Source organism: Acidovorax sp. SUPP1855 (assembly GCF_030158955.1).
GTDB lineage: Bacteria > Pseudomonadota > Gammaproteobacteria > Burkholderiales > Burkholderiaceae_C > Paracidovorax.
The window spans coordinates 1-56,533 of record NZ_BQXI01000022.1 but is presented as its reverse complement, the minus strand read 5'-3'; the positions used below and the strand labels follow the sequence as shown (position 1 = coordinate 56,533).

46 protein-coding genes (1 of these 46 cut by a window edge) are annotated in these 56,533 nt (G+C 70.0%); 25 read left to right on the top strand and 21 right to left on the bottom strand.

Annotated features, from left to right (window positions below; genetic code table 11):
* Positions 1-838, bottom strand: partial view of a type IV pilus twitching motility protein PilT gene (locus AVMA1855_RS18080; protein WP_092744851.1) — the 5' portion only. Its footprint begins 206 nt before the window's first position; 838 of the gene's 1,044 nt are visible here — the first part of the coding sequence; the start codon lies at positions 836-838; its stop codon lies off the left edge, out of view.
* A 39-nt stretch (positions 839-877) separates the two neighbouring features.
* Here AVMA1855_RS18080 and AVMA1855_RS18075 point away from each other — a divergent pair, with 39 nt between their 5' ends.
* Complete coding sequence (locus AVMA1855_RS18075; protein WP_284426770.1) at positions 878-1,600, top strand: YggS family pyridoxal phosphate-dependent enzyme; 723 nt, start codon at positions 878-880, stop codon at positions 1,598-1,600.
* 19 nt (positions 1,601-1,619) lie between these two features.
* Here the strand turns inward: AVMA1855_RS18075 and AVMA1855_RS18070 are convergent, their stop codons facing one another.
* Positions 1,620-3,230 (bottom strand): methyl-accepting chemotaxis protein, encoded by a 1,611-nt coding sequence (locus tag AVMA1855_RS18070; protein WP_272566933.1) that lies wholly within the window; start codon positions 3,228-3,230, stop codon positions 1,620-1,622.
* A 308-nt stretch (positions 3,231-3,538) separates the two neighbouring features.
* Here AVMA1855_RS18070 and AVMA1855_RS18065 point away from each other — a divergent pair, with 308 nt between their 5' ends.
* Genes AVMA1855_RS18065 through AVMA1855_RS18050 form a run of 4 tightly spaced genes read left to right on the top strand, consistent with a single transcriptional unit; the run spans position 3,539 to position 9,581 of the window.
* Entirely contained in the window at positions 3,539-4,930 is a 1,392-nt protein-coding gene (locus tag AVMA1855_RS18065) for a TackOD1 domain-containing metal-binding protein (RefSeq protein WP_284426769.1), read from the top strand.
* A 4-nt stretch (positions 4,931-4,934) separates the two neighbouring features.
* Positions 4,935-6,260 (top strand): glycosyltransferase family 2 protein, encoded by a 1,326-nt coding sequence (locus AVMA1855_RS18060; RefSeq protein ID WP_284426768.1) that lies wholly within the window; start codon positions 4,935-4,937, stop codon positions 6,258-6,260.
* A gap of 1 nt (position 6,261) precedes the next feature.
* The gene (locus AVMA1855_RS18055; RefSeq protein ID WP_284426767.1) at positions 6,262-8,463 is read left to right on the top strand and encodes a TolC family protein; all 2,202 of its coding nucleotides are present in this window, start codon (positions 6,262-6,264) and stop codon (positions 8,461-8,463) included.
* Positions 8,460-9,581 (top strand): HlyD family secretion protein, encoded by a 1,122-nt coding sequence (locus AVMA1855_RS18050; RefSeq protein ID WP_284426766.1) that lies wholly within the window; start codon positions 8,460-8,462, stop codon positions 9,579-9,581. Before AVMA1855_RS18055 ends, AVMA1855_RS18050 begins: the two co-directional genes overlap by 4 nt.
* A gap of 417 nt (positions 9,582-9,998) precedes the next feature.
* Here AVMA1855_RS18050 and ltaE read toward each other — a convergent pair whose 3' ends face one another.
* Positions 9,999-11,072, bottom strand: coding sequence for a low-specificity L-threonine aldolase (gene ltaE / locus AVMA1855_RS18045; protein ID WP_284426765.1), 1,074 nt, complete (start codon positions 11,070-11,072; stop codon positions 9,999-10,001).
* A 230-nt stretch (positions 11,073-11,302) separates the two neighbouring features.
* On the opposite strand from ltaE, the gene AVMA1855_RS18040 reads away from it, so the two are divergent.
* Together AVMA1855_RS18040 and AVMA1855_RS18035 are read left to right on the top strand one after the other, a co-directional pair.
* Positions 11,303-12,445 (top strand): aminotransferase class V-fold PLP-dependent enzyme, encoded by a 1,143-nt coding sequence (locus tag AVMA1855_RS18040; RefSeq protein WP_284426764.1) that lies wholly within the window; start codon positions 11,303-11,305, stop codon positions 12,443-12,445.
* A 41-nt stretch (positions 12,446-12,486) separates the two neighbouring features.
* The gene (locus AVMA1855_RS18035; RefSeq protein ID WP_284426763.1) at positions 12,487-13,794 is read left to right on the top strand and encodes a DUF445 domain-containing protein; all 1,308 of its coding nucleotides are present in this window, start codon (positions 12,487-12,489) and stop codon (positions 13,792-13,794) included.
* A gap of 22 nt (positions 13,795-13,816) precedes the next feature.
* Here AVMA1855_RS18035 and AVMA1855_RS18030 read toward each other — a convergent pair whose 3' ends face one another.
* Both AVMA1855_RS18030 and AVMA1855_RS18025 read right to left on the bottom strand, forming a co-directional pair.
* Positions 13,817-14,236 carry an XRE family transcriptional regulator gene (locus AVMA1855_RS18030; RefSeq protein WP_272566942.1) on the bottom strand — a complete coding sequence of 140 codons (420 nt, stop codon included), beginning with the start codon at positions 14,234-14,236 and terminating at the stop codon, positions 13,817-13,819.
* A gap of 93 nt (positions 14,237-14,329) precedes the next feature.
* Positions 14,330-14,755 carry an XRE family transcriptional regulator gene (locus AVMA1855_RS18025; RefSeq protein ID WP_284426762.1) on the bottom strand — a complete coding sequence of 142 codons (426 nt, stop codon included), beginning with the start codon at positions 14,753-14,755 and terminating at the stop codon, positions 14,330-14,332.
* A 141-nt stretch (positions 14,756-14,896) separates the two neighbouring features.
* Here AVMA1855_RS18025 and AVMA1855_RS18020 point away from each other — a divergent pair, with 141 nt between their 5' ends.
* Entirely contained in the window at positions 14,897-15,583 is a 687-nt protein-coding gene (locus AVMA1855_RS18020; protein WP_284426761.1) for a hypothetical protein, read from the top strand.
* A complete protein-coding gene (locus AVMA1855_RS18015; RefSeq protein WP_284426760.1) occupies positions 15,580-16,167 on the top strand; it encodes a GYF domain-containing protein in 588 nt (195 codons plus the stop codon). The genes AVMA1855_RS18020 and AVMA1855_RS18015 overlap by 4 nt, the downstream gene beginning before the upstream one ends.
* 52 nt (positions 16,168-16,219) lie before the next feature.
* Here AVMA1855_RS18015 and AVMA1855_RS18010 read toward each other — a convergent pair whose 3' ends face one another.
* From AVMA1855_RS18010 to purU, 8 genes are all read right to left on the bottom strand, one after another.
* Positions 16,220-17,731: an FAD-linked oxidase C-terminal domain-containing protein gene (locus AVMA1855_RS18010; RefSeq protein ID WP_284426759.1), complete on the bottom strand. Its 1,512-nt coding sequence runs from the start codon at positions 17,729-17,731 to the stop codon at positions 16,220-16,222.
* A 48-nt stretch (positions 17,732-17,779) separates the two neighbouring features.
* Positions 17,780-19,663 carry a bifunctional diguanylate cyclase/phosphodiesterase gene (locus AVMA1855_RS18005; RefSeq protein WP_284426758.1) on the bottom strand — a complete coding sequence of 628 codons (1,884 nt, stop codon included), beginning with the start codon at positions 19,661-19,663 and terminating at the stop codon, positions 17,780-17,782.
* 91 nt (positions 19,664-19,754) lie between these two features.
* The gene (locus AVMA1855_RS18000; protein WP_284426757.1) at positions 19,755-20,150 is read right to left on the bottom strand and encodes a response regulator; all 396 of its coding nucleotides are present in this window, start codon (positions 20,148-20,150) and stop codon (positions 19,755-19,757) included.
* A complete protein-coding gene (locus AVMA1855_RS17995; RefSeq protein WP_284426756.1) occupies positions 20,147-20,644 on the bottom strand; it encodes a GAF domain-containing protein in 498 nt (165 codons plus the stop codon). The genes AVMA1855_RS18000 and AVMA1855_RS17995 overlap by 4 nt, the downstream gene beginning before the upstream one ends.
* 34 nt (positions 20,645-20,678) lie before the next feature.
* Complete coding sequence (locus AVMA1855_RS17990; RefSeq protein WP_284426755.1) at positions 20,679-22,178, bottom strand: chemotaxis protein CheW; 1,500 nt, start codon at positions 22,176-22,178, stop codon at positions 20,679-20,681.
* Positions 22,175-23,905 carry a methyl-accepting chemotaxis protein gene (locus AVMA1855_RS17985; protein WP_284426754.1) on the bottom strand — a complete coding sequence of 577 codons (1,731 nt, stop codon included), beginning with the start codon at positions 23,903-23,905 and terminating at the stop codon, positions 22,175-22,177. Before AVMA1855_RS17985 ends, AVMA1855_RS17990 begins: the two co-directional genes overlap by 4 nt.
* Before the next feature lie 274 nt (positions 23,906-24,179).
* The gene (locus AVMA1855_RS17980; RefSeq protein WP_284426784.1) at positions 24,180-25,097 is read right to left on the bottom strand and encodes a LysR substrate-binding domain-containing protein; all 918 of its coding nucleotides are present in this window, start codon (positions 25,095-25,097) and stop codon (positions 24,180-24,182) included.
* A gap of 73 nt (positions 25,098-25,170) precedes the next feature.
* A complete protein-coding gene (gene purU / locus AVMA1855_RS17975) occupies positions 25,171-26,019 on the bottom strand; it encodes a formyltetrahydrofolate deformylase (RefSeq protein ID WP_272566953.1) in 849 nt (282 codons plus the stop codon).
* Positions 26,020-26,168: 149 nt separating this feature from the next.
* On the opposite strand from purU, the gene AVMA1855_RS17970 reads away from it, so the two are divergent.
* Positions 26,169-28,184: a putative bifunctional diguanylate cyclase/phosphodiesterase gene (locus tag AVMA1855_RS17970; RefSeq protein WP_284426753.1), complete on the top strand. Its 2,016-nt coding sequence runs from the start codon at positions 26,169-26,171 to the stop codon at positions 28,182-28,184.
* An 81-nt stretch (positions 28,185-28,265) separates the two neighbouring features.
* Here AVMA1855_RS17970 and AVMA1855_RS17965 read toward each other — a convergent pair whose 3' ends face one another.
* Entirely contained in the window at positions 28,266-29,159 is an 894-nt protein-coding gene (locus AVMA1855_RS17965) for a ChaN family lipoprotein (protein WP_284426752.1), read from the bottom strand.
* Between the two features lie 63 nt (positions 29,160-29,222).
* Positions 29,223-30,482 carry a phospholipase D-like domain-containing protein gene (locus AVMA1855_RS17960; protein WP_284426751.1) on the bottom strand — a complete coding sequence of 420 codons (1,260 nt, stop codon included), beginning with the start codon at positions 30,480-30,482 and terminating at the stop codon, positions 29,223-29,225.
* 249 nt (positions 30,483-30,731) lie between these two features.
* On the opposite strand from AVMA1855_RS17960, the gene AVMA1855_RS17955 reads away from it, so the two are divergent.
* The 3 genes from AVMA1855_RS17955 (at position 30,732) to AVMA1855_RS17945 (ending at position 34,199) form a co-directional block, all read left to right on the top strand.
* Positions 30,732-31,637 carry a hypothetical protein gene (locus AVMA1855_RS17955; protein WP_284426750.1) on the top strand — a complete coding sequence of 302 codons (906 nt, stop codon included), beginning with the start codon at positions 30,732-30,734 and terminating at the stop codon, positions 31,635-31,637.
* A gap of 62 nt (positions 31,638-31,699) precedes the next feature.
* Positions 31,700-32,473 carry a phospholipase D-like domain-containing protein gene (locus tag AVMA1855_RS17950; protein ID WP_284426749.1) on the top strand — a complete coding sequence of 258 codons (774 nt, stop codon included), beginning with the start codon at positions 31,700-31,702 and terminating at the stop codon, positions 32,471-32,473.
* A gap of 445 nt (positions 32,474-32,918) precedes the next feature.
* Positions 32,919-34,199: a type III effector gene (locus tag AVMA1855_RS17945; RefSeq protein WP_284426748.1), complete on the top strand. Its 1,281-nt coding sequence runs from the start codon at positions 32,919-32,921 to the stop codon at positions 34,197-34,199.
* Here AVMA1855_RS17945 and AVMA1855_RS17940 read toward each other — a convergent pair.
* Entirely contained in the window at positions 34,188-34,934 is a 747-nt protein-coding gene (locus tag AVMA1855_RS17940; RefSeq protein ID WP_284426747.1) for a nitroreductase family protein, read from the bottom strand. The genes AVMA1855_RS17945 and AVMA1855_RS17940 overlap by 12 nt on opposite strands.
* Before the next feature lie 330 nt (positions 34,935-35,264).
* Between AVMA1855_RS17940 and AVMA1855_RS17935 the strand changes: the two genes are divergently transcribed.
* A complete protein-coding gene (locus tag AVMA1855_RS17935) occupies positions 35,265-38,858 on the top strand; it encodes a ribonucleotide reductase barrel domain-containing protein (RefSeq protein ID WP_284426746.1) in 3,594 nt (1,197 codons plus the stop codon).
* Between the two features lie 41 nt (positions 38,859-38,899).
* Here the strand turns inward: AVMA1855_RS17935 and AVMA1855_RS17930 are convergent, their stop codons facing one another.
* The gene (locus tag AVMA1855_RS17930; RefSeq protein WP_284426745.1) at positions 38,900-40,276 is read right to left on the bottom strand and encodes a sigma-54-dependent transcriptional regulator; all 1,377 of its coding nucleotides are present in this window, start codon (positions 40,274-40,276) and stop codon (positions 38,900-38,902) included.
* Positions 40,273-41,790 carry a sensor histidine kinase gene (locus tag AVMA1855_RS17925; protein ID WP_284426783.1) on the bottom strand — a complete coding sequence of 506 codons (1,518 nt, stop codon included), beginning with the start codon at positions 41,788-41,790 and terminating at the stop codon, positions 40,273-40,275. Before AVMA1855_RS17925 ends, AVMA1855_RS17930 begins: the two co-directional genes overlap by 4 nt.
* Before the next feature lie 47 nt (positions 41,791-41,837).
* Here AVMA1855_RS17925 and AVMA1855_RS17920 point away from each other — a divergent pair, with 47 nt between their 5' ends.
* The 5 genes from AVMA1855_RS17920 (at position 41,838) to AVMA1855_RS17900 (ending at position 47,193) form a co-directional block, all read left to right on the top strand.
* Positions 41,838-42,083, top strand: a complete 246-nt coding sequence (locus AVMA1855_RS17920; RefSeq protein WP_284426744.1) for a hypothetical protein — start codon at positions 41,838-41,840, stop codon at positions 42,081-42,083.
* 112 nt (positions 42,084-42,195) lie between these two features.
* Positions 42,196-42,867, top strand: coding sequence for a DUF4166 domain-containing protein (locus tag AVMA1855_RS17915; protein WP_284426743.1), 672 nt, complete (start codon positions 42,196-42,198; stop codon positions 42,865-42,867).
* Positions 42,868-42,871: 4 nt separating this feature from the next.
* A complete protein-coding gene (locus AVMA1855_RS17910; protein ID WP_284426742.1) occupies positions 42,872-44,359 on the top strand; it encodes a TIGR01777 family oxidoreductase in 1,488 nt (495 codons plus the stop codon).
* Positions 44,360-44,517: 158 nt separating this feature from the next.
* Entirely contained in the window at positions 44,518-45,591 is a 1,074-nt protein-coding gene (locus AVMA1855_RS17905; protein WP_284426741.1) for an AbrB family transcriptional regulator, read from the top strand.
* A 45-nt stretch (positions 45,592-45,636) separates the two neighbouring features.
* Entirely contained in the window at positions 45,637-47,193 is a 1,557-nt protein-coding gene (locus AVMA1855_RS17900) for an RNA/DNA-binding domain-containing protein (RefSeq protein WP_284426740.1), read from the top strand.
* A gap of 78 nt (positions 47,194-47,271) precedes the next feature.
* Here AVMA1855_RS17900 and AVMA1855_RS17895 read toward each other — a convergent pair whose 3' ends face one another.
* From AVMA1855_RS17895 to AVMA1855_RS17885, 3 genes are all read right to left on the bottom strand, one after another.
* Positions 47,272-47,559 (bottom strand): BTH_I0359 family protein, encoded by a 288-nt coding sequence (locus AVMA1855_RS17895; RefSeq protein WP_272566968.1) that lies wholly within the window; start codon positions 47,557-47,559, stop codon positions 47,272-47,274.
* Positions 47,560-47,782: 223 nt separating this feature from the next.
* Positions 47,783-49,012 (bottom strand): DUF3108 domain-containing protein, encoded by a 1,230-nt coding sequence (locus AVMA1855_RS17890; protein WP_284426739.1) that lies wholly within the window; start codon positions 49,010-49,012, stop codon positions 47,783-47,785.
* A gap of 90 nt (positions 49,013-49,102) precedes the next feature.
* Positions 49,103-49,885 carry an IclR family transcriptional regulator gene (locus AVMA1855_RS17885; protein ID WP_284413672.1) on the bottom strand — a complete coding sequence of 261 codons (783 nt, stop codon included), beginning with the start codon at positions 49,883-49,885 and terminating at the stop codon, positions 49,103-49,105.
* A 107-nt stretch (positions 49,886-49,992) separates the two neighbouring features.
* Here AVMA1855_RS17885 and AVMA1855_RS17880 point away from each other — a divergent pair, with 107 nt between their 5' ends.
* The 6 genes from AVMA1855_RS17880 (at position 49,993) to AVMA1855_RS17855 (ending at position 56,132) form a co-directional block, all read left to right on the top strand.
* Positions 49,993-51,000 carry a fumarylacetoacetate hydrolase family protein gene (locus tag AVMA1855_RS17880; RefSeq protein ID WP_284426738.1) on the top strand — a complete coding sequence of 336 codons (1,008 nt, stop codon included), beginning with the start codon at positions 49,993-49,995 and terminating at the stop codon, positions 50,998-51,000.
* The gene (locus tag AVMA1855_RS17875; protein ID WP_284426737.1) at positions 50,997-52,094 is read left to right on the top strand and encodes a TraB/GumN family protein; all 1,098 of its coding nucleotides are present in this window, start codon (positions 50,997-50,999) and stop codon (positions 52,092-52,094) included. The genes AVMA1855_RS17880 and AVMA1855_RS17875 overlap by 4 nt, the downstream gene beginning before the upstream one ends.
* 102 nt (positions 52,095-52,196) lie before the next feature.
* Positions 52,197-53,186 (top strand): Bug family tripartite tricarboxylate transporter substrate binding protein, encoded by a 990-nt coding sequence (locus AVMA1855_RS17870; RefSeq protein WP_284426736.1) that lies wholly within the window; start codon positions 52,197-52,199, stop codon positions 53,184-53,186.
* 119 nt (positions 53,187-53,305) lie between these two features.
* Positions 53,306-53,875, top strand: coding sequence for a hypothetical protein (locus AVMA1855_RS17865; protein ID WP_284426735.1), 570 nt, complete (start codon positions 53,306-53,308; stop codon positions 53,873-53,875).
* Between the two features lie 228 nt (positions 53,876-54,103).
* A complete protein-coding gene (locus AVMA1855_RS17860; protein WP_284426734.1) occupies positions 54,104-55,267 on the top strand; it encodes an iron-containing alcohol dehydrogenase in 1,164 nt (387 codons plus the stop codon).
* A 181-nt stretch (positions 55,268-55,448) separates the two neighbouring features.
* A complete protein-coding gene (locus AVMA1855_RS17855; RefSeq protein ID WP_284413653.1) occupies positions 55,449-56,132 on the top strand; it encodes a type 1 glutamine amidotransferase domain-containing protein in 684 nt (227 codons plus the stop codon).
* Positions 56,133-56,533: the final 401 nt, after the last annotated feature.

Sequence of the window (56,533 nt, the reverse complement as noted above, 5' to 3'; positions counted from 1 at the left end):
CCGCGACGCGGCCCTGGCCGTCCTTGGTCTTGCACAGCGTCTGCGAAATGACGGCCTGCAGCGACTCGGACAGCATGGCCCGCACCATTTCCTTTTCCTCGGCGGGGAACACGTCGATGATCCGGTCGATGGTCTTGGCGGCGCTGGAGGTGTGCAGCGTGCCGAACACCAAGTGGCCCGTTTCCGCCGCCGTCATGGCCAGGCGGATGGTTTCCAGGTCGCGCATTTCGCCCACCAGGATGGCGTCCGGGTCTTCGCGCAGTGCCGACTTGAGGGCGGCAGCGAACGACAGCGTCATCGGCCCGACCTCGCGCTGGTTGATCAGGCACTTCTTGGATTCGTGCACGAACTCGATCGGGTCTTCCACCGTGAGGATGTGGCCGTATTCGCTTTCGTTCAGGAAGTTGACCATGGCCGCCAGCGTGGTGGACTTGCCCGAGCCCGTGGGGCCGGTGACCAGCACCAGGCCACGCGGCTTCAAGGCCAGTTCGCCGAAGATCTTGGGGGCGTTGAGCTGCTCAAGCGTGAGGATCTTGCTCGGAATGGTCCGGAACACGGCGGCCGCGCCGCGGTTCTGGTTGAAGGCGTTGACGCGAAAGCGCGCCAGGCCCTCGATCTCGAAGGAAAAGTCCACTTCCAGGAACTCTTCGTAGGCCTTGCGTTGCGCATCGCTCATGATGTCGTAGACCATGGCGTGGACGGTCTTGTGGTCGAGCGCATCGACGTTGATGCGCCGCACGTCGCCGTGGACCCGGATCATGGGTGGAAGGCCCGCCGACAAGTGCAGGTCAGAAGCCTTGTTCTTCACGCTGAATGCCAGCAGTTGGGTGATGTCCACGGGGTCCCTCGGTCGTTTGGTACGCTCAGAGGAATCATTATGACGACGATTGGTAACAACCTCCAACAGGTTCTTGGGCGCATCGCGCAGGCCTGCGCCGCAGCCGGGCGCGACCCCGCCAGCGTGCGCCTGCTGGCCGTTTCCAAGACCTTCGGCGACGACGCCGTGCGCCGTGCCGCCGAGGCCGGGCAGCGCGCGTTCGGCGAGAACTACATCCAGGAAGGCGTGGCGAAGATCGCCGCGCTGCAAGGCGGCGCCATGCCCTGGGCGCCGCCGCTGCAGTGGCATTGCATCGGTCCCGTGCAGAGCAACAAGACCCGGCAGGTGGCCGAGCATTTCGACTGGGTCCACACCGTGGACCGCGAAAAGATCGCGCAGCGCCTGTCGGAGCAGCGGCCCGCTGGCCTGGCGCCGATGGACGTGTGCATCCAAGTGAATGTGGACGGCGGCGCGACCAAGGCGGGCGTGCCGCCGAACGAGGCCCGGGCCCTGGCACAGGCTGTTGCGCGGCTGCCACGGTTGCGGCTGCGGGGCCTGATGAGCATTCCGGACGTGGCCCCCGATTTCGCCGCGCAGTTGGCGGTCCATGCGGCGGCGAAGGCGCTTTTCGACCAGATCCGGGGGGAGGGTGGCGAGGGCTTCGCGGCGTTCGACACGCTGTCGCTGGGCATGACCGCCGACCTGGAGGCCGCGATCCAGGCGGGGAGCACCCTGGTGCGGGTCGGCACGGGCGTCTTCGGCACCAGGGCGGTCCCCGCCTGAGGCCGGGGCCGCGCCCCGCTCAGGCCCGGCGGGCCCAGCCCAGTTGCGGCGACGAACCGGCCTCGGCGTTTTCCTGATTCAGCCGGAACACTCCCACGGCCTGCAGCAGGGCGCTGGTGCGGTCCTTCATGCCGCTGGCGGACGCCGCCATCTGCACGACCACGCTGCCGTTTTGCTGGGTGACCTGGTCCATCTGCGACACGGCCTGGCCGACCTGGGCGACGCCCATCGCCTGCTCGTTGCTGGCCGCGCTGATTTCCTGCATGAGGTCCGTCACGCGGCGAATGGACGACACCACCTCCGTCATGGTGGCCCCGGCCTTGTTCACCAGCACGCTGCCCTGTTCGACCCGCTGCACGCTGGTGGAGATCAGGTGCTTGATCTCTCGCGCGGCTTCGGCCGAGCGGCCGGCCAGGCTGCGCACCTCGCTGGCGACCACGGCGAAGCCCCGGCCCTGCTCGCCCGCGCGCGCCGCCTCCACCGCGGCATTGAGGGCGAGGATGTTGGTCTGGAACGCGATGCTGTCGATGACGCCGATGATGTCGGCGATCTTGCGGGAGCTTTCGTGGATGCCCTTCATGGTCTCGACCACCTCGGTCACGACCTCGCCGCCCTGGATGGCCACGGCGCTGGACTGGGTGGCGAACTGGCTGGCCTGGCGGGAGTTGTCGGCGTTCTGGCGCACCGTGGAGCCCAGTTGCTCCATGGACGCCGCGGTCTGCTGCAGGGCGCTGGCATGGTGCTCGGTGCGGCTGGACACGTCATGGGTGCCTTGCGAGATCTCGGTGCTGGATGCTGCCACCGCCTCGGACGTGCGGCGCACGTCGTACAGCACGTTCTGGAAACTGTCGCGCAGCGCTTCCAGCGACTGCAGCAGCTGGCCGGCCTCGTCGGTTTGCCGGGCCTCGACGGCCTGCGTCAGGTCGCCGGTGGCCATGGTCCTGGCGGCCTGCACCGCCCGCTGGATGGGGCGCACGATGCTGCGGGAGATGAGCCAGGCCGTCGCTGCCGCCACCACGATCGCCGTGCCGCTGAGCACCAGCATCAGGATGGAAAAACCCTGGGCGACGGACCGCGCATTGGCCGATTCGGCCTTGTTCTTTTCCTCCTCGATGTCGATCAGCCGGTTGATGCTGGCCAGCCACTCCACATAGGCGGGTCGGGCCTGCTCCTGCAGAACCTGAATGGCCTTCTCAGGCTGGTGGGCGCCGCTCAGCTCGATGACTTGGCGGGTCAGCGGCAGGGCGCGTGATTCGACCTCCTTGATGCGGTCCAGAGCCTCCCGCTCGCGGGGCTCGATCGGGGTGGATGCGAACATCTGGTCCAGCGGCGCTGCCGACTGCGCATAGTGGCCTGCGAGCTTCTGGATCAGGTCGATCTCGGCCTGGAGCTGGTCGGGGCGCGTGGCCAGGGTCACGTCCCGCAGCGCGATGGCGCGGTCGTGCACGCTGCCGCGGAAATTGATGGCATAGCGCTGCTTGGCGCTGTTGAAGTCTCCGATGGTGGCCAGGCTGGCGTTGATGTTGGACACCCGGTTCACGCCGATGACCGTCAGGCCGAGCATCAGCAGGATGAGCAGGGAAAATCCCAGCGCCAGGCGGTGGGCGATCTTGATGTTCGAAAGCTTCATGGTTTCACCTCGGTTGCAGGAGTGGTGTGGATTGGTTTCGTTTGTTTCCTTTTGTAATTTTTGACAGGTGCGTGACAAATTTCAATCACTAAAAACGGGGTGTTGGATCGCCGTCCTTTTTGAGAATTGTTGAGGATTGGGCCGCTCCGATTCGATAGGCATGAGTGGCGGATTCGCAGCCAGCCGGTGCTTGCAAAGGGTTGCACAGCACTGGCCTGCGGACGGCCTTGTCCTACCGGGTGCGGGAAGGCCCACTCTTAGAATCCGGCCGGCCATGCTCTATGGCGTAACGCGAATGGATAGTTGTTTTGAATGTTGAAATCACGCCGGCCGTGGCGTTGGAAACGATGGTGGTGCTGCGGCCTTCCGGGCAGTTGGCGGCCGGCGAATCGAGGGCCAGGGCCTGGAGTGCATGGGAGGCCTTCGCGGACTCCGGCGTGGAGCCCCTGGGGTTCTACCTGGATGGCTGGGAGGGCGATGCCCCCGCCGCGTTGGCGGCCCAATTGCGCTCCAGCGTCTGGTGGGACCGCCCCCTGTTCGTGGCGCCCGGCGATGCGGCCCCGCCCTGGCTGGCCGATGGCGCCGCGCCGTATGCCGCCGCCCTGGCCGCCAGCGAGCTGTGCCTGGCCGTGCGGCGCAGCCTGCCGCTCAATCCCGCGGCCCTGCATTTCGACGAGCGGGTGCTGTATTTCCTGTGCCTGCGCGACGGCGCCCAGTTGCAGCCGCAATGCGACCGCGCCAGCCTGGCGCTGTACCGCTACCCGATGGTCGAGGCGCTGGCCCGGCCCGGCGACGATGCCGATGCGTGCCTGGCCGGGCTCACGCGGCGCCGGCTGCTGGAGCCCGCCGAGCTGGTGGACCGCACGCGGCACTGCCGCACCTGCGGCAGCGCGCACATCCACTACCTGGACGTGTGCCCGCACTGCACCAGCATCCACATCCGCAAGTCGCCCTCGCTGCATTGCTTCGCCTGCGGCCACGTGGCGCCCGAGGCGGACTTCCATGCCGATGGCGCGCTCTCGTGCCCCAAGTGCAACGCCATGCTGCGGCACATCGGCGTGGACTACGACCGGCCGCTCACGCAGTACGCCTGCGGCAGCTGCCACCACGTGTTCGTGGAGACCCAGGTGGTGGCCCGCTGCCTGGATTGTCGCACCACGGCCGAGCCCAGCACGCTGGACGTGCGCGAGATCTCGTCGCTGCGCCTGAGCCCGCAGGGCCGCGCCGCGCTGCGCGCCGGGCAGATCCAGGAATCGTTCGCCGCGCTCGACTCCGCGCACTACGTGCCGCCCGCCGATTTCCGCCGCATGCTCGACTGGGCGCTGGCCACGCATGCGCGCCATGGCGAGATGCGTTTCGCGCTGATGCTGGTGGAGTTCCAGAACGCGGCCGAGGTGATCGAACGCGAAGGCGCCTCGCGCGTGTTCCTGATGCTCGATGAGTTCGCGCGGCGCCTGCACGAGCTGCTGCGCACCTCGGACATCACCACGCGCACGCAGGAGGAATGCCTGTGGCTCTTCCTGCCGTTCTCCTCGCCCGAGGGACTGGCCGCGCGCCTGCAGGCGTCGCTCCAGGGCGCGGGCGGCGGCGCGGCCGCGATGCCGCTGCGCACGCGCATCCGGCACCTGGAGGTGCCGGGCGGCCTGCGCTCCGGCGAGCAGGCCGCGGACCTGATGGCGCGGCTGCGCGACGGGGCCTGAACGCATGTGGGAGCAGGTGGTGTTCGCGTTCGTCACGCTGTTTTCCAGCGCGACGCACCAGTCGTGGGTGGAGCTGGCGCTCAAGTTCTTCCCGTTCGTGGTGCTGCTGGAGGCGCCGTTCTTCCTGCTCGTGTGCTCGGGCATTGTGAAGTACGGCCTGCGCGAGCACCGGCCCTACCTGCAGCGCGAGCGCTATCCGCGCGTGTCCTGCGTCATCACCTGCTACTCCGAGGGCGACGACGTGCGCAAGACCATCCAGTCGCTCGCCCAGCAGATCTACCCGGGCTTCATCGAGATCATCGCCGTGGTGGACGGCGCGGTGCAGAACGAGCCCACGCTGCGTGCGGCGCGCGGCGCGCGCGAACTGCTGGCCGGCGCCCGCCGGCGCGCGCTGGTGGTGCTGCCCAAGTGGCAGCGCGGCGGCCGCGTGTCGTCGCTGAACGCCGGGCTGTCGATCGCCAGCGGCGAGATCGTGATGGCGCTGGACGGCGACACCTCGTTCGACAACGACATGGTGCGCAATGCCACGCGGCATTTCGACGACCCCGGCGTGGTGGGCGTCGCCGGCAGCCTGCGGGTGCGCAATGCCCGCCGCTCGCTGGCCGCGCGCATGCAGGCGCTGGAATACATGCTGTCCATCGGCGCGGGCAAGACGGGGCTTTCGGAGTTCAACATCGTCAACAACATCTCGGGGGCGTTCGGCGTGTTCCGCGCCAGCTTCATCCGCAACCTGGGCGGCTGGGACGCGGGCACGGCCGAGGACCTGGACATGACGATGCGCATCAAGCAGTACTTCGGCCGCCATCCGGGCCTGCGCATCGTGTTCGACCCGCATGCCGTGGGCCACACCGACGCGCCGGACACCTGGCGCGTGTTCTTCCGCCAGCGCCTGCGCTGGGACGGCGACATGTTCTACATCTTCATCCGCAAGTTCCGCCTGAACCTGCGTCCGCGCCTGCTGGGCTGGCGCAATTTCCTGTTCGTGGTGGTGAACGGGCTGGTGATGCAGGTGCTCATGCCCTTTCTCATCGTGGCGTACACCGGCGTGATGCTGTTCACGCTGCCGGTGGGGGCGGTGCTGGGGGTGCTGGGGTTCGTCTACGCGGTGTACCTCGCGGCGCTGCTCTTCTATTTCCTGCTGTACCTCGTGGCCGTGTCCGAGCGGCCCCGGCACGACGCGGCCTACCTGCGGTTCCTGCCGCTGTTTCCGCTCTTCGCCTTCGTCAACCGCGTGCACTGCACGTTCTCGATCCTGCAGGAGGTCTTCCTGAAGACCCACCTGGACTCCGCGATGGCCCCCTGGTGGGTGCTGCGCAAAACCAAATTCTGATATGCCGCATCGCCTGGGGGAACGTCTTTTGCCATGGGCCGCGGTGCTGTGCCTGCTGGGGTGGGGCGCGGGCGCGCTGGCGGCCGAGCCGACCCAGCCGCTGGCGCCTCCCGTGGTGGCGCTGGAGGCACCGCCCGCATTGGCCGCCGACGTGCTGGCCCAGGCGCCTGCCACCCTGGCGGAACTGGAAGGCTGGGCCGAGGTGCAGGCCCCGGCCGTGCGGCTGGCGCAGGCCGAGGCCGACGTGGCCGCGCAGCGCACCGGCGCGGCGCGCGCCGGGCAGGGCGCGCGCGTGTTCGGCGGCGCCAGCCTCGGGGGCGTGCGCGAGTCCGTCACCGACACCACCAGCCGCGACTACCAGCGCGGCCAGGCCCAGGTCGGCGTGCGCTGGCCGCTGCTGGGCAGCCGCGAGGCCCAGCAGCGTGGCGTGCGCGAGGCCGAAGGCGCCGAATCGCTGGGCCGGCTGCGGCAGGCCCAGGCGCAGCGGAACGTGCGGCTGGCCTTGCGCCAGGCCTATGTGCGGTTCGCGCACAGCCTGCAGCGGCGCCTGCTGGCGCAGGAATTCCTGTCCGTGCGCGCGCCCGTGGAGGCGCAGCTGCTGCACCGGCGCCAGGCCGGCGTGATGCTGGAGGCCGACCGGCTCGACCTGTCGGCGCTGTTCGATGGCGTGCAGGCCGCGCACGATGCCCAGCGCGCCGCGCAGTCCAGCGCGCTGCGCACGCTCGCGCGGCTGGCGGGGCAGCCCGTGGCGCGGGTGGACACCGCCATCCCGGGCTGGCCCGCGCGCTGCATGGACCGCGAGGCGCTGCTCGCGCAGGCGGGCGACGACCCCGCCATTGCCCAGGCCCGCACAGAGCGCGACACCGCCGCCGCGCAGCTGGAGAACGCGCAGCACACGGGCCTGGAGGCCGGCGTGTCGCTGTCGCAATCGGTGAGCCGCGACATCGGCGGCCAGCCGGGCCGCAGCACCGTCGTCGGCGTGGATTTCTCCATGCCCCTGGAGTGGCGCGCGCAGCGCGACGCGGCCCGGGGCCAGCTGCAGAGCGAGCGCGACCGGGCCGATCAGTTGATGGAACTGCGCCTGGGCGAATACCGCTCGGTGCTGGACCAGGCCCTGGCCGACTGGCAATTGCGCGGCGGCGAGATGCCCGGCTTTTTGAACCGGCTGCAGGCGGCCCAGGAGGGCCTGCGCGTGGCGCGCCTGCGACTCGATGCCTTCGACGGCGACGGCTACTCGCGCCTGCTGATGGCGCGCTACGCCCTCTACCAGGCTTCGCTGCAGGTCGTCGACGGCTCGGAGCGCCGGGCGCTGGCCGCGCTCGACGTGCTGGCGCTCGGCAGCCCCTGCCCGCCGCAGCCGGGCGCGGCCGAGCCCCTGCCCGACCTGCTCGCGCCTGCGCTCACCGCCCTGTCCGCGCTGCCGCCGGCGGCGCGGGGCGAGCCGGCCCCGCAGGCGCGTGCGCCGGGCCTGGGGTGGTTCTCCTGGAGCGGGCAGGCGCTGCTGGACCGGCCCGCCCGGCTCGATGCCATGCCGCAGGACAGCCAGCGCGTGCTGCTGTCCTTCACCAGCGCGCAGCTGCGCGCCCTGGCCCGCCCACCAGGCCGAGCCGCCCTGCGGCGCCTGCTGGAGCACGCGCACGATCGGGGCATGGCGGTGGAGCTGATGCTGGGCGAGCCCAGCTGGGTCCTGCCCGCCGGGCGCGAGGCCCTGCTGGCGCTGCTGGCGCCGCTGCGCCACCTGCCGTTCGACGGGCTCAACCTCGACCTGGAGCGCAGCCAGCTCGACGCCGCCGACCAGCCCGGCTGGGAGGACGGCACCGTGGCCACGCTGCGCGCCGTGCGCGCCGCCACGCCCTGGCCCCTGGCGCTGACCACGCACTACCGCGAGCTGCAGGTGCCCGGCCTCGCGCAGCGCCTGCAGGTTGCCGGCGCCACCGAGGTCGTGGCCATGGTCTACGTGAGCCGGCCCGAACGCGCGGCCGAACTGGCGCGCCCGCTGGTGCGGCAGGCCGTGCCCGGCCTGCGGGTGGCGGTGGCCCAGAGCATGGAGGACTCGCTCACCCGCGAGGAAAGCAGCCATGGCGTGGGCCGCGCCGCGGCGCTGCAGCGCTGGCGCGCGCTCGCACAGTCCCTGTCCGACCTGCCGGCGTTCGCCGGCGTGGTCGTGCAGGCATGGGAAGATTTTGAAGGGGCCGCCCCGTGAAGATCCAGTTCGACATTCCGCCGGGTTCGGCGCAAGAGGCCAACGGCCTGCCGGTGCGCTACGCCGCCGCCAAGCGGCAGGTGCCGCGCTGGCGCTGGTACCTGCTGCTGGCCATGGTGCTCGCCGCGCCGGCCTATCTGCTGATGCGCTTTGCCATCGCCTACTGGTGGGAGACGGCGCCCGGCTTCGTCGTCACCGAGCAGGTGGCCGTGGGCGTGCACACCTCCGGGCGCGTGGCGCGCATCGTGGCCGTGGGCGAGACCGTGCCCGCAGGCCAGCCGGTGATGGTGCTGGAGCCGCCCACGGCCGCGGGGGCGCCGGCATCCACGGCCCTGGCCGCGCCGCTGGCCGCCGCCACCGATCCGGCCGTGGCCCAGGCCGTGGCGCAGGGCCAGGCCGCGCGCCTGGCCGGGCTGAAGGAGGCCGAGCGCCTGGCGCTGCGGCAGGCGGCTCTGCACCAGGAGCGCGTGCGCACCATGGAAGGCTTGCGCCTGCAGGGCGCGGCCACGCGCCAGGAGCTGGATGGCGTGCGCCTGCAGGCGATGCAGGCCCAGGCCGGCGTGGACCGCGCGCGGTCCGAACGGGCCGAGACCGCCGCGCAGGTGGCGCGCGACCGCGCACTCGCCCAGGCGGCGCTGCGCGCGCAGAGCCCCATGCCGCTCGCGTCCCCTGGGGCGCCGGGCACGAACGCGGGCACGGGGCCGCTGGCCGCCGGCGCGGCGCTGCCGTCGCCCGACGTGGTCGCGCCCTTCTACGCCACCGTGGTGCGCCAGCTCGTTCGCCGCGGCGAGTGGGTGGTGCCCGGCACCGACGTGGCCGTGCTGCAGGGGCGAGGGGCGCCCATGGTGCACGCCTACGTGCTGCCCAACGAGGCGCGCTACGCCCAGGTGGGGCGCCAGGCCAGCCTGCAATTCATGGACGGCGGGCGCATCCGCGCCGAGGTGGTCGGCGTGGTGGCCGAGGCCGAACGCCTTCCCGCCGAGCGCGTCTCGCCGCTGTCGCCGCGCATGCCGTCGATCGTGGTGCGCCTGCGCCCGCTGGAGCCGCTGCCCGCGGCCTACCGCATCCACCAGTTGCCGCTGGATGTGCGGTTCGACTGGGTGTGGAGCGGTTTTTGAGTCAAAACCCCTTCATGCCCTAGTATTGATTGCCTGTGTTGCTATAAAAAATATAGCATTATGCTTGCTTGCTTGCTTGCTTGCTTGCTTGCTTGCAGGCGGGTGTCCGCTCAAGCGCCACCCTGTGCGGGGGCGCGGGCCGATCCAGCGCGCTGGCATCCACCCGTCCGCGCGGTGCACCTGGCAGGCCGGCTGGCCTTCCAGGTGCCCGACACGGTTTCAACCCACGCGCCCCACTTGGGGCGCGACACGCTGGACACATCCCAGTCCGAAATATCGCCGTTGTTTCAATCCCACGCGCCTGCGAGAGGCGCGACGGTCTGGCAGGCATCGAGCCCCCGTTCATCGCTTAGTTTCAACCCACGCGCCCCTGCGGCGCGACACAGGGACTGCAGCCCCTGCCGACCCCTCAGCGGATCATTGCCCGCGCCCGTCGAACCGGCGCACGCACTCCAGCGTCTGGGCCACGTCCTCGGGGCCCACGTCCAGGTGCGCCACCCAGCGCAGGCGCGCGCCCCGGCCGTAGAGGCCGCTGGTCACCCGCACGCCGTGTTGGGCCAGCCACGCGGTGAAGGCCGGGGCCACGTCGGCCTCCACGTCGGTGAACAGGATGTTGGTGTGGGCCGAGGCCACGGTCAGGCGCCCCTGCAGCACGGGGTGGCTGCGGCCGGCTTCGGCCAGGCCCTCGGCCAGCTGGCGCGCCAGGGCATGGTCGTCGGCCAGGCGGCGCACGTGGTGCTGCAGCGCGTGCAGCCCCGCGGCGGCCAGAAAGCCCGCTTGGCGCATGCCGCCGCCCAGGATCTTGCGCGTGCGCCGCGCCTGGCGGATGAAGTCGTGCGAGCCCAGCAGCAGCGAACCCACGGGGGCGCCCAGGCCTTTGCTCAGGCACACCGAGGCCGAGTCGAAGTGCGAGCAGATCGCGCGCGCCTCGTCGTACACGTCGGTGCCGTTCTTCTCGGCGTGGGCCGTGGCGGCGTTGAACATGCGCGCGCCGTCCAGGTGCATGGCCAGGCCGCGCGAGCGGGCGAGGGCGGCCACCTCGGCGATGTAGCCGGTGGGCAGCGGCTGGCCGCCGGTGGTGTTTTCCAGCACCACGAGGCGGGTGCGGGCGAAGTGCGGGTCGTCGGGCTTGATGGCGGCGGCGATGTCGGCCACGCGCAGCGTGCCGTCGGGCTGGGTCTCCACCGGCTGCGGCTGGATCGAGCCCAGCACCGCCATGCCGCCGGCCTCCCAGCGGTAGGTGTGCCAGCTCTGGCCCACGATGGCTTCGTCGCCGCGCTGGCAGTGGCCCATGAGCGCGATCAGGTTGGTCTGCGTGCCGGAGCACGCGAACAGCGCGGCCTCGAAGCCGAGCAGTTGCGCCGCATGGTCTTGCAGCGCGTTCACGGTGGGATCGTCGCCGAACACGTCGTCGCCAAGGGGGGCCTGGAACATGGCGTCGCGCATGGCCGGCGTGGGTCGGGTGACGGTGTCGCTGCGAAAGTCGGGCATCGGGAGGGGCTCCTGGTGGGGGCTTGGGGTCGAAAAGGGTCGGTCCGGCATCCTAGCGGCGTTGGGCCCGCTGCGTCCATCGCACCGGCGATGCGGGCGGCCGGCCCGCGGAAAGTGCGCGTGCTAAGCTGGCCCGCTCAATTTTTTCCGGCCTTGTCCGCCCCGTCTGCCGGCCAGCGCGGCCTGTGCGGCGTGTGCGGCGCGATGGCCCAGCCCTCACGGAAACAACTATGCCCGGCCTTCTGCCCGATATCGATCCCGACGGACTGCTCGAATTCTCGGTGGTGTACACCGACCGGGCGCTCAACCACATGTCCCGGCGCTTCACCGGCGTGATGCAGGACATCCTGGCCACGCTCAAGGGCGTCTACCACGCCCACACGGCGGTGCTGGTGCCCGGCAGCGGCACCTTCGGCATGGAGGCGGTGGCGCGCCAGTTCGCCAACCGCGAGAAGGTGCTCATCGTGCGCAACGGCTGGTTCAGCTACCGCTGGAGCCAGATCTTCGACGCGGGCGCTCTGGGCGGTGGCGCGGTGGTGTGCCAGGCCCGCCGCCAGGGCGAGGGCCCGCAGGCCCCGTGGGCGCCGTGCCCGGCCGATGAGGTGGCGGCCGCCATCCGCGCCGAATCGCCCAAGGTGGTGTTCGCGCCCCACGTCGAGACCGCCAGCGGCATCCTGCTGCCCGACGACTACCTGCGCACCGTGAGCGAGGCCGCGCACGACGTGGGCGCGCTCTTCGTGCTGGACTGCGTGGCCTCCGGTGCCGTGTGGGTGGACATGCAGGCCACTGGCGTGGACGTGCTGATCTCGGCCCCGCAAAAAGGCTGGAGCGGCTCGCCCTGCTGCGCCATGGTCATGCTCGGCGAGCGCGCCCGCCAGGCCATCGACGGCACCACGAGCAGCAGCTTCGCCTGCGACCTCAAGAAGTGGATGCAGATCGCCGAGGGCTACGAAAAGGGCCAGCACGCCTACCACACCACCCTGCCCACCGACGCGCTGGTGCAGCTGCGCGACGTGATGGTGGAGACGCGCGACTACGGCTTCGACAAGGTGCGTGCCGAACAGATCGAACTGGGCGCCCGGGTGCGCGCGCTGCTGCGCGAGCGGGGCTTTCCGAGCGTGGCCGCTGAGGGCTACGAGGCCCCGGGCGTGGTCGTGAGCTACACCACCGACCCCGGCATCCAGAACGGCAGGAAGTTCATGGAGGCCGGCCTGCAGACCGCCGCCGGCGTGCCGCTGCAGTGCGGCGAGGGCCCGGACTTCCAGACCTTCCGCATCGGCCTGTTCGGGCTGGAGAAGTGGCACCACGTGGACCGCACCGTGGGCCACCTGGCCGCGGCGCTGGACCAGATCGCCGCCCCGCCAGCGCACTGAAGCGGCCCTGTCCCACAGGGGTCTCGGGCTATCCTTGGGCGATGCAGAGCACCCACGAAGACCAGGCCCGCGCACTGATCCGGGCCAAGTGGCTGGCCACGGGCCTGTTGCTGGCGGTGGCCGCCGTGTTCGCGCTGACCTATGCGCTGCCCCGCAGCCTGGCGGTGGAATGCGTGCGCGCCGTGGCCGAGGCGGCCATGGTGGGCGCCCTGGCCGACTGGTTCGCCGTGTCGGCGCTGTTCCGGCGCATTCCGCTGCCCTTCGTGCAGCGGCACACGGACATCATCGCGCGCAACAAGGCGCGCATCGGCGGCAACCTGGCGTCGTTCGTGCGCGACGAGTTCCTCGATGCGCCTTCGCTGGTCACCATGATCCGCCGCCACGACCCGGCCCACATGCTGGGCCAGTGGCTCACCTCGCCGGGCAACGCCGAGCTGCTGGCGCGGCAGATGTCGCGCCTGGCGCTGTCGGCGCTGGAGACGGTGGAGGACGAGCGCATCCAGCGCTTCATGAACGACGCCGCGCGCACGCTGATCGGGCAGATCGACCTGTCGCGCACCATGGCCATGGCGCTGGAGGCGCTCACCCACAACGGCCGCCACCAGGCGCTGCTCGACGACCTGCTGGCCCGCCTGGCCACCCTGGTGCGCGACCCGCAGACCCGCACCTTCATCGCCGAAACCATCGTGCAGTGGATCAAGCGCGAGCATCCGCTGAAGGAAAAGGTGCTGCCCACCGACTGGCTGAGCGAGAAGGGCGCGGGCGCCATCGCCCAGGCCATCGAGAACCTGCTGGCCGAGGTGGCCGGCAACCCGGCCCACCAGCTGCGCGGCACGCTGGATGGCGCGGTGCAGCGGCTGGTGGAGCGCCTGCAGTCCGACCCGGAATGGGCCGAGCGCGGCATGGCGATCCGCCACTACCTGCAAAACGACGCCACCCTGGGGCGCTACGTGCAGACGCTGTGGACCAGCCTGCGCGAGCGCCTGCAGCGCGACCTGGCCGACGAGGACTCGGCGGTCTCGCGCAAGGTGGCGGCCATGGGCCAGTGGCTGGGCCTGTCGCTCGCGGGCGATCCGGCGCTGCGGGTGCGGCTGAACGTGCGGCTGGAGCTGTGGGCGGCGCAGTGGGCGCCCGAGCTGTCGCAGTTCGTGGCCGAGCACATCCGCAACACCGTGGACCGCTGGGACGCCCAGGAGCTGGCGCGCCTGGTGGAGCTGCACATCGGCAGCGACCTGCAGTACATCCGCATCAACGGCACGGTGGTGGGGGGCTTCATCGGCCTGCTGCTGTTCGTGCTGTCGCATGCGGACGACCTGGCGCAGGGCGTGGGCGCCCTGTTCGCCGGCTGAGGGGCCGTCGGCCGGGAGCCTGTCAGCGGTTGCCGCCGCGCGGGGTCTGTTCGGCGGCCTGGGCCTTGGCGATGGCCAGGATCACCTCGCGCGCCAGGCGGCGCTTGGGCACGGGCAGCTTCAGATAGGTCTCGAACAGTTCGCGGTCTTCGTACCCCAGGTTCACGTGCCAGCGGGCGGCTTCTTCGCGCGCCTGCGGCGTGGGCGTGCCGAAGGCCAGTTCCTGCACCGGCATGCGCAGCCACTCGGCCAGGGTGATGAGCTTGCGGGCATCGGGCATGGTTTCGCCCAGCAGCCAGCGGCGCACGCCATGCAGGGTCATGGGCTTGCCCCAGTGGCGGGTGTTGAACTCCCGCTCGAGGACGGAGGGCTTGGGTTCGTAGCCGGCCGCCACCATGGCTTGGCGTAATTTCTCGGCAAACAGTTGCTTGGGATCTTGCATGGGCGGCACGCTAGGCACGCCCGTTGGCCGTGGATTGACTCCGTCTTCGAGTTACGCGGCCGCCGTGATTTGGGGTGACGGTTGGTGCCCGCGTCAATGGGGCTTGCCGGCCGGCTTGGGCTGATCGGCCGCGTGGGCCTTGGCGATGGCCAGGATCACCTCGCGCGCCAGGCGCCGCTTGGGCACGGGCAGCTTGAGGTAGGTGTCGAACAGCTCGCGGTCCTCGTAGCCCACGCCGACGTGCCATTGGGCGGGCTGCTCGCGCACTTCGGTACCGTCGGCGACGCCGAACGCCAGTTCCTGCACCGGCATGCCCAGCCATTCGGCCAGGGTGATGAGCTTGCGGGCATCGGGCATGGTCTCGCCCAGGAGCCAGCGGCGCACGCCGTGCAGGGTCATGGGTTTGCCCCAGTGCCGGGTGTTGAACTCCCGCTCGAGGACGGAGGGCTTGGGCTCGTAGCCGGCGGCTGTCATGGCTTCTCGTAATTTCTCGGCAAACCGCTGCTTGGGATCGTGCATGGCGGCACGCTAGGCAGACCCGGTGACGGAAGATTGATTTTCGGATAAAGTCACGGCAAGCAATTGATTAAAAGTCAACTTTCCGAATTCCGGCAGGTGCCTCGGGGCCTGCCGAGGGGCTCGGCAGGGGAGCAAAAAACGATGCACAAGGGATGGGTGGCGCTGGTGTGCGCCGGGATGGCGCTCGCCGGCTGCGGCGACGGCGCGGTGCGGCAGGTGAAGGGGCTGGAGCGCGGCGATGTGCCGGGCCGGGTGTTGGGCGCGGCGCTCGATGGCCGCGGGGCCTGCGCGTCCGTGCAGTGGCGCTCGTTCCAGGATGCGCGCGGGCGCCGCATCGTCGAATACGCCTGCGAGCACCGGCCGGCCACGGCGCACTATGCGCGGCTCACGCGCGAGGCGCTCGCGGCCCTGCCGCCCGAGCCGGCGCGCGAGCCGGGCGGGGCCGAGGCGCTGTACCTGCTGCGCCAGCGGTCGGTCGATTTCCGGCGGGTGCGCGAGATCACCGAATGGCGCATGGACGCGCCCGCGCCGGTCTGGATCGGCTCGCGCGTGGACACCGAATACGCCAGCCACACCGCGCGCGAGCCGGTGTCGGCCGACTTCGTGTTCGCCGAGGCCGCGCACGACGGCCCGGACCTGTCGCCGGGCTACCGGCACCTGCTGGAGCGGGCATGGCGCGGCTACCGTCCCCTGCCCGCCGCCGGCGCCGTGCACCACCGGCTCGCGGCGGCGCGGCCCGTCACGCGGGTGCCGCCGGCCGATCCCACCGTTCTCCATCCGTCCGAGCGGGCTTCCGCCACCTTGCGCAAAGGGGAGTGGCTGCGATGAATGCCATGGAAGTCGACATCCACCTGGGCGAGGACGCCCGCTGGTTCTACGAGGCGCAGGGCGAGTGCCGCGGCCCGGTGCCCGACGACGAGATCGTGCGCCTGATCGATGCCCGGCGCCTGCCCCCAGGCCAGCGCATCTGGCGCCCGGGCCTGCCGTGCTGGGTGCCGGTGGAGCATTCGGAGTTCCGGCCGCACCTGGGGCCTCCTCTGGGCCTGCCCACCGCGCCCGCCGATCCCTGGGCCGGCAGCGTGAACAACACGCTGGCCTGGCTGCTGGCCTGCGCGCCGGTGATGGGGGTGTCGCTGGAGGGTTTCGTGGCCTACCTCGTGTACCGCGATCCGTACGTGTCGCAGCGGGCCGTGCAGTCGGGGGCGTTCTTCTTCCTGACGGTGGCGTTCAACGTGCTGCTGGCCTTCGTGGACGAGCGCTGGCTGTGGCGCGCCGGGCACGACACCGCGGGCTTTCGCGGCTGGGTGTGGCTGGCGCCCGCCTATCTCTACCGGCGCGCGCGGCGGCTGGGGCAGGGCCTGGCGCCCCTGGCGGCCTGGGTGGTGTGCCTGCTCGTGGTGCTGATGCTCTGAGCGCGGGAGTGGGCAGCGGCCGGCCCGCGCCGGCACCCCGGCTGCGCGCCGCTCAGAACCGCGGCAGGTCCGGGTGGGCGATCCGGCCGCCGCGCACCAGCATCTTTCCGTACTCCGCGCAGCGGTTGAGCGTGGGGATCACCTTGCCCGGGTTGAGCAGGCCCGCCGGGTCGAAGGCGGCCTTGAGCGCGAACATCTGCGCGTTCTCCTCGGTGGTGAACTGGGTGCACATGGAGTTGAGCTTTTCCACCCCCACGCCGTGCTCGCCCGTCACCGTGCCGCCCATGGCCACGCTGGTCTCCAGGATGTCGGCGCCGAACAGCTCGCAGCGGTGCAGCTGGTCGGGGTCGTTGGCATCGAACAGGATCAGCGGGTGCAGGTTGCCGTCGCCCGCGTGGAACACGTTGGCGCAGCGCAGCCCGTATTTCTTTTCCATCGCGGCGATGGCCAACAGGATGTCGGCCAGCCGCTTGCGCGGGATGGTCGAGTCCATGCACATGTAGTCGGGGCTGATGCGGCCGCTGGCCGGAAAGGCGTTCTTGCGGCCGCTCCAAAAGCGCAGGCGTTCGGCCTCGTCCCGGCTCACGGTGAGGGCGGTGGCGCCGGCCGCGCGCAGCACCTCGCTCATGCGGCCGATCTCCTCCTCGACCTCCTCGGGCGTGCCGTCGCTCTCGCACAGCAGGATGGCCTCGGCGGTGAGGTCGTAGCCGGCGCAGACGAAATCCTCCACCGCGGCGGTCATGGGCTTGTCCATCATTTCCAGGCCCGCCGGAATGATGCCGGCCGCAATGATGGCCGCCACCGCATCGCCGGCCCGGCGCACGTCGTCGAAGCTGGCCATGATGCAGCGCGCCAGCTGCGGCTTGGGGATCAGGCGCACGGTCACTTCGGTGGCCACGGCCAGCATGCCCTCGCTGCCGATCACCGCGGCCAGCAGGTCGTAGCCGGGCGCATCCAGCGCCTCGCTGCCGAAGGTGACGGGCTCGCCCTCCATGGTGAAGCCGCGCACGCGCAGCACGTTGTGCACCGTGAGGCCGTATTTCAGGCAGTGCACGCCGCCGGAGTTCTCGGCGATGTTGCCGCCGATGGTGCAGGCGATCTGGCTGCTCGGGTCGGGCGCGTAGTACAGCCCGTGGGGCGCGGCGGCCTCGCTGATGGCCAGATTGCGCACGCCGCACTGCACGACGGCGGTGCGCGACACCGGGTCCATGCGCAGGATGCGGTTGAACTTGGCGAGCGACAGCGTCACCCCGAGGGCGTGCGGCATGGCCCCGCCCGACAGGCCGGTGCCGGCCCCGCGCGCCACCACGGGCACCGACAGCGCGTGGCAGGCGCGCAGCACGCCCTGCACCTGGTCCTCGGTCTCGGGCAGGGCCACGGCCAGCGGGCGCTGGCGGTAGGCGGTGAGCCCGTCGCATTCGTAGGGCGTGGTGTCCTCGGCATGCCACAGCAGCGCATGCGCGGGCAGCACGGCCTGCAGCGCCGGGATCAGCCGCGCGCGGATGGCGGCGGCGGGCGATGGCGAGGAAGATGGTGAGGCGGAAGGGGCGTTGGCGGTCGTCATGGGGTGCCGCGGGGCCCCAGGCGGGCACCGCTGAAGGGGCACTCTACGTCAATCCGGCCGCCAAACGGGGGGCTGGGCGGGCGAGTTCGCGTGAAGTTCTTTAGCGTCGGTCGTGAAAAGCTTTCCCGGAGCCGCCGCCGCCCGCGCGGCGAAGAACGGCGCGACCTCGCCGGCCTCCATGGGGTAGGCCAGGAAGTAGCCCTGTACCAGGTCGCAGCCCGCCTCGGAGACCATGTCCAGGATCTCCTGGGTTTCCACGCCTTCGGCCACGAGCTGGTAGCCCAGGCGCTGGCCCAGCGAGATGATGGTGCGCAGCAGCGTCCAGGCCTGCATGTCGTGGGCGATGGGCATCACGAGCGACTGGTCGAGCTTGAGCATTTCGGCCGGCAGCCCGCGCAGGCACGACAGGTTGCAGTAGCCGATGCCGAAGTCGTCCAGCGACACCTTCAGGCCCATGGCGCGGATCTCCTCCAGCACGCGCTGCGTGGCGCGGCCGGTCAGGGCGACGTTCTCGGTGCACTCGATGTGCAGCTGCTGCGCCGCCACGCCGTGCAGCGCGATGGCGTTGCGCAGCACGGTGGCGAAATCCGGGTGCTCCAGGTTGCGGGCGGACACGTTGATCGCCATGGTCATCTGCAGGCCCTGGCGGTTCCATTCCGCCAGCTGGGCCAGGGCCGTGTGCAGCACCCATTCGGTGAGCAGGTGGATCAGGGCCGTCTGCTCCACCTGCGCGATGAACTCGGCGGGCGAGACGTTGCCGTGGCGCGGGTGGCGCCACCGGATGAGTGCCTCCACGCCGGAAAAGCGCTGGTGGCGCACCTCGAACTGGGGCTGGTACACCAGGCGGAACTCGCCCTCCGCCAGGCCCTGCGTGAGGCCGCGCAGCAGCGCGAAGGCGCGGCGGTGGGCGGTGTCGGACTCGGGGGTGTACCAGACGAAGGCACGGTTCAGCTCGTCCGCCTGGTGCAGGGCCGAGGTCGCGCGGCGCAGCACGTCGCCCGCGGATTCGGCGTCGAGCGTGAAGCGCGTCAGGCCCGCCACCAGGTACAGATCCAGCACCACCCGGCTCATGCGGAACGCCTCCTGCAGGTGGCGCTGCACGCGCAGCACGGCCTGCTCCTGCGCCTGCGCGCTGCCTTCGGGTAGCAGGTAGGCAAACCGGGTTTCGGACGCGTGGTACAGCTGCACCTGCGGGCCCAGGGCCTGCGTCAGGTGCGCCACCACGTCGCGCAGGCCGGCCTCCAGCGGTGCGATGCCGATGGCGCGGACGGCCTGCTGCAGGTCGCGGTCGCGGATCACGTCCAGCAGCACGAGCGTGCGCATCTCGCCCGGCGTCTGGTTGCACAGGCTCGTCAGGTCCTGTACGAGCTGGGCCCGGTTGTACAGGCTGGTGATCTCGTTGATGCGCCCGGCCGTGCGCTGCAGCGCGATTTCGTTCAGCACGAGCGCGGCCAGGTCCTGCAGCTGCTGGCACTGCACGGCATCGAAGGTGCGCGGGTGCTGGTCCAGGATGCAGAGGGCGCCCAGCGCCTGGCCGCCGGGCAGCACCAGCGGGGCGCCTGCGTAGAAGCGAACGCCCAGTTCTCCGGTCACCAGCGGGTTGTGGGCGAAGCGTTCGTCCAGCAGGGTGTCCTCGACCACCATCACGTCGGCGGACTGGATGGTGTGGTGGCAAAAGGCCACCGAGCGTGGCAGCTCGCGCGCGGACAGGCCCACGCGCGACTTGTGCCATTGGCGTTCGCTGTCCACCAGCGTCACCAGCGCGATGGGGGCGTCGAACAGGGCGCTCGCCAGCCGCGTGATGCGGTCGAAGCCGTCGCTGTCTGGCGTCTCCAGCAGGCCGGTGGCCTGCAGGGCGCAGATGCGCTGCAGCTCCGGTTCGAGCGCCGGGTCCGTGTCTTCGGGGCGGGGGATCGAACTCAGCGGTGGCACGGGCGGCGGTCTCCCAACGGCGTGATGAACGGGGGCGCGGCGCCCGCGCCTGCCAGGGGGCAGCACACCGCCAGACGAGCGGGCCGCGCGCTCATGGCCGGCGCCCCGCCATGGCCTGCACCGATTCGAGCAGGGCCCCGATCTTGAAGGGCTTGCGCAGCGTGCCCGTGACGCCGATGGCTTCGCGCCAGGCATCGCGCTCCGGGTCGGGCAGCGAGGACATGGCCAGCACGGGCATGTCGGCCGGGCAGGCGAACGCCCCGCTGCGCAGGCGCGCCAGCAGGTCGGTGGAGGCGGCGGCATCGTCGCAATCGAGCACCAGGCCGAAAAAGGGCTGGGCCGCCAGCATGGGCAGGGCCCGCGCCACGCTGGTGGCTTCGTGAAAGTCCACCAGGCCGAGGTCGCGCGCGACCGAGACGATCGTGCGGCGCAGCACGAATTGCGGCTCCACCAGCAAAAGGATGGGCAGGGAGGGTGGACGGGTCATGCGTCTTTGTCTTTGCCGGCAATGGTTTCGTTGGCCAGGGTGCCCAGCGCCCGCAGCACGGCCCGCTCGGTCACGGTGAGGCTGCGGGGTTTGGTGTCGATGATGCAGAGCGTGCCCAGGCGCTCGCCGGTCGGCGCGCACAGCGGGGCGCCGGCGTAGAAGCGGATGTGCGGGGCCTGGGTCACCATGGGATTGTCGGCAAAACGCGCGTCGAGGTTCGCATCTTCCACCACGAACAGGTCCGGCTGCAGGATGGCGTGGGCACAAAAAGACACGTCGCGGCTGGTTTCGGGCACGTCGAGCCCGACGCGCGACTTGAACCATTGCCGCTGGTCGTCGATGAGGCTCATGAGGGCGATCGGGGCGTCCAGCTGTTCGGCGGCGAACCGCACGAACCGGTCGAAGCGCTCCTCCGGGGGCGTGTCGAGCAGCATCAGTTCCTGCAGCGCGCGCAGGCGCTGCGCTTCGTTCTCGGGGGTCCTGGCTGGGGTCATGGGGGGTGGGTCCTTGGGAGAGGGGTGGGGTGCGTCAGCCGAGCAGGTAGGCCATCTGGCCCAGATCGACCACGACCATGCTGGCGCTGGCGCTGCCGCGCTGGTGCGTGACCATGCGGAACTCGCCCACCGAGCCGAGCCGCATCGCGCGCACGTCGGCGCGGTGGGCTGGCAGCCAGTCGCACAGCTTGGCAATCGCAATGCCCACGGTCGCGTGATCTGCCGGGTCGGGTTGCAGCAGGATGGCCATGCGCGGCGGCTCGGCGCCGGGCCGGCCGTTGAGAGAAGGCATGCACGCCACTTTCAGCGTCGTGCCGCGCCAGTCCATCACGGCGGTCCGGCCCCGGACCAGTTCGTCGATGACCGGCTGCGGCAGGTCGACGACGCCGACCACCTGGTCCACCGGCGAGGCATAGAGCGCGTCGGCCTCGAACACCAGAAAGTGGCCGCCGGCCTGGTCCGTGTCGGCCTGCGCATCCGTCGGCGCACCGCCGGCACCCTCGGCCCCATCCACCGGCGCAGCCGCGGGCGCCACTTCGCTCACGGCCGCCTCGGGCACGGCTTCGAACAGCTTGCCGATGTCCAGCACCCGCAGCGTGCCCAGGCCGGCCACCAAGGCCAGGCCCTTGAGCAGCGGATCGCCGGGGGTGGGCGCCAAGTCGGCCTCGGCCAGGTCGGCCAGTTGCCGGCAGGTGTCCGCCGTGAGGCCGATCCACTGCCCCTGGCTTTCCAGCACGGCCACCCAGGGGCGCAGCGCGGCACCGGCGCGGGCGGCACCGGCGGCCACGTCCACCAGCGGCAGCTTGCGCCCGCGCAGCGTGCTGATGGCCACCGTGAAGTGGCCGGGGGGCACGTTCAGTTCGATGCGCGGCACTGGCACCACCGTGTGGATGGCGCGCGCCGGCACGGCCCACAGGTCGTCGCCCACGGCGAAGACCGCATGCCGCTCGGCCAGCGCCTGCTGGTCCGGGGGGCGGGCCGCCGACGGCGCGGCGGCGGTCGCAGGGGCCGGGTCCGTGGCCAGCGCAGGGTCGTCGCACCACACCTGGCACAGGGCCATGAGGCGTTCGACCTCCAGCACCGACAGGATCGGCGCGCCGGCCGAGGCGGGCACGACCGACTGGAACAATTCCTCCTCGCCGCCGTCATGGTGCACGCGCACGATGGCGTGCGGATCGACGGGCTTCACGCCCAGGACCTCGTCCACCCGCAACCCGATCCGCGCCGGCCCCGCGTGCAGCACCAGCACCCGCTGTAGAGCGCCGCCCGCAGGCGAGGCCTGGATGGGCAGCCAGCGCTCCAGCGACACCACCGGCACCGGCCGGCCCTCCAGGTCGATCATGCCGGCCAGGGCGCCCTGGCGTCGGGGCAGGGCCGCCAGGCCCTGCGGCGGGATGGCGATCGCGCGCTCCACATGCACCGCCGCGATGGCGATGTGGCAATCGCCCACGCGCACCCGCACATGCGCCTGCGCGCGCGCGTCGGCCCCGGCCTCGGCCGCCGCAGGCGTGGAGGGGCTGCCCGGTGGGGTCATGCGCCCGTGCGCCCGGAACTGGCGCCTTGCAGCTTGTCCAGCAGCACGACGACGTCCTGGGTGGACGTTTCCTGCGCCAGCATGGCGTTGCGGATCTCGCCGATGGACTGGCTGGTGCTGTCCACCGCGGCCAGGATGCGGCTGAAGGCCGCGCCCACCTCTTCGGAAAGGCGCCCACCTTCTGCCACGCGGGCCACGCTGCTGCCCACGAGCTTGGAGATTTCCTGCGCGGCGAGCGCCGACTTTTCCGCCAGCTTTCGCACCTCGTCGGCCACCACGGAAAAGCCGATGCCGTGCGGCCCGGCGCGCGCGGCCTCGATGGCGGCATTGAAGGCCAGCAGATGCGTCTGGCTGGAGATCTCGCCAATGGTGGCCACGATGTCGCGGATGTCGGCGGACGACTGCTCGATGGCGGCGATGGCCTCGCGCGAGCGCGCCAGCACCTGGTGGCCCTGGCCGGCCTCGCGCTGGGTCTGGGTGGCCAGGTCGGCCGAGCGCTCGGAGTTGCGCGCCACCTGCTGGATCGAGTCCGAGATGGTGTGCAGCACGGCGCCGATGTCCCGCACCTTCTGCGACACGGCGGTCTCGCGTTCGACCTGCTCGGTCACGTTGACCGCGAACTTCACCACCTTGTACACGCGGCCTTCCACGTCGAAGATGGGGTTGTACGTCGCCTGGATCCAGATGCCGGCGTCGTGCTTGCCGATGCGCCGGTAGCGCGCGCTCTGGAACTTGCCTTCCCCCAGGTCCGCCCAGAAGTCGCGGTAGGTCTGCGTCTTCACGAAATCGGGGTCGCAGAACATGCTGTGGTGCTTGCCGCGGATCTCCTCGAGCGTGTAGCCCATGGTGCGCAGGAAGTTCGGGTTGGCGGTGAGGATGCGGCCATCCACGCCGAACTCGATCACCGCCTGCGACAGGCCGATGGCATCGAGCTTGCCCTTGGTCTCCGCGGCCTGGCGCGTTTCCTCGGAGATGTCGGTGGCGAACTTCACCACCTTGTAGGGCTTGCCGGAGGAGTCGAGGATGGGGTTGTACGACGCCTGGATCCACACGTCCGAGCCGTCCTTGGCCACGCGGCGGTAGCGTCCGGCATCGAATTCGCCGCGGGCCAGCCGCTCCCACAGCCGCGCGTAGTCCGCCGAGCGCACCACCTCGGGCGTGCAGAACATGCGGTGGTGCTGGCCGATCACCTCGTCCTCGGTGTAGCCGAACACCTTCAGGAAATTGGGGTTGGCGTGCAGCACCTTGCCGGTCAGGTCGAACTCGATCATGGCCTGCACCCGGTTCATCGCGGCGATCTTGCCCTCGAAGTCGGCCTGGGCCTGGCGCGCCTGGGTCACGTCGGTGGCCAGCTTGACCACGCCCACCGGGCGCCCGGCACTGTCGAAGATGGGGTTGTAGGAGGCCTGCAGCCACACTGGCTCGGCCGTCCGGGTCAGGCGCTGGAACACGCCTTCGACGATCTCGCCGGCGGCCAGGCGCTCCCACATGGCACCGTAGGCCGCGCTGGCCGCCACCTCGGGCGGGCAGAAGATGCGGTGGTGCTGCCCGACGATGTCCTCGAGGGCGTAGCCCATGCGGGCCAGGAACAGGGGGTTGGCGTGCTGGACCTTGCCGGCCAGGTCGAATTCGATGGTGCATTGCACCCGTTCCAGCGCGGCCAGCAGGCCCGTGGTGCGTGCGCGTTCCAGCTCGGACGCGGCAAGGGGGTCTGTGAAGGCGTTCATGGTCGCAAAGTCCTGGTGGGCGGCATCAAGGGGTTATCGGCCACTGCAGCCCCAGGCTTGAATGCCGGGCCCGCTGGAAAACCGGCGAGGCGTAATGTGATGGTTTGAAGCCGCTCCCGCCGCCGACGTCGCAATAGACCCGCGCCGACGCGGGGCCTTTGGGAATCTTGACGGCCCTGCGGGCGTCGCGCAAGCCCGCGGGGGGGCGAAACCGGGGGGGGGTTGCCCGCCGTCGCCGCCCGGCGCCGGGGCGCGGGGCGCCGTTCACCCCTTGTCAGGCCATGGTGCGGCGCAGCCAGTCGGTGAAGGCCGCGCACTCCCAGCGGTCCATGGTGCCGGTGCGCCAGCACAGGTAGTGGGCGTGCGGGCTGGGCGCCTCGCCGGGAAAGAGCCGCACCAGGGTGCCGTTTTCCAGCCAGGGCGCGCCCAGCTTGAGCCGCACCAGCGCCACGCCCATGCCGGCCGCGGCGGCGTCGCACATCAGGCCGATGTCGTTGAACTGCGAGCCCTCGCTGGGTTCGGCCCAGTCCAGGCCGCTGGCGCCGAACCAGGTGCGCCAGGGCTCCAGCGGGCTGCGCAGCAGGGCCACGCCCTCCAGGTCCTCGGGGCGCTCGAAGGGGCCGTGCTCGCGCACGAAGGCGGGCGAGGCGAGCGGCGTGACCCGGTCGCGCGCCAGTTCCACGTGCTCCAGGTCGGCGTAGTGCCCCGGGCCGAAGCGCACGATCAGGTCGGCATCCTCGGCCACCACGTCCAGCAGCGGAATGGACACCTGCAGCGCCAGGTCGATCTCGGGATAGGCCTCGGTGAACTGGCGCAGGCGCGGGATCAGGATGGCGCGGGCGAAGGTCGGCGTCACCGCCAGCTTGAGCCGCCGCTTGCCCGGCGCCGTGGCCGCGCCCGGAAAGCGCTGCAGCGCGCCCAGGCCCTCGCGCACATGGGCCAGGTAGGCGCTGCCTTCGGTGGTGAGCGAGAAGTCGGCGCGGCCGAACAGCCGCACGCCCAGGATCTGCTCGAGCTGGCGCACGCGGTGGCTGACGGCGCTGGGCGTCACGCACAACTCGTCGGCGGACTGCGTCACGCTGCGCAGGCGGGCCAGGGCCTCGAAGGTCAGCAGGCACTGGATGGGCGGGATGCGCCGGCCGGTCGCCCCCGGCCCGTCCCCGCCGGCGCCATCCGGGTCGGCTGCGCGCACCGTGCCGCGTGGCCGGTCGAACGGGCGGGCCGTGGTCACCGGGATCCCTCGATGCGCCGCACCCGGGGGGCCTTCAGCGGAAGATCACCGTCTTGTGGCCGTTGAGCAGCACGCGGTGCTCGGTGTGCCACTTGACGGCGCGGGCCAGCACCTGGCTTTCGGTGTCGCGGCCCATGGCGGTGAGGTCTTCCACCGTCTTGCTGTGGTCCGCGCGGGCCACGTCCTGCTCGATGATCGGGCCCTCGTCCAGGTCGGCCGTCACGTAGTGGGCGGTGGCGCCGATCAGCTTCACGCCGCGGTCGTGCGCCTGGTAGTAGGGCTTGGCGCCCTTGAAGCTGGGCAGGAAGCTGTGGTGGATGTTGATGGCCCGGCCTTCCAGCTTGCGGCACAGGTCGTCCGACAGCACCTGCATGTAGCGCGCCAGCACCACCAGTTCGGCCCCCTCGGATTCGATGATCTCGAACTGCCGCGCCTCGGCCTGCGCCTTGGTGGCGGCCGTGACGGGGATGTGGTGGAACGGCACGTTGTAGCTGGCCGCAAGCTGATAGAAATCGCGGTGGTTGCTGATGATGGCCGCGATGTGCACCGGCAGCAGGCCGGACTTCCAGCGAAACAGCAGGTCGTTCAGGCAATGGCCTTCGCGGCTGACCATGATGACGGTCTTCATCGGCTCGGACACCGGGTGCAGCTGCCAGTGCATGCCGTGCGGGCCGGCGAAGGCGGCCAGCTGCGTCTTGAGCGCGGCGTGGTCGTGCGCCCCGCAGGCGAACTGCACGCGCATGAAAAACAGCCCGGTGGCGTGGTCGTTGTATTGGGCGGCCTCTTCGATGTTGCCGCCATGCTCCAGCAGGAAGCCGGACACCGCATGCACCAGCCCGAGCTTGTCGGGACAGGACAGGGTAAGGATATAGGCTTGGTTCATAGCGGGGCGATTGTCGCAGCAAGGCCCGGGGCCGTGCCGCGCCGATCGCTCTGGAGGGCCCTGGCTGGCGCGAGAATACGGTCCCATTGGAGGCCGCCCGGAAGGGGCGGTGCGCCCGGCGGGCGAGGCAAAACACAACAAGGACAGTCATGGATGAAGAGGAGGGCCCGGCCCTGACGCGGGTGCCCGGCTGGGCATGGGCCGCCTATGTGGCGGCGGGCGTGGCGTGGGTGGCGGGCGGCGACGCGCTGCTGGCATGGCTGCTGGGCACCGACGCCGGTGGCGGCACCCATGCCGGCCTGTGGGGCAGCGCCAAGGACATCGCTTTCGTGCTGGTTTCCGCCGCCCTGGCGGTGGCCGGTCTGCGCCGGCTGCAGGCGGCCGATGCCGCCGCGCTGGTGCGCCGGGGCCGCGCCTGGGCACGGATGGCGCGCGGCGCCGAGCAGCGCCAGCGCCTGGCGACCACGGTGGTGGACAACGCCATCGAGGGCATGGTGGTGACCGATGCGAACAACCGCATCCTCTCGGTGAACGCGGCCTTCACGCGGTTGATGGGCTACACCGAGGCCGAGCTGCTCGGCCAGACGCCGCGCCTGTTCAAATCCGGCCGGCACGACCGGGCCTTCTACGAGGCCCTGTGGACCGAGCTGTCGCGCAGCGGCCGCTGGCAGGGCGAGATCTGGAACCGGCGCAAGAACGGCGAGGTGTTTCCCGAGCGCATGTCGCTCAGCACCGTGCGCGACGGCGCGGGTGTGGTGACGCACTACGTGTGCCTGTTCACCGACATCTCGCAGGAGCACACCCAGCGACAGCGCCTGGCGTTCCTGGCCCACAACGACCCGCTCACCGGCCTGCCCAACCGCACCTGGTTCGCCCAGCGGCTGGAGGAGGCCACGGCCCAGGCCCGCGTCAGCGGCGAGTCCATGGCCGTGCTGCTGCTCAACCTGGACCGCTTCAAGGACGTGAACGACAGCTACGGCCACGCCGTGGGCGACGAGGTGCTGCGCCACATCGCGCGCCGGCTGGAGTCGGCCCTGCGCCCGGGCGATCTGGCCGGGCGCCTGGCGGGCGACGAGGTCGGCGTGCTCGTGCGCAACGCCCCGAGCGAGGACGAGGCCGCCGCCATCGCCCGCACGCTGATCGCCGCCGTGGCCGAGCCCTGGCGCTCGCCCGAGGGCTTCGAGGTGGTGGCCGGCGCGAGCGTGGGCATCAGCCTGTTCCCGCGCCATGGCGACAGCGCCCAGGCCCTGCTGCAGGGCGCCCACGCCGCCGTGTACGGCGCCAAGGAGCGCGGGCGCGGCGCCTGGTGTTTTTTCAGCGAAGCCATGACGCGGGCCGCGCGCGAGCGCCTCGCCCTCGAATCGCGCCTGCGCGCGGCGCTGGCGCTCGGCCACCTGCAGCTGCACTACCAGCCGCAGGTGGACATCGCCACCGGCCGGGTGATCGGCGCCGAGGCGCTGGTGCGCTGGATGGACCCGCAGGAGGGCATGATTTCCCCCGCGCGCTTCATCCCGGTGGCCGAGCACTCCGGCATGATCGGCCCGCTGGGCGAATGGGTCATGCACGAGGCCTGCCGCCAGGCCCAGGCATGGCGCGCCGCCGGGCTGCCCGGCCTGACCATGGCCGTGAACGTGTCGCCGCGCCAGTTCCACCTGACCGACCTGGCCGGCTGCGCTGCGTCGGCCCTGTCCGCCTCGGGCTACCCGCCCACGCTGCTGGAACTGGAGATCACCGAGGGCGCGCTCGCCGAGCGCCCCGAGGAGGCCCGTCAGGTGCTGCTGCGCCTGCGCGGCCTGGGCCTGCGCATGGCCATCGACGACTTCGGCACGGGCTATTCGTCGCTTGCCCACCTCAAGCGCTTTCCCATCGACGTGCTCAAGATCGACCAGGGCTTCATCCGCGACCTGCCGCAGAACACCGACGACATGGCCATCTGCACGGCCATCATCGCCATGGGCCACAGCCTGGGGCTGGCGGTGCTGGCCGAAGGCGTGGAGACCCCCGAGCAGCTGGCTTTCCTGCGCGAGCGCGGGTGCGACCGCTACCAGGGCTACCTGTGCCAGCGCCCGCTGCCGGCCGAGGCATTCACGGCGCTGCTGCGCGCGCAGGTGGGCGGCGCCCATGGAGCCGGCACGGGCGACGAACGGGCGGATCGATTGCTATAAAAATAATAGCGATATGCCCTAGTGGATCATGTGCTGGAGGCCGTTTTGGCTTGAACCCTCCACCGGGTTCGCCGTGGCGCCTCAGGGCCTGGCGCCCTGCGAGCGACGCAGCTCGGCGCAAGGGTCGCGCGCCGGCAGGGCCGGGGTGGCCTGCACTGCGTCGGTGTCGCCCGCTTGCGGGTCGGGTGCCCCGCCGGCCTGCGCCAGCGCCACCTTGGCCGTGAGGCCCGGAAACCAGTGCGTGGGCACGCCCACGCCGCGCAGCACGTGGCCGCCGCCGGCCACCAGCACCACCACTTGCCCGGGGCGCCGCGCCGCCGCGGCCACCGCCGCCATGCGGGCATCGCGGGCGATCTGGATGCGGGCCATGCCGGGGATCTGCGACTCGGGCATCAGGCCGCAGTGCCCCTCGCGCAGGGCGGTGTGCTGGCGCGCCAGCGCCGCGGCGTCCAGGTGCCGGTCCCAGCGCTCGTCCCGCATCGCCTCGCGCAGGTCCGCCCGCGGCAGGTTGCCGCCGCGCACCGGCACGCCGGCCCGCACCGCGGCCATGGCCACCGGGCCGTACTGCGCCCACGGCCAGGCCGCCGCGTTCCAGCCTAGCGCCTGCTGCACCTGGGCCTCGTCCGCGTCGCGGGGCAGTCCGTCGGTGGCCCGCCCGCTGTCGGCCATCTCCATCACCAGCGCCGCCAGTTGCCCGCGCGCGGCCAGCCACTGCACGGCCTCGCGCTCCAGCGCCTGGTGTTCGGGGGCATCGTGCTGCTCGCCGATCAGCAGCACATCGGCGGGCAGCAGCGCCTGGACCTGGGCGAGCCAGGGGGTGGGGTCGGCAGGCTCCGGGGGCCCATGCGCACAGCCGGCGAGCAGGGCCAGCAGCGCGGTGGCCGCAAGGCGGGTGCCTCGTGGCCATCCCGCGCTGCTGAATCGATGTCCTGAAAGCCTGGAAGGCGGGCGCGATGGGAGGAAGGGACGGTGCATGTGCGCATGCTAAAGCCATGCCCCGCCCGGTTCTTCCTGCCGTGCCGTTGGACCGTGCGGCTGTCAACCGCGGCGCTTGACCGTGGCTGAAAACGTGCTGATGGGACTGTCGCACCCGTTGTAGAGGTCGTCGAACAGGGCGTTTTTCACCGCATGGCCGCGGGTCTCGAACAGCATGAGGTTCTCGTTGGAGCGGTAGTGGGACTGGCCATCCAGGTTGTAGGAGCCCGTCATGACGATGCTGGAGCCGTCCTGGCGCTCCAGGATGTAATTCTTGGCATGGCCCACGGCCTGTTCCGCGGTGTTGAAGTGCTGCGCTGCTGCCAGGGTTTCGCTCGGCGCGAAATGCCGCAGGTTGAGGGTGCCCACGGGGGAAGACGCCGGATGGGCGAAGAACTTGCGGGCCGCCCGTTCCAGCGCCGCCCGGTTGTCCTCGTTGATCAGCACATTGACGTTGCAGCCCCTGGCGAGCGCGTCGGTGATGAGCGCCATGCCTTCGCTGCCGATGGTCTTGTTCACGATGTTGATCGTTTCCCCTGGCTGGGCCCCGGAAAAGAACCGGGACATGACCTGTCCGATGGGCTTGCCTTCGATGTGGCCGCGCGTGGAGAACATGTTCTTGTAGCCGCTCGACGTGTTCTGCACCCAGAGCACCTTGTGCGCTGCGCCATCGAATTCCACCCCTGCCTGGGCCAGGGAGTCGCGCAGGCGCGCGACGGCCTGTTCCTTGTGCGGTCCGGCCTGATCGAGTGGCGATTCGATGTCGACCGTTCCCAGGGCCTGGATGCGTGACAGGTCCTTCATCTTCTCCGTGACCAGTTCGCCGTCGCCGTTCACCTGGAGCTGCCCGCCGTGCACGGTGTGCCTGCCGATCAGTTCGTCGAGAAAATAGTCCCGCTGCCGTGCTGCCAAGGGCTGGCTCAGCGTGACGCATCCGCCGTCCATCCAGCTGTCCTTGGTCTTGTTGGCCAGGCTCGCTCCGAGGGTGGCGGCGACCCCCTTGTCATTGATGCAGAACTTGTTGTGGTGCGACCCGGCCACGCCCTTGGCCTTGGCGGCGACGAAGTAGAGGTTGCACAGGGGCCGGGTGATCTTCAGGCTCGCGTCGGTCTGCTGCCGGTTGTAGGCCTTGACGACCGCGGGCCACGTGGTGGTGGCATGCGTTCGGCTGCTCGAGCGCAGGCTCATGTTGGTCGTGACGTTCTGGCCCACGACCGCGGAGATGACCGCGTTGGTCTGCAGCTTGGTGTCGTTGTAGAAAAGGACGAACGAAAAGTCCTTGTCGTGCTGCTTCCTGGCGAGCGATTCCAGGATCGCGAACATCGTCCCGGAGATATTCCCGGCGCGAAGAAGACGGCGGCGCGATCTGGCAAGCCTCGCAAGTCTTCTGGCCGGAACGGGGAGACGCCACTGCGACGCGCCGGACTTTGACATCGGTGGTCCTGGCGGGTGGCTGGTATCGCGTTTCGCTTTGGAATCTGCCCTTCGTACCCGAGACGCTGTCTTCGGCATCGGAGAGACGCTTGCCCGGCCGTGGAGCCAACATGCATGCCACCGCAGAGGAGTTACAGAATGCACATATCAGATGCAGCCAAGAAATCGACATGCCGCCATACCAGTGTGCCAGAGAAGCAGTTTCCTACACCCGAGTTCCAGAAGCCTCCCGCGCTGGGCCACTATGCGCTGGAACCGCGTTCCAACCCGGCCCCCACATCGCCAAGAAATGCGCGTCTCGATCTTTCCAGCGCTCTCCCTGGAGTGGGCAGGACGGCTTCTCCCGGCGCTGCATCGGGCTCGTCCGCCATCGGAGCGCTCACGGACGAGGTCCATGCAGAACTTGCTCGCCATTGGCCATCGCGGTACGTCCACTTCGACGCCAGCGCGTTCGTCCTGAGCACCATTCCGTCGAGTGAGGACCGCCAGAAGAAGCTGATCCGGATGACCATCGACTCGGCCGAGAGGTTTGCCATCCTCACCTCTTTCAGCGTCAATCCCACCAAGGATCATGAGCCGGGTCAGGTGTCTGCAACCACGTTTGCAATGTTGGAATCGCTGGCCAAAAAGCAGCACGACAGCCATTTCAAATTCGTATTCCTCTACAACGACAACAAACTTCAGAGGAATGCTGTCGTATCCGCGATCGTCGGCCAGAACGTAACGGCGAACATGTCGCTCAAGTCCAATAGCCACGTCCCAGGCACCATCACATGGCCAGCGGTGGTCGAGACCTATAACCGTCAGCAACGCATCGAGGAACTGCGCATAGGCCATGTGAAATGCGGCATCTACTTCGTGGCAGCGAAGGCCGAAGGGCGCCGCAGGGTCTCATCACAACAAATTCTGTATCAACGACCAAGGGGTGGCCGCGACGCTGGGCGCCAGCATTGCCAACAAGACCAAGGACGGGTGGATGGACGGCGGCTGCATCGCCATCAGCGCCGAACTGGCATCCAGTCAACGTCACTATTTCCTGGATGAATTGATTGGCGGGCATGCCGTCCAATGCGCGCAACTGCAGATGGAGGGGGGGGGCTCCCTCCATGGCTCCGGTGAAAGACTTGGCAGCCTTGCAGGCACTGGCGGACATAGACGTCCGCTCACCGCTCGATATGGGCGGTCCAGGAGCAGAGGCCACGCTGGCACGTTTTCAAAACGCCTTAAACGGAGCCGGCGTTCCTCTGAAAGGAGGCCAGCACAAGGTCCTGTGGGTCCAGAACCCGTCGGACGGCTACAAGAACATGTTCTCCACGGGCGGACACATCGAAGGCAAACCCATCGGGCGAGCAATCGCCAGCATCTTTCGGAGCGCCGTGGCCGGTGAAAGGATTGACATCGTCGGCAAGAAAATAGGCACCGAGGCCCTGGCAATGATCAAAGAGGCGCTGTCGAAGGGCTGCAACGTCAATGTTCTCGTCGATCCTTCTTCAAGGAGTTGGGTCGAATATGCAGCGCGGCATTTTTATGCCGAGAAGACAGCCAAATTACGCGGCCTGCTGACGGTCAGGCATTACGAGCCCAATGCACGGCTGGCACGTGAGCACCACCTTGACACCGAGCATGAACAAGTCCTCCATGCGAAGAACTATGTACTGACAAGGAATGACGGATCCTATGTCTTGATGACGGGCTCCTATAACCTGGACGGCCAGTCCCACTACCGCTCCAATGAAAATCTCATGGTGTTCGAGAGTACCGATGCTGATCTGCGCAAATCGCTGTTTGATGATCTCTACGACGGTAGCAACAGCACGATAAGCCACTACCCTGCGCAGGCAGCGCATAGGCGAAGTGGTGTTAGACCGATGGCCTCATGACCCGACGCCCGGCCGGAGAACTACTTGCGCCAAACCAGATCTGCATTGCAGACCCTGGACTTCGCCCAAAGAGCGATAGCTTCTTGTGGCGAGGGTTGGTTTTGCGTCACGCAACATATGCTCAGAGGACACTCGCCAAGTTGGGCATTTCATCATCATTGAGGAGAATGCAGTGATACCGAGCCAACCACCTACTCGTCGCGCGGCCACCGATCCTGGTTCGTCGCGCACGTCTGCCAAGACAGATGACCATAATGCGGCGGCGGCCTCTTCCGCCAGCGTTTCCAGCCGCTCCACGGGCTTGGCGGACCCTTCGCTCGAATCGCTAGGCAGCCCCCCGAAACCGGATGCACGAGAGGGCGCAACCAGCCAGGAATCTTCCTGCGCCGAGCCCAGCCGCATAGACATTCGGGTGCGCAGTGAACTGCATGCTGAGAGACACCGTGTGGGCTGGACGCAAGCCACTGAAACGACCGAAAGACTCGGGCACAAGATTCAGTCGATCCTGGGATTGCGGAACTCAAACGCCCGGACCCAAGCCTTTATCGAGTTCATGGCAAGCGGTAGAGGGCAGCCTGATGCCACCATGCTGGATCTGGGCGATGGCTGGACGAGGGCCACGCGCCGCGTGGGCGGCAAGACGGCGTGCATCGACTTTCTCACCGATGGCAGTGGGGCTGTGGTGGATGCGCGGTATCCGGGCCAGCGCCCATCGCTGCCGCTGGGCAAGGAAAGGGATGCTTTTCGCACGGCGCTCCAAGAAGTGAAATCGGTAGGCGTAGAAGCGTTGCGCAAGGTGCCCGTGTATTACGTGAATAGAAATACGCGAGGCTACGCGCTTCCTACGCACGGCTATGTCGTTGCAGGAGATCCAGGCAAAGGGCGCAAAAGTGGCGCCATTTTGTATGGGGTCGGAGGTGACCCGAAACGCGGACCAGTGATCCTGGATGACAGCATGCTGAAACGTCTCCTTGACAAGTCAGGAGGCAAAGGATCAGACAAATTACCCGAGGCTGCGCGCGCTGCTATTTCCAGATTGGCGGGTGAAAGTTTTGCTAGCCGGGAGGATTTCTATGCCGCTTATAGCCGCACGCGCGGAGATTCGTCCGATCCCGCATCACTCCATGAAGAAATATCTTCCATCTATCGTCTATTGCCAATGTCAACCATGGAGCTTTGGCCCAAAAAAGCGGACGATTACAGGGTGGCGAAGCCTGCTGCGCCAGAGAGAGATCTCCGCGCCTTTGAAAATCTGCCCAAGGACATTGGGCATAAGGTCAGTTTGCGGCAGATATCCGATGTGGACAGCACCGCTCTGCTCGAGGCCAGGCAACAGTTCGATCTCCACCGGCTGTACCAAGATGAGTTGCTGGGTCGAAACGGAACAGGCGTTCCCTCCGAGCTTTTCCCTCCTCTTGCAGATGTCGAACGCCGAAGTTCCTTGAGTGTTGCAACCCCGCGATTCCAGCGGCTTCCCCCGCACACCTCTGACAAGGTCGGCAATTGCAACACGGGCGCTGCATCGCTGCTTCAGAGGGCCATCGACAACAATCAAAGGCCAGGCACATCGGCTTCGCAAAAAGTAACCGCTGCTAGCATTTTCGGTGTGGGATCGGGGCATCGAGTGGCGCTTTGGGACCCGTTAAGGCCCCGTGAAAGTGCGGCGGACCGTTTACCAACGCAGCGGGAGGCAGACCGCCACGCTGTGGACCGCTCAATGTCCTGAAACCGCCCTGAACTTCCGGCACGGGCGGCCCAGCGCCGACGATAACACCTCAGTGACGAACTGCTCGCGCGGACGGCGCACCTTGGGCAGCGGGGCCAGCCAGTCCTGGTCGGCCTGGCGGTAGCCCAGCGGCACGATTGCCACGCCGCGCAGTCCGCGGGCGCGCAGGCCCAGGAGGGTGTCGAGCGCGTCGGGGTCGAAGCCTTCCATCGGCGTGCTGTCCACCGCTTCGTAGGCCGCGGCCATGAGCGCGGCGGCCAGGGCGATGTAGGCCTGCCGGGCGGCGTGCTGGAAGTTCACCTCGGCACCGCGCTGCGGGTAGGTGCCCAGCAGCATGTTGCGGTAGTTCTCCCAGCCTTCGTTCTTGAAGCCGCGCACCGCGTTGGTGTAGTCGAACATGGCGTTGATGCGCTCGGGCGTGTAGTCGTCCCACGCGGCGAACACCAGCAGGTGCGAGCCGTCCGTGATCTGGGCCTGGTTCCACGCGATGGCCTGGATGCGCTGGCGCACCTCGGGCTGGGTGACGAGCAGCACCTCGAACGGCTGCAGCCCGCTGGAGGTGGGCGCGAGCCGCGCGGCTTCGAGGATGCGCTCGACCTTCTCCTCGGGCACCTGGCGGGCCGGGTCCATCTTCTTGGTGGCGTAGCGCCACTGCAGGCGCTCGATCAGCGGGGTGGCATCGGGCCCGTGGATGGCGGTTTCGAGTTCGGCGGCCAGTTCGGCGGTGGGGGACATGGTGGATTCCTGGAAAGGGAGGGGGGATCAAGGGATGGGCAGGCGTGCCACCGGGAACCGGGGGCACGTTGCCTTGAATATGGCGCCAACGGCCAGGGCGCATAAGCCCCGGCGCGGGAATCACAGCGTTTCGATCCAGGAAACAAAAAACCGCGGCAGCGCGCGCGCCGGCCGCCCAGGAGGGGCGCCATCGCGCGGCCCTGCCGTGCATACACCCAGGCACTTTCACCCTCTGAAAAACCCTCGCCGTCCTCGTTGACATTGGGCAAGCCGGGCGGCGGGCCACCGGAGTAAAACGGGGGCCTTGTGCACCGTGGAAGCCCCAGCGACATGCAACGCGACCCCTTCACCCCCGTGGCGTCCGACGCCACCCCCGTGCAGCCCATCAGCCTCGACGTGCTGCGCGAAAAGTACCTCAAGCCCGGCGAGACGGAGGTGCAGGACCTCTACCGCCGCGTGGCGCGGGCCCTGGCCTCGGTGGAACCCGCCGCCGAGCGCGCGGCGCACGAGGCGCGCTTTCTCGCCAACCTGCGCGCGGGCGCCATCGGGGCGGGCCGCATCATGAGCGCCGCCGGCACCGACATCCAGGCCACGCTCATCAACTGCTTCGTGCAGCCCGTGGGCGACTGCATCCAGGGCATGGACGACGGCGGCTATCCCGGCATCTACGAGGCCCTGCGCGAGGCCGCCGAGACCATGCGGCGCGGCGGCGGCGTGGGCTACGACTTCTCGCGCATCCGGCCCAAGGGCGCGCAGGTCAAGGGCACGGCCTCGCTGGCCTCGGGGCCGTGCAGCTACATCAACGTGTTCGACCAGTCGTGCTCCACGGTGGAGAGCGCCGGCGCGCGGCGCGGCGCGCAGATGGGCGTGCTGCGCATCGACCACCCGGACGTGCTCGAATTCATCACCGCCAAGCGCACCCCCGGGCGATGGAACAACTTCAACGTGTCGGTCGGCGTGACCGATGCCTTCGTGCAGGCCGTGGCCGATGGCCAGCCGTGGGACCTGGTGCACCCCGCGCGCCCCGGCGCCGCGCTGCTGGCGCAGGGCGCGGTGCAGCGCACCGACGGCCAGTGGGTCTACCGCACCGTGCCGGCCCGCGACCTGTGGGACACCATCATGCGGTCGGCCTACGACTTCGCCGAGCCGGGCATCCTGTTCCTCGATGCGATCAACCGCGACAACAACCTGCATTACTGCGAGGCGATCGCGGCGACGAATCCCTGCGTCACGGCCGACACCTGGGTGCTGACGGCGGACGGCCCGGCGCAGGTGGTCGGCCTCATCGGGCGGCGGTTCGGCGCGGTGGTGGACGGCCGGGTCTTCCGCACGGAAAGCGAAGGATTTTTCAAGACCGGCCACAAGCCCGTGATCGCCCTGCGCACGCGCGAAGGCCACACGCTGCGCCTCACGCCCGACCACCGCGTGCGCCGCGTGGCGCGGCAGACCCGCTACGCCCAGTCCCTGGAGTGGACGGCGGCCGGCGACCTGCAGCCGGGCGACCAGATCGTGCTGCACGACCACCGCGCGCTCGGCGGATGGGACGGTGCGGGCACCGAGGCCGAGGGCTACCTGCTCGGCCTGCTCGTGGGCGACGGCACCTTGAAGGCCGACAAGGCGGTGATCTCGGTCTGGGCACCCCAATTGCGGCAGGTGGGCAACGGCACCGTGGCCTATGCCGCCACCGGCGCGGCAGGCATCGTGCAAGCCGCCGAAGCTGCCGCGGCCACGTTGCCCCACCGGTCGGATTTCAGCGGGTTCCAGCGCCCTATCGGCACGCGCGGGGAGGCCCGCATGGCCAGCGCGGCGCTGTGGCGACTGGCGCACGCCATGGGCCTGTGGCCTGACCACAAGACGATCACGCCGGCCATGGAATGCGGCTCCTCCGCCTTCGCCGCCGGCCTGCTGCGTGGTTTGTTCGATGCCGACGGTTCGGTGCAGGACGCCCAGGACAAGGGCGTGAGCGTGCGCCTGTCGCAAAGCGATGCCGATCTGCTGCGCACCGTGCAGCGCATGCTGCTGCGCTTCGGGATCGCCTCCACGCTGTACACCGGCCGCCGCCCCGCGCAGCACTCTGTGCTGCCCGACGGGCGTGGCGGCATCCGGGCCTACCCCACGCAGGCGCAGCACGAACTGGTGGTGTCCGGCGACAACCTGCAGGTGTACGCCGATCGCATCGGCTTTGCCGACACCGCCAAGACCGCTCACCTGGAAGCCGCCCTGGCGGGCGACCAGCGCCGGCTGAACCGCGAGCGATTCACCGCCACCGTGGATTCCATCGCGGCCGATGGGTGCGAGGACGTGTACGACGTCACCGTGGCCGACTGCCACGCCTTCGACGCGAATGGCCTGTATGTGCACAACTGCGGCGAGCAGCCGCTGCCGCCCTACGGCTGCTGCGACCTGGGGCCGATCATCCTCACGCGCTTCGTGCGCAACCCATTCGGGCTGGCGGGCGCGCCGGCCTTCGATTTCGAGGCCTTCGAGCAGAGCGTCGCCACCCAGGTGCGCGCGCTCGACAACGTGCTGGACGTGACCTTCTGGCCGCTGGAGGCGCAGCGCGCGGAGTCGGCCGCCAAGCGGCGCATCGGTGTGGGTTTTACCGGCATGGGCAACGCGCTGGCCATGCTGTGCCTGCGCTACGACCGCGAAGCGGGCCGCGCCATGGCCGCGCAGATCGCCGAGCGCCTGCGCGATGCGGCCTATGCCGCGTCGGTGGCGCTGGCGCGTGAGAAAGGGGCGTTCCCGAAGTTCGATGCGGCCGGCTACCTGGCGCCCGGCACCTTCGCCAGCCGGCTGCCGCAGGCGCTGCAGGCGCAGATCCGCGAGCACGGCATCCGCAACAGCCACCTGCTGTCGATCGCGCCCACGGGCACGGTGAGCCTGGCCTTCGCCGACAACGCCTCCAACGGCATCGAGCCGCCGTTTTCGTGGACCTACAAGCGCAGGAAGCGCGAGGGCGACGGCCGCATGAGCGAATACGCCGTGGAAGACCACGCCTGGCGGCTGTACCGCGAGCTGGGCGGCGATGTGAATGCCCTGCCCGACTACTTCGTGAGCGCGCTGTCCATGCCCGCCGCCGACCACATCGCCATGATGGAGGCGGTGCAGCCCTTCGTGGACACGGCGATCTCCAAGACGGTGAACGTGCCGGCCGACTACCCGTACGAGGACTTCAAGGGCCTGTACCTCGCCGCCTGGCGCGCGCGGCTCAAGGGGCTGGCCACCTACCGGCCCAACACCATCCTGGGCGCCGTGCTGGAAACGCATGCGCCCGAGGCCGCGCCGGCCCCGGCCGCGCCCGTAGCGGCACCCGCATCGGCCGCAGCCCCCATCGACCCCATGCGCACCGTGATCGAAAGCCGGCCCAAGGGCGCCCTGCCGGCCGTCGCCGAGAAGGTGGAGTACTGGACGCAGGAGGGCCACAAGACGCTGTACCTGGTGGTGTCGTTCCTGCCGGTGCCCAATGCCGGCGGCACGGGCACGGTGGACCGCGCCATCGAGTTCTTCATGCCCGTGGGGCAGAGCGGCGAATCGCAGCAGTGGATCACCTCCAGCATGCGCATGCTCTCGCTGGCCGCGCGCGGCGGCTTCCTGGAGCGCGCCCTGAGCGACATGCGCAAGGTGGCATGGGACCGCGGCCCCGTGCGCCTGGGCACGCGCCAGCGCGAAGACGGCACGCGCGTGCCGCTGTGGCACGACTCCGAGGTGGCCGCCATGGCCTATGCCATCCAGAACATCCTGGCCAGCCGCGTGCCGGACCCGGTGCAGCAGGTGCTGCCGCTGGACGAGCCCGAGGCGCCCATGGGCATGCCGCCCGCGATGGCCGGCAAGAAGTGCCCCGAGTGCGGCGCGCACGCGGTGATCCGCAAGGACGGCTGCGATTACTGCACGCAGTGCGGGAACCTGGGCACGTGCGGTTGAGGGGCGGGTAAGGGGCGGGCAGGGCCGGGGGCCGGCGCCCGCTAGCGCAGGCCCAGCCGGGTGAGCTTCTTGATCAGCCCGGCGCGCGAGATGCCCAGGCGGCGCGCGGCCTCCGACTGGTTGCCCTGGGTGGCCTCCATCGCTTCCCGCACCATGCGGGTTTCCAGCTCGAAGATGGCCGCATCCAGCGCGCCGTCGGGGGCGGCCGCTGCCGCATCGGCCGGGCCCGCATCCGGCAGGTGCGCCAGGTCGCCGCTGGCGAACCGCAACAGGTCGAGGTCGATGCGCAGGTGGCCCGGGGCGATGAGCGCACCGGCCGACTCCACCAGGGCCCGGAGCTGGCGCACGTTGCCCGGCCAGGGCTGCGTGGCGAGCCAGGCCTGGGCGTCGGGCGCGAACAGGGCCTGCGGCGCCACGCGGCGCAGAAAGTGCGCGGCCAGCAGCGGCACGTCCATGCCCCGCTCGGCCAGGGGCGGGATGCGCATCACCACGCCCTTGAGCCGGTAAAAGAGGTCCTCGCGAAAGCTGCCATCCTGGATCATGCCCTCCAGGTCGCGGTGCGTCGCCGACACCACGCGCACGTCGGCCTTCTTCATCTCGCGCCCGCCCACGGGCAGGAAGGTGCCCTCTTGCAGGAAGCGCAGCAGCTTGACCTGCATGGCGGGCGGCATTTCGCCCACTTCGTCCAGGAAGAGCGTGCCGCCGTGCGCGGTTTCCACCAGGCCCGGCTGGTCGCGGTGGGCGCCGGTGAAGCTGCCTTTCAGGTGGCCGAAAAGCTCGCTCTCCAGCAGCTCGCTGGACAGGGCGCCACAGTGGATGATCGCGAAAGGGCCCTGCCGGCGAGCGCTGCATTGGTGCAGGGCGCGGGCCACCAGCTCCTTGCCCGTGCCGGTGGGCCCGAGCACCATCACGCTCACCGAGGTGCCGGCCACGCGGCGCACCATGGCGCGCAGCTGCTGCGCGGCAGGCGACTGGCCGACGATGCCCAGGTCTTCGCTGCCCTCGCGTGCGCGCAGCTCCCGCAATTCTTCGTCCAGGCGGGATTTGTGCATGGCGCGCGAGACGACGAAGCGCAGCATGTCCGGGTCGATGGGCTTGGTGAGGAAGTCCCACGCGCCCTTTTCGGCGGCGCGCAGGGCGAGTTCCCGGTCTCCGTGGCCGCTCAGGACCACCACGACCGAGCCCGCGAACTGCCCGATCAGCTCCAGGCCCGCTTCGGGGTCCATGCTGGGCGGCATGGCGAGGTCGAGCAGCACCACGTGGGCGCGGTCCTGTCCGAAGGCCCAGGCGGCCTCTTCGCCGCTGCCGGCCACGGTGACCCGGTGGCCCAGTTCGCGCAGGAAGGAACTGCCCAGCCGTTGGTAGGCGGGCTCGTCGTCCACTAGCAGGATGTGGCCCAGGGAGGGAGAAGCGGTCATGGTCGGTGGGGAGGAAAGGTCAGGGTGAAGCAGGTGCGCCAGGGCGGGCGCTCGGTCAGTGCGGCCGTGCCGCCGTGCGCGGCCATGATGCGCGCGACGATGGACAGGCCCAGCCCGGTGCCGCCCGGGCTGCGCGAGGCGAAGGGCTGGAACAGCCGCTCGCGCAGCTCGGCGGGAATGCCGGGCCCGTCGTCGCAGACATGCAGCCGCAGGCCGTCATCGCCCGACTCGGCATCCACGTGAACCCGCCGCTGGCCTGCGGCGGCCTGGGCGTTGGTGAGGAGGTTGGCCAGCACCTGGTCCAGCCGCGCGGGGTCGGCGTGCACGGGGCAGGGCTTGTCCAGCCCGGGCCCCAGTTCCACGGACGGGGCGTGGCGGATCGCCTGGCGCACCTGCTGCGACAGGTCGATGGCCCGCGGCTCGATCTGCCAGGGCTTGGCGTAGTCCAGCAGGTCCTCCGCCAGGCGCGAGATGCGGGCGATCTGCTCCTGCACGTCCTTGCGGACCTCGGCCGGTGAAAAGGCCGTGGCCATGGCGATCACGTTCAGCGGGTTGCGCAGGTCGTGCGCGACCGTGGCCGCGAGCGAGCCCAGTTCGGCCAGGCGGGCCTGCAGCTGCCGCTCGCGCTCGCGCTGCTCTGCGGCCGCGGCGTTTTCCACCTGGCCCGCCGCCTGCACGAGGACGGTGCCGAACAGCTCCGCCAGATGCCGCTGCCCCGGCGGCGCCTGCTCGAAGCCGTGCAGCCGGGCCTGCCACTGGGCGCCGTCCTTGCGGCAGTGCACCGTGGGGGTGTGCGGATCGGGGGCGAGCGAGGGGCCCGTGACCACCCGCACGGCCACGCCCATGCGCTGGGACAGCAGCGAGGCGGCGATGGACGAGAGTTCGCCGAGCGACTGGGCCGTGGACAGCGCGCCGCGCCAGGTGCCCAGGTCGTGCGCCGTCGGGGTGCCTCCGGGGTAGACCAGGCGCTCGGCCAGCCGGCGCACCGGCCCGCTCCAGGCCAGGCAGGTGGCGGCCACCACGGCGGAGGTGAGCCAGCGCGACTCCACCGGCAGCAGCAAGGTCAGCGGCACGGCCAGCAGGCCCAGGAACAGCACGATCGCCCAGGCCAGGGCCCGCCGCGCCCAGGCGTTGGCCATGAAGACCCGGTAGCGCAGGATGCCGTAGACCAGGATCAGCGGGTAGGCGGGGAAAGCCAGCACCTGCCAGGGGTACTGGGGAATGCGCAGGGCCGCGAACGCGTAGCCCGAGATGCACATCAGCCCCCAGCCGCAGGAGAGGGCCACGGCTGCGATCTGCCGGCGTTCGGTGGCCACCCGCGTCTGCCAGAAGGCCTTGGCCAGCACCAGCAGGCCCGCGCTCGCGCAGGTGGCCCAGACCAGGCTGGTGGTCCATCCGGCCGCATTGGGCACCACCACCCACTGCACGCCGGTGAACGGCGGAAAGTGCTCGAACGCGCCCGGCGGCACCCACCAGGACAGCGCGGTCGCGCCGCACGCCGCGCCGTAGGCCACCCGCAAGGCCCAGGGCCGCAGCCGCTGGCCGTGAAGATGGCGCAGAAGTGCAAGAACGCCGCGGACGTGATGGGCACCGTCGCCAGCAGGGCCATGGCGAAGGGCGCGGTGCCGATGCCGGCCCAGTTGGGCAGCTCGTTGCCCACGATCCACAGCCCCACGCCGAGCAGGAAGACGATCAGCAGCCGGGCGCCCGCCACGTGCTGGGCCCACAGCCACAGCACGCCGGACAGGGCCAGGGTCTGAACGAATGCCAGGGCGAGCGCGATGTGAATGGCCATCCGGCACTGTAAACCGTGTCGACAGCGCGCCCGCCGCAGCTGTCTACCGCGTTGACAGGTGGATTAAAAAACCGTTTGAAATCAACGGTCTGTGCGCTGGCACGTGCCCTGCAATACAGAAGGCATGAAGATCGCCACACCCCTCCTTCTGACCCGCGATGCCGATGCCTATGCAGATGGCCATGCCCCTGCCGAGATGCCGGCGCCCCTGGACTTGGCCGCACTGCTGGGCGCGGCGCAATGGCACCGGCTTTCGCCCGCGATCCGCCGCCGTTTCGCGGCAGGCCATGCGCCGGTGCGCTACAGCGGCGCGCTGGACGTCCGGCGGTCCCGCATGGGCCGGTGCTTTGCCTGGGCCTCGCGCCTGCTGGGCGGGCCGCTGCTGGATGCCGACGAGACCGGCGTGCCCGCCGAGGTGCGGGTGCACTGCGACGCCCGCGGCGGTGTCGTGTGGGAGCGCCACCTTCGCCTGCCGGGGCGGCGCGACGCCGCCGTCGTGCGCTCGACCAAGCTGCGCGGCCCGGACGGCGGCCTGCAGGAGCGCACGAGCGGCGGGCTGTCCATGGCGCTCGACGTGGTGGTGGAGGACGGGGCCCTGGTGTTCTACAGCCGCCGGTATTTCCTGGCGCTGGGCGCGTTCTGCGTGCCCATTCCCGATGGGCTCACGCCGGGGCGGTGCCGGGTCGAGCACCGCGACGAAGGGCCGGGCACGTTCCGCTTCACCCTGGACATGGCGCACCCGCTGTGGGGCTGCACGTTTTTTCAAACCGGTGTGTTCACCGATCCCGAGGAGTGATTCCATGGACATCGTTTTCATCGTTCTGACGGTGCAGGCCCTGATGGGGGCGTTCGACAACCTCTGGCACCACGAGTGGTCCGCCCGCCTGCCGCAGCGAACCTCGGCCCGCCATGAGCTGCTGCTGCACGCGGCGCGCGAGGCCATCTACGGCGTGCTCTTCCTGGGGTTCGCCTGGGTGCAGTGGCAGGGCTGGTGGGTGCTGCTGCCGACGGCCCTGCTGGCGGTGGAGATCGTCATCACCGCGGCGGACTTCCTGGAGGAGGACCGCAGCCGCCGCCTGCCCCCCGCCGAGCGGGTGCTCCACACGCTGCTGGCGGTGAGCTATGGCGTGCTGGTCGGCGTGATCGCGCCCCTGTTCGCGGCGCACGCGGCCCTGCCGACCGGCGTGGTGCGGGTCGGGCACGGGGCCTGGTCCTGGCTGTTCACGGTGGCGGCCGTGGTGGTGCTGGCCTGGAGCGTGCGCAATGCGTTCGCCGTCGTGCGGCTGCGGGCGGCCGTGCCATCCGCTGAACCCCTGCCCGTTGCCGCCCACGGGCCCGCGGTGCTGGTGACGGGCGCCACCGGCTTCATCGGCACGGCGCTGGTGCGCCGGCTGCAAGGCGAAGGCCGGCGCGTGATCGTCTGGACGCGCGATCCGCTGCAGGCCCGCGCGACCTTCGGCCCGCAGGTCTGGGCGCTGGACCGCCTGGAGGACATCCCGGGCGAGACGCGCATCGACGCCGTGGTCCACCTCGCCGGCGCGCCGGTCCTGGGCCGGCCATGGACCCGCGCGCGGCGCCGGCAAATGGTCGAGAGCCGGGTCGGGACGGCCCGGCAGCTCCTGGGGCTGATGCAGCGCCTGCACTGTCCGCCCGCCGTGCTGGTGGGGGCTTCGGCCGTGGGTTTCTACGGCGTGCCCGCGGCGGACACGCCGTTGGACGAACGCGGCGCGCCGCAGCCCGGGCGCTTCCAGTCGGACCTGTGCGCCCAGGTGGAGCGCGCGGCAGGCGCGGCACAGGCTCTGGGCGTGCGGGTGGTCTGCCTGCGGATGGGCCTGGTGCTGGGGCCGCAGGGCGGGGCCTATTCGCCGCTGGCCTGGGCGGCACGGGTCGGACTCGGCGCCGTGCTCGGCAGCGGGCGGCAGCGCGTGCCGTGGATTCACCGCGACGATGCGGTGGGCCTGGTCTGCCACGCCCTGTCCCGCCCCGGCATGGCCGGCCCCGTGAATGCCGTGGCACCGGACGTGCCCTCGCAGGCGCGGTTCGCTGCGGCGATGGCGGCCTCTTTCGGCAGGCCGGTCCTGCTGCGGATGCCGGCGTGGCCCCTGCGCGCTGCACTGGGGGAGATGTCCGAACTCCTGCTCTGCGGGCAGCACGCGGTGCCCCGGCGCGCCCTCGCCGAGGGCTATGTGTTCAGGTACCCCTCGCTGACCGGCGCGCTGGGCGCCCTCGCCCGGCCCGGGGCCGCGGCCCCGGGCGAACCGCTGCGCCCCGCGGCCCGGCCCTTCTGACCCTGGCGGATTGGTTTGCTATTAATTAAATAGCATCGAGGGCAATGAGTACTAGGGCATTCGGCCTTTTTCATCGCAATCCTGGGTGCGGGAAGGGGGCCGGCGCCGCGCGGGCGATACTTTCCCCTCCCCTGGATTTCGCCGCTCCGCGCCCGCCGATGCTCTCTTTTCCACCTGCCCGCATCCTTCTCACCCTGGCCCTGGCCCTTGCGGCCGCGGTGGTGTGCCTGGCCCTGCAAACGCCCCTGCCCTGGATGATCGGTCCACTGGTCGCCACCGCGCTGCTGTCCATCTCCGGCGTGCCCACGGCCAGTTCGCGGCGCCTGCGCAATGCCGGGCAGTGGACCCTGGGCGCGGTGCTGGGTTTGTATTTCACGCCGCAGGTCACCGCGCTGGTGGCGGGGCTGTGGTGGGCGATCGCGCTGGGTGTGGCGTGGGCGCTGTTCGGGGGCTGGCTGTTCGGCGCATGGCTGTACCGCGTGCACGCGCCGCATTTGCAGGGCGTCCCGGCGCCGGTGGTGCGCGCGACCAGCTATTTTTCGGGCGCCATCGGCGCGGCCTCGGAGATGACCCTGCTGGCCGAGCGCGAACACGCCCGCACCGACCTCGTGGCGGCCAGCCACAGCCTGCGGCTGGTGATCGTGACGGTGACCATTCCGTTCGCGCTGCAGTTCAGCGGCCTGCACGGCCTGGACCTGCTGCCGCCCGCCGTGCGCGTGGTGGACGTGCAGGGCCTGGCGCTGCTGGCCGGACTCACCGGCCTGGGCGCGCTGGCGATGGACCGCCTGGGCCGCGCCAACCCCTGGTTCATGGGCGCGCTGCTGGTGTCGATGGGCCTGGCCATGGCGGGCATCACGCTGTCGGCCGTGCCACAGGCGCTGGTCAATGCGGCGCAGCTGGTGATCGGCGTCAGCCTGGGCGTGCGCTTTCGCCCCGGCTTTTTGCATACCGCGCCGCGTTGGTTGGGGTCGGTGGCGATCGGCACGCTGGTGCTGCTCGCCGTGTGCGCCCTGTTCGCGGTGGCGCTGTCCCGGGCCACCGGGATGCATTGGGTGACGATGGTGCTGGCCTCGGCCCCCGGCGGCATCGCCGAGATGTCGATCACCGCCAAGGTGCTGCAACTGGGCGTGCCGGTGGTGACGGCCTTCCAGGTGTGCCGGCTGATCGCCGTGCTGCTGCTGGTGGCGCCGTTGTATCGGTGGATTTACCCGGGAGATGCGTCGGCCGGTTGAAGGGCCGGCAGGCTTCCGGAACGCCCATGCTAGATTGCCCGCACCATGCTCCAGCCCACGCCACCCAAGCTGCCCATCAACCTGCTTGATTTGCTGCACCAGCGCACCGTGGAGGGGGAGCGGATCGAATACAAGGAGGGCTGGAATCCCGATGCCATCCTTCGCACGCTATGCGCGTTTGCCAACGACTTCGAAAACCTGGGTGGTGGCTATGTGGTGATCGGGCAGGACTGCGATGCCAACGGCCAGCCCGTCTTTCCGCCCAAGGGGCTGGCGGCGAATCAACTCGACAAGATTCAGCGGGAACTGCTGGCCGCATGCCAGTTGATGCAGCCGCCCTACTTTCCCGTACTGAGCCTGGAGGTCGTGCAAGGCCGCCATCTGGTGGTGCTGTGGGCGCCCGGCGGGCAGAACCGGCCCTACAAAGTGCCGGAAGCGGTGACGGCCAGGCACAAGGTCTGGTACCCCTATATCCGCCGCTACAGCAGCACCGTGCAGGCCAAGGGCGAGGCGGAGCAGGAGCTGCTGAGCCTGACGGCCAAAGTGCCCTGGGACGACCGGTTTTGTCAGGCAACCACGGTGGCTTCGCTGTCCAAGCCGTTGATGCAGGCATTCCTGCAGGAGGTGGACAGTGCCTTGGCCGCTGATGCGGCCGACCTGTCAGTCGAAGCGCTGGGCCGGCAGATGAATGTGGTGGGCGGGCCTGCCGAGTCGCCCTGGCCCAAGAACGTGGGGCTGCTGTTCTTCAACGAGGCACCCACGGATTTCTTTCCGGGCGCACAGGTGGATGTGGTGGCGTTTCCTCAAGGCACTGGCGGGGATGTCATCGTCGAGAAGTCTTTCCAGGGCCCGTTGTCGCGCATGGTTCGCGAGGCGCTCGATTACCTGCAGCGCAACTACCTGCACGAAACGGTGGCCAAGCACCCCCAGCGGGCCGAGGCCACTCGGGCCTGGAATTTCCCGTTCGCGGCGGTGGAGGAGGCGTTGGTGAATGCGGTGTACCACCGCACTTACGAGAGCCACGATCCGGTGGAGGTCCGCATCGGCCCGGATGAACTGGTGGTGCTGAGTTACCCGGGGCCGGATCGGTCGGTGCGGCTGGAGGATCTGCGGACAGGCCGTGCCGTCAGCCGGCGCTACCGCAACCGGCGCATCGGTGAGTTCCTCAAGGAGCTTCGGCTCACGGAAGGCCGCGCCACGGGCATCCCGAAAATTCTCAAGGCAATGCGTGCGAATGGATCACCGGAACCGGTGTTCGAAACCGACGACGAGCGGTTATCGTTCGTGGTGCGATTGCCGGTGCACCCGCTGGCCCAACCGATCACCGCGGAAGTCACCGCGGAAGTCACCGCGGAAGTCACCGCGGAAGTCACGAGGCTTCTCGGGGTTCTGCAGGGGGAGATGCCCCGTGCGTCGTTGATGGACGCCGTGGGCCTCAAGCATGCGGAGCATTTCCGCAAGGCCTACCTGTTGCCCGCTCTGGCCGCGGGCCTGGTGGAAAGGACCATGCCGGACAAGCCGAACAGCAAAAACCAGCGCTACCGGATCACGGCGTCAGGCACCCGGTGGCTTCGGCAGCATGCAGGCGAGCGCGTTGATTGAACTGAAGCAATAGGTCGCAGCTTGGTTGATGGCTCTAGATGGTCGATGGGCCATACAGGCCTTTTCACCTGCCAGCGGTCAGTGCACCACCACCGGGTTCTGTGCCAGCCCCACGTAGCCGTCCAGCGTGTCCTCGACTTCTTCCTGCGTGGGGGTGTCGCGCTGCCAGGCCAGGATCTGCTGCTGGAACATTTCGGCCCACGAGCCGTCCAGGTACACCTCCTTGCCGGAGCGCTTGTCCACGATTTCGAAGCCGTGGCGCGCCAGCTGGGGCGGGGTGGGCCAGCCTTTGGGGGCGCCGTCCGCGGCGGCATCCGGCTGCATGTGGACCACCACGAAGGTTTCGGAGTCATAGAGCATGTGCATGGTGTTCCTCTGTCGGTGTGTTGCTGTCAGATGGCCACCCAGGTCGCTAAGTTCAAGCCCTGGCGCTTTCGGTGGTCGGTGAAAACCCGCCGGCTGCGTGAAAACAGTATTTCATGAATCCTGTGCGCGGGCGGCCTGATCCGCGAAGTAACCGCACTGTCCCACGCCCATGTGGGCGAAACCGCACAGGTTCTCGGGCGGTTCGCCGCGCCGCAAGCCGCGATCAGGGCGGCGCGTTGGCGCTCAGGCGCAGGTCGGCGAAGTCGCCGTTGGACTGCGTGATGCGGATGCGCGCCGGCAGAAAGCCCAGCGACGGCGCGAGCCACAGCTCGGCCTTCTGGTCGTATTCCTTGCGCGGCAGGCGCTGCAGCTTGAGCGCGGGGGTGGCGCCGCGGGGCAGGTCCAGCATCTCGGTGCCTTCCACGGTGAAGGTCCAGCGGTCGGCGTAGCGCGCGCCCACGGTGGTCAGGGTGATCTGGGTGCCGTCGGGGTAGCGCTCGGGGGCGGCGGCCAGCAGGGCGCCCAGCTGGATGAACACGCTCAGGCGGTCCTGCGCGCCGGCGTCGATGGCGGCCTGCGGCGTGTTGGCGCTGAAGGTCACGCGCCTCTGGCCGAAGTTGAAATGCGCGGCCTGCTCGCTGCGGGCCTTGTCGCCGAAGCGTTCCGGCTGCAGGCCGCTGGCGGTCACCTGGCCGGTGCTGGTCTGCGAGCGCGCGCCGATCAGGAAGGCCTTGATCTCCTGCCGGGCTTCGTAGCGGGCGCCGTCGTGGCGCCACAGCAGTTCGGCGCTGGCGCGGTAGTTGAACTTCTTGGCCTGGCCGCTTACCTCGAACTCCAGGCGCACCGGATCGGGCAGGCGGGCGGGCGGCGGCGTGGTGCTGGCCGTGTTGGCGCCGGCGCCGGGCGGTCGGATGTCCACGCCGGCGCTGCTGTCCTGGGCGCTGTCGGTGGGGGAAGATGCCGCTGCGGTGGGCGAGGCGGCTGCGGCCGATGCAGGGCTGGACGCAGCGGAGGCGGCCTGCTCGGGCGCTGTGGCTGTCTCGGAGGCCGCGTCCTCCGGCACGGCGGTTCCAGCCGATGCCATGGCCGTGGTGTCTGCGGCGGGAGCCTCTGCCGTGGCCGAGGCCTCGCCCGGGGGCATCGGCGGCGCTTCCTGCGCAACGGGCATCGATGGCGCGTGCGCAGGGGGCGCTGGCTTGCGCACGGGGGCCGGCCGGGGCCTGGGTTGGGCTGCTGCAGCGGGCGGGGTGGGCGCAGGGGCGGGAGCGGCTTCGGCCGGCGGTGGCGCGGCGGGCGGCTCGGGTGGGGGCGGTGGCGCCACGGTGCGGGTGTGGAAGGCCATGCGCACCGGCGCGCCGCGATCCTGTCCGCCGCCCAGGGGCAGGCCCACCAGCACCCAGGCGTGCACGGCCAGCACCAGCAGGGTCAGCAGGACGAGGACGCGGCGCGGCATGGATTCAGTGCCCGGACGACAGGATCGTCGCGGCGGTGGCCGGACGCCGGCCTGCAGCGCCGGCGCGGCCCGCCCGTGGCCCCGGCCCGCTCATGCGCAACCGTGGCCCAGGTCGCGCGACAGCGCCTGGGCGGCGGCGCGCAGCGGCGCGTCGATGGCGCCGCCCCAGGCGGGATCGAACGTGGCGACCGAGCCCAGCGTGGTGATGCCCAGGGCCAGGTGCCCGTCGGCGTCGAACACCGGGGCGCAGAACGCGACGATGCCCGGCAGCAGGGTGTCCACCACGCGGGCCGCGCCGCGCTCGCGCACCTCGGCCAGCAGGGCGTCGACGGCGGCGGCGTCGGTGGGCAGATCGGTGCGGCCCAGCTTGGCGGCGTGGGCCAGTTCTTCCTGGAGCAGCGCGGCCGTGGCCTCGCGCGGCAGGTGGGCGCAAAAACAGCGGCCGGTGGCGGAGGCCAGCAGCGGCATGACGTCACCCAGGCGCAGGTTGGCGGTCACGGCCTGGGGCGATTCCTCCCAGTGCACGATGGTCGGGCCCCGGTTGCCCCATACGGCCAGCGCCAGGGTGTGGCCGATGGTGTCCATCAGCGCGGGCATGCGCTCGCGCGCCAGGCGCATCGCATCGAGCCGCGCGAGCGAGGCCAGGCCCAGCTTGAGGGCGGCCGGTCCCAGGTCGTAGCGTGCGGTGCCCGGGTCCTGCGCCACCAGCCCCAGGCGCTGGAAACTCACGAGGTAGCGGTGCGCCTTGGCGGCGCTCATGCCGGCCGTGGCCGCGAGGTCCTTGAGCATCAGCGGTCCGCGCGACCGGGTCAGCCCCTCCAGCAGGGCGAAGCCGACTTCCACCGACTGTATGCCTGCCCGTTCCTTGTCCATCTGCACTAGAATTTCCAGAGTTTTGTTTAGTTAAATCAATTTAACCATTCGTAATTCGTGCCGGGCACCCGCCGCCGGTGCGTTGGAAGACAAGAGGTCTGAGCCCCATGAAACTCGCCACCTACAAAGATGGTTCCCGCGACGGCCAGCTGGTCGTCGTCTCCCGCGACCTGGGCACGGCCCATTATGCGACCGGCATCGCTAGCCGCCTGCAGCAGGTGCTGGACGACTGGGGCTTCCTGTCGCCCCAGCTGCAGGACCTGTACGACCAGCTCAACGCCGGCCGCGCCCCGCACGCGTTCCCCTTCGATCCCACCCAGTGCATGGCCCCGCTGCCGCGCGCCTACCAGTGGGCGGACGGCTCCGCCTACATCAACCACGTCGAACTGGTGCGAAAAGCGCGCAACTCCGAGGTGCCCGAGAGCTTCTACACCGACCCGCTGATGTACCAGGGCGGCAGCGACGACTTCATCGGCCCGCGCGACGACGTGGTCGTGCCGAGCGAGGCCATGGGCATCGACTTCGAGGCCGAGATCGCCGTCGTCACCGGCGACGTGAAGATGGGCACCACGCCCGAGCAGGCGCTGGACGGCATCCGCCTGGTCATGCTGGCCAACGACGTCTCGCTGCGCAACCTCATCCCGGCCGAACTGGCCAAGGGCTTCGGCTTCTTCCAGTCCAAGCCCGCCACCGCGTTCAGCCCGGTCGCCATCACGCTCGACGAGCTGGGCGACGCCTGGGAGCAGGGCCGCGTGAACCTCACGCTGCAATCGACCTGGAACGGCCGCAAGGTCGGCATGTGCGATGCCGGCCCCGAGATGACCTTCCACTTCGGCCAGCTCATCGCCCACGTGGCCAAGACGCGCAACGTGCGCGCGGGCTCCATCATCGGCAGCGGCACGGTCAGCAACCGCGGTGTGGAGCAGAACGGCCGCACCGAGTGGCCCAAGGGCTACAGCTGCATCGCCGAAAAGCGCTGCATCGAGACCATCCAGGACGGCAAGCCCTCCACCGAGTTCATGAAGTTCGGCGACACCATCCGCATCGAGATGAAGAACAAGGCCGGCCAGAGCCTGTTCGGCGCCATCGACCAGAACATCGCGGCCCCGCAATGACGACCCGCGCGGGGCTGGCCCGGCTCGCGCTGGCGGCGTGGCTGTTGCTGCCGGGCGCCTTGCTGGCGCAGCAGACGCCGGCCATGGCCGCGCCAGCCGCTGCCCCCGCGAGTGCCGCCAGTAACGATGGCCGCGGTGCCCCGCGCTCCTGCCCGCCCGAGGCGGCCCCCTTCGATCCGGCCGAGATGCCGCAGGCCCTGCGCCATGCGCGCGACCGTGGCCTGCTGTGGCGCATCGACAAGGACGGGCGCACCAGCTGGCTCTACGGCACCGTGCACGCAGCCGAGCGCGGCTGGATGTTCCCCGGCCCAACGGTGCGCGCGGCCGTGATGGCCTCGGACCGCGTGGCGCTCGAACTCGACCTGTTGGACCCGGCCGTGATGCAGGCCCTGCAGGCGGCCATGGTGGCCCCGCCCGGTGCGCCCCCGCTGCCGCCAGCCCTGGCCGCCCGCCTCGCCGCCCAGGTGGACGCCGCCTGCCTGGCGCCGGCGATCGCCCGCCTGCGGCCCGAGCTGCAGGCCGTGACGCTCGTGGGGCAGTCGGCGCGCCGATCGGGCGTGGACCTGGCCTACGGCATCGACGCCGTCATCGCCGGCATGGCCCGTGCGACGGCCAAGCCCATCGTGGCACTGGAAACCCCCGAGCAGCAGATCCGCCTGCTGGCCTCCGACGACCCGGTCCGCACCGCGGCCGCCGTGGGGGCGGCGCTCGACCAGCTCGAAGGCGGGCAGGCGCAGCGCTCCATCACCAGGCTCACTCGGGCCTGGGCCGACGGGCGCCTGAACGTGCTGCAGACCTATTCGCAATGGTGCGAGTGCCTCGCCAGCGAGGCCGAGCAGGCCGAATACCGGCAGATGGTGGACGCCCGCAACCCCGGCATGGCCCGCGGCATCGCCGCCGCCCATGACGCCGGGCACCGCGTGTTCGCCGCCGTGGGCGCGCTGCACATGGCGGGTCCCCAGGGGCTGCCGGCCCTGATGGCGCAGCAGGGCTTTCGCGTGCAGCGCGTGGTGTTCCCCGCGCCGGTGCCGCAAGCCGCACCGCCTCGCGGGGCTGGAAATGATTCCAAGCCAGATCAGGCCCCAGCGCAATGAAATCTAGGGCATATCGCTATCAAAGTAGTAGCAAATAGAAAAACACGGATGCCCACCGGCGCATCCCTTTCCCCCGACCATCCCCTTGAAGGAGACAAAACCATGCACCGCAGAACCCTGCTCAAAAACGCCCTGGCCGCCGCTGGCGCCACCGCCGGCGCCGCCATGCCCTGGGCGGCCCAGGCCCAGTCCGACTACCCCAGTCAGCCGATCCGCTGGGTCGTGCCGTACCCGGCCGGCGGCGGTACCGACGTGCTGGCTCGCACCGTGGCCGAGGCCCTGCGCGGCCCGCTGGGCCAGCAGATCGTGGTGGACAACCGCCCCGGCGCCTCCACCAACATCGGCGCGCAGATGGTCGCCACCGCCAAGCCCGACGGCTACACGCTCATGTCGGCCGACAACGCCCTGCTGGCCTACAACGAGCACCTGTTCAGCAAGCTGCCGTTCAGCCCGGAAAAGGACTTCACCTACATCGCCGGCCTGAGCCGCTTTCCGCTCGCGCTGGTGGTGCACCCGGCCTTCGAGGCCAAGACCGTCAAGGACCTGCTGGCCTACGCGCGCGCCAACCCGGGCAAGCTCAACTACGCCTCGCCGGGCAACGGCTCGCCGCACCACCTGGCGATGGAGATGTTCAAGAACCGCACGCAGACCTTCCTGACCCACATCCCTTACCGCGGCGCCGCGCCTGCGCTGCAGGACGTGATGGGCGGGCAGGTGCCCTGCATGTTCCTCGACCTGGCCGCCGGCCTGCCGGTGATCCAGGCCGGCAAGGTGCGGGCGCTCGCCATCGGCTCGGCCAAGCGCGTGCCTGGCCTGCCCGACGTGCCCACGCTGGCCGAGGCGGGCGTGCCCAATACCGAGGTCTATGCCTTCCAGGGCGTGCTCGGCCCCGCCGGCCTGCCGCCCGCGCTGGTGACCCGCCTCAACACCGAGGTCAACAAGGCCCTGGCCAGCCCGCCGGTGGTCAAGCGCATGCAGGACTTCGGCATGGAGCCCCTGGGCGGCACGCCCGAGCAGTTCCGCGCAATGGCCCGCGCGGAGGCCAAGCGGTGGGGGGAGATCATCAAGGCGGCGGGGGTGAAGCTGGATTGAGGGCGACGCCGATCGCGGCGGGTGCCCAGCGGCGCGTGGGCGTTCGCATGGGCAAGGGGTGAATCCAGCAACAGGGCGGCACTTAAACTGCGCCCTTTCTTTTTTGACGCCGCTTCGCCATGCATTCGATGTCTCGCCAGCGCCCCGCCACCGAATCCCGGCTGGCATGGCTTCGCGCAGGTCGGTCCATCTTGGCGACCGCTGCGTTGGTGGGGTTCGGTGCCGGTCCGGCAGGTGCTGCACCGCAGGCTTTCCCGGTCCTCGTCGATTCCGCCTTCTCGAAACCGGCGGCTGGCCACATCGCTTCGGCCGACACTTTGCAGGCGTTCCTGTGCCAGCTCCACCGCAACCGGCACGAAAACCGGTTCTGCTTCGTGCAGGAGCGGCTGCCCCCTGACGCCGCGCATCCCACAGAGCGCGACACGATCTGGATGGTGTGGACCACGGGGGCCAGGATTTACACCTTCACGAACGACCCTGGCGGGTCCCGCGAAGATCCCAACAGCGAGGCCGCAGGGCTGGCGCACTCCAACCCCGTCCATTGGAAGACGGACGTCGTGGCCGACGAGGACGCAGTGGGCGGCAGCACCTACCTCGTGACCCGGGCCTGGGTAGACCGCATCCGGCAGGCGTGCCGACGCGTGGGCGTCGTCGTGAGGGTGCCGCGGTTCCCATCGGTCGTGCGGTAGCGCCGGCGCTGGCGACCCAGGCAGGCGTGCCCCGATCCTGGCCGGGCCGCGGCGAGCGCCAGTGCCAGTGGATGCTTTACAAACGGGCGTTCGCCCCCACCTCCGGTAGGTTGCCGCGCCAGGAGAGACGGAGCGGCTCCTTGACCGTCCGCAGGCCGGGACGGCGGCCCTGCTCCGGCGCCTGGCGCACCACGCCAACCCATCACTTCCCCCCTGGAGAAAAACCCCATGCTGAATTTCGACTTCCACAACCCCACGCACATCGCCTTCGGCCAAGGCCGCATCGCCGACCTGGACCGGCTGGTCCCGGCACAGGCCAAGGTGCTGATCCTGGTGGGCGGCGCCAGTGCCGAGAAGACGGGCACGCTGGCCGAAGTGCGGGCGGCGCTGGGGGGCCGGCAGCACGCCACGTTCGCGGGCATCGAGCCCAATCCGAGCTATGAAACCTCGATGAACGCCGTGGCGCAGATCCGCGAGGGCGGGTTCGACTTTCTGCTGGCGGTGGGCGGCGGCTCGGTGATCGATGCGGTGAAGTTCATCGCCGCGGCCGTGCCGTTCGAGGCCGGCGATCCGTGGGCCATCCTGGAAAAGCGCGGCAGCAACGTGGCCCGCGCGCTGCCGTTCGGCGCGGTGCTCACCCTGCCCGCCACGGGATCGGAGATGAACAACGGCGGTGTGATCACGCACCGCGCCAAGGGCGCCAAGCTGGCCTTCGGCAGCCCGCACACCTATCCGGTGTTCTCGGTGCTGGACCCCACCAAGACCTACACGCTGCCTCCGCAGCAACTGGCCAACGGCGTGGTCGATGCTTTCGTGCACACGGTGGAGCAGTACCTCACCTACCCCGTCAACGGCGCGGTGCAGGACCGCTTCGCCGAGGGCATTTTGCAGACGCTGATCGAGATCGGCCCGCGCATCCTGGCCGCGCCCGAGCCGGTGTACGACGATCGCGCCAACCTGATGTGGACGGCTACGCTGGCACTCAACGGCCTGATCGGCGCGGGCGTGCCGCAGGACTGGGCCACGCACATGATCGGCCACGAGATCACCGCGCTGCACGGCATCGACCATGCGCGCACGCTGGCCGTGGTGCTGCCGTCCCTGCTGCAGGCGCAGCGCGGCGCCAAGCGCGCCAAGCTGCTGCAGTACGGCGAGCGCGTGTGGGGCATTCGCACCGGCACCGAGGACGAGCGCATCGACGCGGCCATCGCCGCCACGCGCGATTTCTTCGAGCGCATGGGCATTCCCACCCGGCTGTCGGCTTACGGCGTGGGCGCGGACAGCGTGGCCACGCTGGTGGCGCAACTGGAGGCGCACGGCATGGTGCGGCTGGGCGAACACCGCGACGTGACGCCCGAGGTGAGCCGCCGCGTGCTCGAAGCGGCGCTTTGAACGGGCCCGGCAAGGCCCGGCCAACCCGCGGAGCGCGCGCCATAGGCGGCGGGCCACCGTCTGCGCCCGCGCCCGTTCTTCGCGGGCCCCCCTTCCATTCGGCGGTGCCGGCCCCATCTGGGGGCAGGCGCTTTCGCTGGCGCTTCTCCTCTTTTTCTGATCTCCTTTTGAAAGCACCGCCATGGCAAAGAAAATCCTGATGGTCCTCACCTCCCACGACCAGCTGGGCGACACCGGCAAGAAGACGGGCTTCTGGCTCGAAGAGTTCGCCGCGCCCTACTACGTGTTCAAGGATGCAGGCGCCGAGATCACGCTGGCCTCGCCCCAGGGCGGGCAGCCTCCGCTGGACCCCAAGAGCGACGAGCCCGATGCGCAGACCGACGCCACGCGCCGCTTCAAGGCCGATACCGAGGCGCAGAAGCACCTGGCCAGCACGCTGCCGCTGTCCGGCATCAACCCCGACGACTTCGACGCCGTGTTCTACCCCGGCGGCCACGGCCCGCTGTGGGACCTGGCGGAAGACGCCCATTCCATCGCGCTGATCGAGAACACGTTCGCCGACCGCAAGCCCCTGGCCCTGGTGTGCCACGCGCCCGGCGTGCTGCGCCACACCAAGACGGTGGGCGGCCAGCCGCTCGTGCAGGGCCGCAAGGTGACCGGCTTCACCAACACCGAGGAAGAGGGCGTGCAACTCACCAAGATCGTGCCTTTCCTGGTGGAGGACATGCTGAAGGAGCGCGGCGGCCAGTACGCCAAGGGCCCCGACTGGGCGCCTTTCGTGCTGACCGACGGCCTGCTGGTGACGGGGCAGAACCCCGCATCGTCCGAGCCGGCGGCGCACGCGCTGCTCAAGCTGCTGGGCTGAGCCGGGCTGCTTGCCTGCAGGGGCAGGCGGCTCCGATTCAAGCGTGCTGCAGCAGCGCCGGCCCACGGCGAGGGGCGGCGTGCCGGTGCAAAACGGCACTGCAGCAGTGCGTTGCTGGCGCGGAAAATGGATGAGCGAATGGGGCCGCTTTCAGCACCTGCTGCGCTGCTCCTGCTGCTGCCATGGATGGGCCGCCGGTGAGGAGGGCTTTTCGCATGCCGGGATATGATGACCGTCGTTTCAATGCCACAGCCTGTGTGAAGGTCTGCCCACGATGACACGCCGCGTCACGATCCAAACGCCATTGGGAGAACAGCTGCAGTTTCGCCGCCTGCAGGGCCGGGAATCTTTGAGCGAGCTGTTTGCGTTGGATGTGGACCTGCTGAGCGAGAGCAAGTCCC

What these genes read in the sequence shown, in the direction of transcription:
- AVMA1855_RS18060 (WP_284426768.1), top strand. Translation starts at nt 4,935, where the DNA reads ATGTGGGAGCAGGTGGTGTTCGCGTTCGTCACGCTGTTTTCCAGCGCG.
- AVMA1855_RS18055 (WP_284426767.1), top strand. Translation starts at nt 6,262, where the DNA reads ATGCCGCATCGCCTGGGGGAACGTCTTTTGCCATGGGCCGCGGTGCTG.
- AVMA1855_RS17860 (WP_284426734.1), top strand. Translation starts at nt 54,104, where the DNA reads ATGCTGAATTTCGACTTCCACAACCCCACGCACATCGCCTTCGGCCAA.
- AVMA1855_RS18020 (WP_284426761.1), top strand. Translation starts at nt 14,897, where the DNA reads ATGCACAAGGGATGGGTGGCGCTGGTGTGCGCCGGGATGGCGCTCGCC.
- AVMA1855_RS17910 (WP_284426742.1), top strand. Translation starts at nt 42,872, where the DNA reads ATGGACATCGTTTTCATCGTTCTGACGGTGCAGGCCCTGATGGGGGCG.
- AVMA1855_RS17995 (WP_284426756.1), bottom strand. Translation starts at nt 20,644, where the DNA reads ATGACCCCAGCCAGGACCCCCGAGAACGAAGCGCAGCGCCTGCGCGCG.
- AVMA1855_RS17890 (WP_284426739.1), bottom strand. Translation starts at nt 49,012, where the DNA reads ATGCCGCGCCGCGTCCTCGTCCTGCTGACCCTGCTGGTGCTGGCCGTG.
- AVMA1855_RS17855 (WP_284413653.1), top strand. Translation starts at nt 55,449, where the DNA reads ATGGCAAAGAAAATCCTGATGGTCCTCACCTCCCACGACCAGCTGGGC.
- AVMA1855_RS17935 (WP_284426746.1), top strand. Translation starts at nt 35,265, where the DNA reads ATGCAACGCGACCCCTTCACCCCCGTGGCGTCCGACGCCACCCCCGTG.
- AVMA1855_RS17960 (WP_284426751.1), bottom strand. Translation starts at nt 30,482, where the DNA reads ATGTTCGCGATCCTGGAATCGCTCGCCAGGAAGCAGCACGACAAGGAC.
- AVMA1855_RS18010 (WP_284426759.1), bottom strand. Translation starts at nt 17,731, where the DNA reads ATGACGACCGCCAACGCCCCTTCCGCCTCACCATCTTCCTCGCCATCG.
- AVMA1855_RS17940 (WP_284426747.1), bottom strand. Translation starts at nt 34,934, where the DNA reads ATGTCCCCCACCGCCGAACTGGCCGCCGAACTCGAAACCGCCATCCAC.
- AVMA1855_RS18040 (WP_284426764.1), top strand. Translation starts at nt 11,303, where the DNA reads ATGCCCGGCCTTCTGCCCGATATCGATCCCGACGGACTGCTCGAATTC.
- AVMA1855_RS18000 (WP_284426757.1), bottom strand. Translation starts at nt 20,150, where the DNA reads ATGACCCGTCCACCCTCCCTGCCCATCCTTTTGCTGGTGGAGCCGCAA.
- AVMA1855_RS17885 (WP_284413672.1), bottom strand. Translation starts at nt 49,885, where the DNA reads ATGGACAAGGAACGGGCAGGCATACAGTCGGTGGAAGTCGGCTTCGCC.
- AVMA1855_RS17970 (WP_284426753.1), top strand. Translation starts at nt 26,169, where the DNA reads ATGGATGAAGAGGAGGGCCCGGCCCTGACGCGGGTGCCCGGCTGGGCA.
- AVMA1855_RS17865 (WP_284426735.1), top strand. Translation starts at nt 53,306, where the DNA reads ATGCATTCGATGTCTCGCCAGCGCCCCGCCACCGAATCCCGGCTGGCA.
- AVMA1855_RS18030 (WP_272566942.1), bottom strand. Translation starts at nt 14,236, where the DNA reads ATGCAAGATCCCAAGCAACTGTTTGCCGAGAAATTACGCCAAGCCATG.
- ltaE (WP_284426765.1), bottom strand. Translation starts at nt 11,072, where the DNA reads ATGCCCGACTTTCGCAGCGACACCGTCACCCGACCCACGCCGGCCATG.
- AVMA1855_RS17900 (WP_284426740.1), top strand. Translation starts at nt 45,637, where the DNA reads ATGCTCCAGCCCACGCCACCCAAGCTGCCCATCAACCTGCTTGATTTG.
- AVMA1855_RS17880 (WP_284426738.1), top strand. Translation starts at nt 49,993, where the DNA reads ATGAAACTCGCCACCTACAAAGATGGTTCCCGCGACGGCCAGCTGGTC.
- AVMA1855_RS17965 (WP_284426752.1), bottom strand. Translation starts at nt 29,159, where the DNA reads ATGCACCGTCCCTTCCTCCCATCGCGCCCGCCTTCCAGGCTTTCAGGA.
- AVMA1855_RS17915 (WP_284426743.1), top strand. Translation starts at nt 42,196, where the DNA reads ATGAAGATCGCCACACCCCTCCTTCTGACCCGCGATGCCGATGCCTAT.
- AVMA1855_RS17895 (WP_272566968.1), bottom strand. Translation starts at nt 47,559, where the DNA reads ATGCACATGCTCTATGACTCCGAAACCTTCGTGGTGGTCCACATGCAG.
- AVMA1855_RS18025 (WP_284426762.1), bottom strand. Translation starts at nt 14,755, where the DNA reads ATGCACGATCCCAAGCAGCGGTTTGCCGAGAAATTACGAGAAGCCATG.
- AVMA1855_RS18035 (WP_284426763.1), top strand. Translation starts at nt 12,487, where the DNA reads ATGCAGAGCACCCACGAAGACCAGGCCCGCGCACTGATCCGGGCCAAG.
- AVMA1855_RS17905 (WP_284426741.1), top strand. Translation starts at nt 44,518, where the DNA reads ATGCTCTCTTTTCCACCTGCCCGCATCCTTCTCACCCTGGCCCTGGCC.
- AVMA1855_RS17990 (WP_284426755.1), bottom strand. Translation starts at nt 22,178, where the DNA reads ATGACCCCACCGGGCAGCCCCTCCACGCCTGCGGCGGCCGAGGCCGGG.
- AVMA1855_RS17985 (WP_284426754.1), bottom strand. Translation starts at nt 23,905, where the DNA reads ATGAACGCCTTCACAGACCCCCTTGCCGCGTCCGAGCTGGAACGCGCA.
- AVMA1855_RS17870 (WP_284426736.1), top strand. Translation starts at nt 52,197, where the DNA reads ATGCACCGCAGAACCCTGCTCAAAAACGCCCTGGCCGCCGCTGGCGCC.
- AVMA1855_RS17950 (WP_284426749.1), top strand. Translation starts at nt 31,700, where the DNA reads ATGGCTCCGGTGAAAGACTTGGCAGCCTTGCAGGCACTGGCGGACATA.
- AVMA1855_RS17930 (WP_284426745.1), bottom strand. Translation starts at nt 40,276, where the DNA reads ATGACCGCTTCTCCCTCCCTGGGCCACATCCTGCTAGTGGACGACGAG.
- AVMA1855_RS18070 (WP_272566933.1), bottom strand. Translation starts at nt 3,230, where the DNA reads ATGAAGCTTTCGAACATCAAGATCGCCCACCGCCTGGCGCTGGGATTT.
- AVMA1855_RS17955 (WP_284426750.1), top strand. Translation starts at nt 30,732, where the DNA reads ATGCACATATCAGATGCAGCCAAGAAATCGACATGCCGCCATACCAGT.
- AVMA1855_RS18075 (WP_284426770.1), top strand. Translation starts at nt 878, where the DNA reads ATGACGACGATTGGTAACAACCTCCAACAGGTTCTTGGGCGCATCGCG.
- purU (WP_272566953.1), bottom strand. Translation starts at nt 26,019, where the DNA reads ATGAACCAAGCCTATATCCTTACCCTGTCCTGTCCCGACAAGCTCGGG.
- AVMA1855_RS17875 (WP_284426737.1), top strand. Translation starts at nt 50,997, where the DNA reads ATGACGACCCGCGCGGGGCTGGCCCGGCTCGCGCTGGCGGCGTGGCTG.
- AVMA1855_RS18015 (WP_284426760.1), top strand. Translation starts at nt 15,580, where the DNA reads ATGAATGCCATGGAAGTCGACATCCACCTGGGCGAGGACGCCCGCTGG.